45 protein-coding genes, 1 tRNA gene and 1 riboswitch (2 of these 47 only partly in view) are annotated in these 57671 nt (G+C 71.5%); of the genes, 30 read left to right on the top strand and 16 right to left on the bottom strand.

The features are described 5' to 3' along the window. The 4 genes in view from AC5YDA_RS11560 to cobM are tightly spaced (each overlapping or abutting the next) and all read left to right on the top strand, a layout consistent with a single transcriptional unit that may run on beyond the window. A protein-coding gene (locus AC5YDA_RS11560) for a ferredoxin-like domain-containing protein (RefSeq protein WP_496188470.1) crosses the window boundary here: on the top strand, positions 1-252 show its 3' portion. The gene continues 591 nt to the left of window position 1, outside the view; the window shows 252 of its 843 coding nt (coding positions 592-843); the start codon falls outside the window, past its left edge; its stop codon occupies positions 250-252. Continuing rightward, positions 252-917: a precorrin-8X methylmutase gene (locus tag AC5YDA_RS11555; protein WP_496188471.1), complete on the top strand. Its 666-nt coding sequence runs from the start codon at positions 252-254 to the stop codon at positions 915-917. The genes AC5YDA_RS11560 and AC5YDA_RS11555 overlap by 1 nt, the downstream gene beginning before the upstream one ends. After that, on the top strand, positions 914-2449 hold the full coding sequence (gene cobJ / locus AC5YDA_RS11550; protein WP_496188472.1) for a precorrin-3B C(17)-methyltransferase: 1536 nt from the start codon (positions 914-916) through the stop codon (positions 2447-2449). The genes AC5YDA_RS11555 and cobJ overlap by 4 nt, the downstream gene beginning before the upstream one ends. After that, a complete protein-coding gene (gene cobM / locus AC5YDA_RS11545; protein WP_496188473.1) occupies positions 2449-3207 on the top strand; it encodes a precorrin-4 C(11)-methyltransferase in 759 nt (252 codons plus the stop codon). Before cobJ ends, cobM begins: the two co-directional genes overlap by 1 nt. On the opposite strand, the gene cbiE is transcribed toward cobM, so the two are convergent. Beyond that, positions 3191-4417: a precorrin-6y C5,15-methyltransferase (decarboxylating) subunit CbiE gene (cbiE, locus tag AC5YDA_RS11540; RefSeq protein ID WP_496188474.1), complete on the bottom strand. Its 1227-nt coding sequence runs from the start codon at positions 4415-4417 to the stop codon at positions 3191-3193. The genes cobM and cbiE overlap by 17 nt on opposite strands. A 26-nt stretch (positions 4418-4443) precedes the next feature. Further along, positions 4444-4602, top strand: a riboswitch (cobalamin riboswitch). Between the two features lie 26 nt (positions 4603-4628). Here cbiE and AC5YDA_RS11535 point away from each other — a divergent pair. Both AC5YDA_RS11535 and cobO read left to right on the top strand, forming a co-directional pair. Next, a complete protein-coding gene (locus tag AC5YDA_RS11535) occupies positions 4629-6749 on the top strand; it encodes a VWA domain-containing protein (protein WP_496188475.1) in 2121 nt (706 codons plus the stop codon). Beyond that, complete coding sequence (gene cobO, locus AC5YDA_RS11530) at positions 6749-7363, top strand: cob(I)yrinic acid a,c-diamide adenosyltransferase (protein ID WP_496188476.1); 615 nt, start codon at positions 6749-6751, stop codon at positions 7361-7363. The genes AC5YDA_RS11535 and cobO overlap by 1 nt, the downstream gene beginning before the upstream one ends. A gap of 28 nt (positions 7364-7391) precedes the next feature. On the opposite strand, the gene AC5YDA_RS11525 is transcribed toward cobO, so the two are convergent. From AC5YDA_RS11525 to cobN, 3 genes are read right to left on the bottom strand one after another with little or no spacing between them, the layout of a single operon-like run. Next, positions 7392-8144: a cobalt-precorrin-6A reductase gene (locus AC5YDA_RS11525; RefSeq protein ID WP_496188477.1), complete on the bottom strand. Its 753-nt coding sequence runs from the start codon at positions 8142-8144 to the stop codon at positions 7392-7394. After that, on the bottom strand, positions 8144-8887 hold the full coding sequence (cobF, locus tag AC5YDA_RS11520; RefSeq protein ID WP_496188478.1) for a precorrin-6A synthase (deacetylating): 744 nt from the start codon (positions 8885-8887) through the stop codon (positions 8144-8146). Before cobF ends, AC5YDA_RS11525 begins: the two co-directional genes overlap by 1 nt. Beyond that, entirely contained in the window at positions 8884-12507 is a 3624-nt protein-coding gene (cobN, locus tag AC5YDA_RS11515; RefSeq protein WP_496188479.1) for a cobaltochelatase subunit CobN, read from the bottom strand. Before cobN ends, cobF begins: the two co-directional genes overlap by 4 nt. A gap of 189 nt (positions 12508-12696) precedes the next feature. On the opposite strand from cobN, the gene AC5YDA_RS11510 reads away from it, so the two are divergent. From AC5YDA_RS11510 to AC5YDA_RS11500, 3 genes are all read left to right on the top strand, one after another. Beyond that, positions 12697-13641 carry a zinc-binding dehydrogenase gene (locus AC5YDA_RS11510; RefSeq protein ID WP_496188480.1) on the top strand — a complete coding sequence of 315 codons (945 nt, stop codon included), beginning with the start codon at positions 12697-12699 and terminating at the stop codon, positions 13639-13641. A gap of 153 nt (positions 13642-13794) precedes the next feature. Then, complete coding sequence (locus AC5YDA_RS11505; RefSeq protein ID WP_496188481.1) at positions 13795-15237, top strand: alanine/glycine:cation symporter family protein; 1443 nt, start codon at positions 13795-13797, stop codon at positions 15235-15237. A 138-nt stretch (positions 15238-15375) separates the two neighbouring features. Next, entirely contained in the window at positions 15376-16452 is a 1077-nt protein-coding gene (locus AC5YDA_RS11500; RefSeq protein ID WP_496188482.1) for a 2,3-butanediol dehydrogenase, read from the top strand. A 17-nt stretch (positions 16453-16469) separates the two neighbouring features. On the opposite strand, the gene AC5YDA_RS11495 is transcribed toward AC5YDA_RS11500, so the two are convergent. The 4 genes from AC5YDA_RS11495 to AC5YDA_RS11480 are packed head-to-tail and all read right to left on the bottom strand — an operon-like array spanning position 16470 to position 21050. Next, positions 16470-17291, bottom strand: a complete 822-nt coding sequence (locus AC5YDA_RS11495; protein ID WP_496188483.1) for a hypothetical protein — start codon at positions 17289-17291, stop codon at positions 16470-16472. 38 nt (positions 17292-17329) lie between these two features. Next, on the bottom strand, positions 17330-18889 hold the full coding sequence (gene menD / locus AC5YDA_RS11490) for a 2-succinyl-5-enolpyruvyl-6-hydroxy-3-cyclohexene-1-carboxylic-acid synthase (protein WP_496188484.1): 1560 nt from the start codon (positions 18887-18889) through the stop codon (positions 17330-17332). Continuing rightward, positions 18886-19836: an o-succinylbenzoate synthase gene (locus AC5YDA_RS11485; RefSeq protein WP_496188485.1), complete on the bottom strand. Its 951-nt coding sequence runs from the start codon at positions 19834-19836 to the stop codon at positions 18886-18888. The genes menD and AC5YDA_RS11485 overlap by 4 nt, the downstream gene beginning before the upstream one ends. Further along, positions 19833-21050, bottom strand: a complete 1218-nt coding sequence (locus AC5YDA_RS11480) for an isochorismate synthase (RefSeq protein ID WP_496188486.1) — start codon at positions 21048-21050, stop codon at positions 19833-19835. Before AC5YDA_RS11480 ends, AC5YDA_RS11485 begins: the two co-directional genes overlap by 4 nt. Before the next feature lie 42 nt (positions 21051-21092). On the opposite strand from AC5YDA_RS11480, the gene AC5YDA_RS11475 reads away from it, so the two are divergent. Genes AC5YDA_RS11475 through AC5YDA_RS11465 form a run of 3 tightly spaced genes read left to right on the top strand, consistent with a single transcriptional unit; the run spans position 21093 to position 24524 of the window. Further along, positions 21093-22031: a 1,4-dihydroxy-2-naphthoyl-CoA synthase gene (locus AC5YDA_RS11475; protein WP_496188487.1), complete on the top strand. Its 939-nt coding sequence runs from the start codon at positions 21093-21095 to the stop codon at positions 22029-22031. Continuing rightward, a complete protein-coding gene (locus AC5YDA_RS11470) occupies positions 22031-23185 on the top strand; it encodes an AMP-binding protein (protein ID WP_496188488.1) in 1155 nt (384 codons plus the stop codon). Before AC5YDA_RS11475 ends, AC5YDA_RS11470 begins: the two co-directional genes overlap by 1 nt. After that, on the top strand, positions 23163-24524 hold the full coding sequence (locus AC5YDA_RS11465; protein WP_496188489.1) for an MFS transporter: 1362 nt from the start codon (positions 23163-23165) through the stop codon (positions 24522-24524). Before AC5YDA_RS11470 ends, AC5YDA_RS11465 begins: the two co-directional genes overlap by 23 nt. A gap of 2 nt (positions 24525-24526) precedes the next feature. On the opposite strand, the gene AC5YDA_RS11460 is transcribed toward AC5YDA_RS11465, so the two are convergent. Then, positions 24527-26710, bottom strand: a complete 2184-nt coding sequence (locus tag AC5YDA_RS11460; protein WP_496188509.1) for a heavy metal translocating P-type ATPase — start codon at positions 26708-26710, stop codon at positions 24527-24529. A 65-nt stretch (positions 26711-26775) separates the two neighbouring features. After that, the gene (locus AC5YDA_RS11455) at positions 26776-28776 is read right to left on the bottom strand and encodes a cytochrome c oxidase assembly protein (protein WP_496188490.1); all 2001 of its coding nucleotides are present in this window, start codon (positions 28774-28776) and stop codon (positions 26776-26778) included. Positions 28777-28967: 191 nt separating this feature from the next. Here AC5YDA_RS11455 and gnd point away from each other — a divergent pair, with 191 nt between their 5' ends. Further along, positions 28968-29906: a phosphogluconate dehydrogenase (NAD(+)-dependent, decarboxylating) gene (gene gnd / locus AC5YDA_RS11450; protein ID WP_496188491.1), complete on the top strand. Its 939-nt coding sequence runs from the start codon at positions 28968-28970 to the stop codon at positions 29904-29906. Here gnd and AC5YDA_RS11445 read toward each other — a convergent pair. Beyond that, on the bottom strand, positions 29891-30445 hold the full coding sequence (locus tag AC5YDA_RS11445; protein WP_496188492.1) for a DNA-3-methyladenine glycosylase I: 555 nt from the start codon (positions 30443-30445) through the stop codon (positions 29891-29893). The genes gnd and AC5YDA_RS11445 overlap by 16 nt on opposite strands. Positions 30446-30540: 95 nt before the next feature. Here AC5YDA_RS11445 and AC5YDA_RS11440 point away from each other — a divergent pair, with 95 nt between their 5' ends. Further along, a complete protein-coding gene (locus AC5YDA_RS11440; protein ID WP_496188493.1) occupies positions 30541-31113 on the top strand; it encodes a hypothetical protein in 573 nt (190 codons plus the stop codon). 138 nt (positions 31114-31251) lie between these two features. Here the strand turns inward: AC5YDA_RS11440 and AC5YDA_RS11435 are convergent, their stop codons facing one another. From AC5YDA_RS11435 to AC5YDA_RS11425, 3 genes are all read right to left on the bottom strand, one after another. Beyond that, positions 31252-32700, bottom strand: coding sequence for a uracil-xanthine permease family protein (locus AC5YDA_RS11435; protein ID WP_496188494.1), 1449 nt, complete (start codon positions 32698-32700; stop codon positions 31252-31254). A gap of 73 nt (positions 32701-32773) precedes the next feature. Beyond that, positions 32774-34372 carry an ABC transporter substrate-binding protein gene (locus tag AC5YDA_RS11430; RefSeq protein WP_496188495.1) on the bottom strand — a complete coding sequence of 533 codons (1599 nt, stop codon included), beginning with the start codon at positions 34370-34372 and terminating at the stop codon, positions 32774-32776. Positions 34373-34495: 123 nt separating this feature from the next. Next, positions 34496-36067, bottom strand: coding sequence for a dolichyl-phosphate-mannose--protein mannosyltransferase (locus AC5YDA_RS11425; protein WP_496188496.1), 1572 nt, complete (start codon positions 36065-36067; stop codon positions 34496-34498). A gap of 32 nt (positions 36068-36099) precedes the next feature. Here AC5YDA_RS11425 and rsmI point away from each other — a divergent pair, with 32 nt between their 5' ends. Genes rsmI through AC5YDA_RS11390 form a run of 7 tightly spaced genes read left to right on the top strand, consistent with a single transcriptional unit; the run spans position 36100 to position 43105 of the window. Then, positions 36100-36942 (top strand): 16S rRNA (cytidine(1402)-2'-O)-methyltransferase, encoded by an 843-nt coding sequence (rsmI, locus tag AC5YDA_RS11420; protein WP_496188497.1) that lies wholly within the window; start codon positions 36100-36102, stop codon positions 36940-36942. A 57-nt stretch (positions 36943-36999) separates the two neighbouring features. Further along, positions 37000-37842, top strand: coding sequence for a TatD family hydrolase (locus AC5YDA_RS11415; protein ID WP_496188498.1), 843 nt, complete (start codon positions 37000-37002; stop codon positions 37840-37842). After that, positions 37835-38689, top strand: a complete 855-nt coding sequence (gene rsmA, locus AC5YDA_RS11410; protein WP_496188499.1) for a 16S rRNA (adenine(1518)-N(6)/adenine(1519)-N(6))-dimethyltransferase RsmA — start codon at positions 37835-37837, stop codon at positions 38687-38689. The genes AC5YDA_RS11415 and rsmA overlap by 8 nt, the downstream gene beginning before the upstream one ends. Before the next feature lie 53 nt (positions 38690-38742). Beyond that, positions 38743-39675 (top strand): 4-(cytidine 5'-diphospho)-2-C-methyl-D-erythritol kinase, encoded by a 933-nt coding sequence (locus AC5YDA_RS11405; protein WP_496188500.1) that lies wholly within the window; start codon positions 38743-38745, stop codon positions 39673-39675. A 45-nt stretch (positions 39676-39720) separates the two neighbouring features. Further along, positions 39721-41343: a circularly permuted type 2 ATP-grasp protein gene (locus AC5YDA_RS11400; RefSeq protein WP_496188501.1), complete on the top strand. Its 1623-nt coding sequence runs from the start codon at positions 39721-39723 to the stop codon at positions 41341-41343. Continuing rightward, entirely contained in the window at positions 41337-42260 is a 924-nt protein-coding gene (locus AC5YDA_RS11395; RefSeq protein ID WP_496188502.1) for an alpha-E domain-containing protein, read from the top strand. The genes AC5YDA_RS11400 and AC5YDA_RS11395 overlap by 7 nt, the downstream gene beginning before the upstream one ends. After that, positions 42257-43105 (top strand): transglutaminase family protein, encoded by an 849-nt coding sequence (locus tag AC5YDA_RS11390; RefSeq protein WP_496188503.1) that lies wholly within the window; start codon positions 42257-42259, stop codon positions 43103-43105. The genes AC5YDA_RS11395 and AC5YDA_RS11390 overlap by 4 nt, the downstream gene beginning before the upstream one ends. Before the next feature lie 2 nt (positions 43106-43107). Here the strand turns inward: AC5YDA_RS11390 and AC5YDA_RS11385 are convergent, their stop codons facing one another. Further along, positions 43108-43722, bottom strand: a complete 615-nt coding sequence (locus AC5YDA_RS11385; RefSeq protein WP_496188510.1) for a TetR/AcrR family transcriptional regulator — start codon at positions 43720-43722, stop codon at positions 43108-43110. A gap of 198 nt (positions 43723-43920) precedes the next feature. On the opposite strand from AC5YDA_RS11385, the gene AC5YDA_RS11380 reads away from it, so the two are divergent. The 9 genes from AC5YDA_RS11380 (at position 43921) to carB (ending at position 55051) form a co-directional block, all read left to right on the top strand. Beyond that, positions 43921-44002: transfer RNA gene (locus AC5YDA_RS11380), tRNA-Gln, on the top strand. Positions 44003-44096: 94 nt separating this feature from the next. Beyond that, positions 44097-44714, top strand: coding sequence for an HAD-IIIA family hydrolase (locus AC5YDA_RS11375; protein ID WP_496188504.1), 618 nt, complete (start codon positions 44097-44099; stop codon positions 44712-44714). A gap of 75 nt (positions 44715-44789) precedes the next feature. After that, positions 44790-46253, top strand: coding sequence for a bifunctional UDP-N-acetylglucosamine diphosphorylase/glucosamine-1-phosphate N-acetyltransferase GlmU (glmU, locus tag AC5YDA_RS11370; RefSeq protein ID WP_496188505.1), 1464 nt, complete (start codon positions 44790-44792; stop codon positions 46251-46253). Further along, entirely contained in the window at positions 46250-47230 is a 981-nt protein-coding gene (locus tag AC5YDA_RS11365) for a ribose-phosphate diphosphokinase (protein WP_496188506.1), read from the top strand. The genes glmU and AC5YDA_RS11365 overlap by 4 nt, the downstream gene beginning before the upstream one ends. A gap of 129 nt (positions 47231-47359) precedes the next feature. Next, positions 47360-48517, top strand: a complete 1158-nt coding sequence (locus tag AC5YDA_RS11360) for an amidohydrolase (RefSeq protein WP_496188507.1) — start codon at positions 47360-47362, stop codon at positions 48515-48517. A 4-nt stretch (positions 48518-48521) separates the two neighbouring features. Next, positions 48522-50240, top strand: a complete 1719-nt coding sequence (locus tag AC5YDA_RS11355; RefSeq protein WP_496188508.1) for an MFS transporter — start codon at positions 48522-48524, stop codon at positions 50238-50240. A 201-nt stretch (positions 50241-50441) separates the two neighbouring features. Continuing rightward, entirely contained in the window at positions 50442-51068 is a 627-nt protein-coding gene (locus AC5YDA_RS11350) for a 50S ribosomal protein L25/general stress protein Ctc (protein ID WP_496188511.1), read from the top strand. 6 nt (positions 51069-51074) lie between these two features. Next, positions 51075-51674: an aminoacyl-tRNA hydrolase gene (gene pth / locus AC5YDA_RS11345; RefSeq protein WP_496188512.1), complete on the top strand. Its 600-nt coding sequence runs from the start codon at positions 51075-51077 to the stop codon at positions 51672-51674. A gap of 125 nt (positions 51675-51799) precedes the next feature. Beyond that, the gene (gene carB, locus AC5YDA_RS11340) at positions 51800-55051 is read left to right on the top strand and encodes a carbamoyl-phosphate synthase large subunit (protein ID WP_496188513.1); all 3252 of its coding nucleotides are present in this window, start codon (positions 51800-51802) and stop codon (positions 55049-55051) included. A 66-nt stretch (positions 55052-55117) separates the two neighbouring features. On the opposite strand, the gene purL is transcribed toward carB, so the two are convergent. After that, positions 55118-57671: the 3' portion of a phosphoribosylformylglycinamidine synthase gene (gene purL, locus AC5YDA_RS11335; protein ID WP_496188514.1), read on the bottom strand. Its footprint extends 1373 nt past the window's final position; 2554 of the gene's 3927 nt are visible here — the last part of the coding sequence; the start codon falls outside the window, past its right edge; its stop codon occupies positions 55118-55120.

Genomic DNA, 57671 nt, shown 5'->3' with positions numbered 1-57671 from the left:
GCCCGCGGCGCAGGGCCCGGGGCGGCCTGGCACGTGAGCGAGCTCGCCGGGCCGCTGACGGAGCTGCAGGACCCCGACCCGAGCCTGCCCGAGCCGGCGCCGGCGCTGGCGTTCGGCGACGTGCCGGGTGGCCGACACGTCCGGGTTCCGGAGTCCGGACTCGACGCAGACGCCGTGGCCGCGCTGACCGAACGTTCCGAATCCCTGATCGTCACGCCCTGGCGTGGCGTGCTCATCCCCGAGGAGCACTGATGACGACCCCGCGTCGACCGACACGCCGCTACGACTACATCGACTCCGGCCCCGCCATCTACGTGGACTCCTTCGCCGCGATCCGGGCCGAGGCGGACCTCAGTGGGGTGCCGGCGGATGCGGAGCGGATGGTCGTCCGCATGATCCACGGCAGCGGCCAGGTCGACCTCGTCGACGACCTGGTCGTGCATCCGCGTCTCGTCGCCGCCTCGCGTGGGGCCCTGGAGGCGGGTGCACCGATCCTGTGCGACGCCACCATGGTCGCGACCGGCGTCACCCGCAGCCGGTTGCCCCGCGACAACGAGGTGTTGTGCTTCTTGGGCGACGAGCGCGTCGCGGGGCTCGCGTCCGCGTGGGGGACCACGCGGACCGCTGCGGCCGTCTCGCTGTGGGAACCGCACCTCGAGGGTGCGATCGTCGCGATCGGCAACGCACCGACGGCGTTGTTCCACCTGCTGGAGATGATCCTGGACGGTGCTCCGCGGCCGGCTGCCGTCGTCGGCTGTCCGGTGGGCTTCGTCGGGGCGGCGGAGTCCAAGCAGGCACTGGTCGACTTCCACGCCACCCATGGCATCGACCTCCCGTACGTCACCGTCCGCGGACGGCGGGGCGGTTCGGCCATGACCTCGTCGGCTCTCAACGCACTGGCGCAGGAGGAGGAGTGAAGGGCCGGTTCACCATCGTCGGGGTCGGTCCGGGAGACCCCGGGTTGATCACCCTCAAGGCTGCCCAGCTGATCGCCGAGGCGACGGTGGTGGCCTACCACGCAGGCACGAAGACGGAATCCAACGCGCGCCGGACGGCGGCCACGCTGATTGCGCAGCACGCCGTCGAGGAGGAGCTGCGCTACCCCGTCACGACCGGGACGACCGACCACCCCGGCGGGTACGTCGGGGCGATGGCCGACTTCTACGAGTCGTGCGCCGAGCGCCTCACCGCCCACCTCGACGCCGGCAGGGACGTGGTCCTGCTCGCCGAGGGCGATCCGCTCCTCTACGGCTCCTCGATGTACCTCCACGACCGGTTCAAGGCATGCTACGAGACCTCCATCGTCCCGGGCGTTCCCGCCTTCGCGGCGGCGACCGCGGCGATCGCGAGGCCCCTGGCTCGCCAGAAGGACGTCCTCACCGTCCTGCCCGGGACTTTGCCGGAGGCCGAACTCGCGCGACGGCTGGGCGACACCGACGGCGCCATCATCATGAAGCTGGGCCGCACGTTCCCGGCCGTGCGGTCGGCCCTGGAGCAGGCAGGCCGCCTCGATGACGCCTGGTACGTCGAACGTGTCTCGCACGAGGGCGAGCGGTGGCTCCCGGCAGCCGAGGTCGACCCGGCGACCGTCCCGTACTTCTCGCTGATCGTCGTGCCGGGGGACACCGCCCACCGTGCTCCGCAGGCGCGGCTCCGTACCCGGCCCGGGGTTCCGGCCGCGCCGGAGACGGACACCGGGGGCGCTGCGGAGGTGTTCGTCGTCGGGCTCGGGCCCGGCCCGCAGGAATGGACCACCCCGGAGGTGTCACGGGTGTTGTCCCAGGTCGATCACGTCGTCGGCTACGCCCCCTACGTCGACCGCGTGCCGCAGCGGACCGGCCTCACCCGACATGCCTCCGGCAACACCGTCGAGGTGGAGCGTGCGCGCCACGCCCTCGACCTGGCCCGGGCGGGCGAGAAGGTGGCCGTGGTCTCCGGCGGGGACGCCGGCGTGTTCGGCATGGCCTCGGCCGTCTTCGAGGCAGCCGAGGACCCGACGTACGCCGGTGTCGTGATCCGCGTGCTCCCGGGGGTGAGCGCGGTCCAGGCGGTCGCAGCCAGGGCCGGTGCACCGATCGGAGCCGACTTCGCCGTGATGTCCCTGTCGGACCGGCTCAAGCCCTGGTCCGTCATCGAGCGGCGCCTGCGCTCGATCGCCGGGGCGGACCTGGTCCTCGCGATCTACAACCCGGCTTCTCGATCCCGCACCGAGCAGATCGTCAGGGCCCGCGAGGTGCTGCTCGACCACCGCAGCCCCGACACCGTCGTCATCGTCGGCCGGGACATCGGCCGCTCGGAGGAGTCGCTCACCGTCACCACCCTCGGTGAACTCGACCCGGGCACGATCGACATGAAGTGCCTGCTCATCATCGGTGCGGCGTCGACCCGCGTCGGCCCGGCCGGCGTGTGGACGCCGCGCTTCGTCGAGGAGCCAGAGGGGGAGGGCTGATGGTCGTCCACTTCGTCGGCGCGGGCCCGGGAGCGGCCGACCTCCTGACCGTGCGCGCGACCCGGCTGCTCGCCGCGGCCGAGGTCGTGCTCTATCCGGGCACCTACCTCGATCCCGAGGTCCTGGGCCACGTCAGCCCGTCCGCCGAGCTGGTCGACACCCAGGATCTCCACCTCGACGAGATCACCGACCGCCTCGTCGGCGCCCACCGCGCAGGCAAGGAGGTGGTCCGCCTCGCGTCCGGTGACCTGTCGATCTACTCCGCGCTCGCCGAGCAGACGCGACGACTGGACGCCGCGGGCGTGCCGTGGGACGTGACGCCCGGTGTTCCCGCCTACGCCGCCGCGGCAGCGCTGGTGGGCCGGGAGCTGACCGTCCCGCTGATCAGCCAGTCGGTCGTCCTGACCCGGACACAGGCACGCTCCACCGCGATGCCCGAGACGGAGTCCCTCGGCGCCTTCGCCCGCACGAGGTCGACGCTGGTCCTGCACCTCGCCATCCGGCGGACGCGGGAGTTGATGGAGGGACTGGAGGCCGATTACGGCGCCGACTGCCCGGTCGTGGTGGTCCATCGCGCGAGCCAGCCCGGCCAGCAGATCCTGCGTGGGACGGTGGGGACGATCGCGGACGCCGTCGAAGAGGCCGGCCTGAGGCAGGCCGCCGTCATCCTCGTCGGACGTGTGCTCGACCCGGTGGAGGGCTGCGAGTCCCACCTCTACGACGCGGCGCGCGACCGGCCGCTCAGGAGTCGCGGGTGAAGGCCCACTGAGTCACGGCCGGAGAGGGGGCCCACCCCGTGCCGCCGTCCCCCGGGGTCGCGACCTCGACGCTGATCCGCACCAGCTCGCCGCCGTGCCGCCCGTGGAGTCGCCGCAGGAGGGCAGCGGTCTCCGGGGTGGTGCCCTGCACGACGAGGCGACCCCCGCTCACCAGGGCGGCCAGACACCGCTCCACCACCGCGTCCGTGGCCGCGCCACCGTGGACGAAGACGGCGGAAGGCGCGGGCAGACCGTCCAGCGCGCCGGGTGCAACACCCCGCACGACACGCAGCGTCGGGACCCCGAGGGCGGCCGCGTTCCGCTGGAGGCCCTCGGCGCGCCGGGCGTCCGGCTCGACCGCGGTGGCCGAGCAGGTCGGATGGGCGCGCATCCACTCGATGCCGACCCAACCCGGGCCCGCCCCGACATCCCAGAGGTGCTCGCCGGGGACCGGGGCGAGCCGCGCGAGGGCTGACGCGCGCGCATCGCGCAGGCCCGGGCGTCCGCCCTGCTCGAAGCAGTGGTCGGGCAGTCCCGCCGTCCACGCCCCGCGCGGCGGGCCGGCCAGGGCGAGCCCGATCACGTTGAGACGGGGCGAGGCCGCCGACCAGGTGCTCGCCGTGCCGTCGATGCGGGAGAAGTCCGCGCTTCCCAGGTCGCCCAGGACGTGCATGGTGCTCGCCCCGTAGCCGACGCTGCGCAGGAGCTCCGCAACCTCCGCAGGTGTCCTCTCGTCCGCGGACAGGACCAGCACGCGCCGGCCCGGGGCCAGTTCCCGCAACACCAGCGAGGTGGCGCGACCGACGACGCTGACCACGGCATGGGACTCCGCCGGCCAACGCAGTTCGGCCCGGGCGAGCGCGACGGAGGAGAGCGCCGGAAGGACGCGGACGCGGTCGGCGCCGAGCAGGTCGACCAGCGTCGTCCCGACCCCCGAGACCAGCGGGTCGCCGGACGCGAGCAGCACGATCTCGCCCGCGCCGAGGCCGGCGAGGAACGTGACGAGCCGCTCACGCAGGGGTGAGGGCCACAGCTCACGTCGCTGGTGCGGGCGAGGGGGGACGAGGGCCAGGTGCCGGCGGCCGCCGACGAGGACGTCCGCGCCCAGGACCAGTTGTCGCTGGGCCTCGGGCAGGCCCGACCATCCGTCCGCAGTGAGACCGACGACCGTGACCGCCGGCAGGGGCTCAGGGGGAATGGGCGCGCACACGGAACCGCACGCTATCGTGGGCGGCGAGCACGAGGTGCCCCCGGGGTCCCGTCACCGCAACGGTGGCGTCGGCCGAGGGGGAGAATCTGGGAAGCCGGTGGGATTCCGGCACAGGCCCGCTGCGGTGAACCGTCCCCCACGAGGGGCCGGTGAGTCCGAAGACCGGCCTCGTGTCCGACACGATTCATGCCGACCCGAGCGGGAGCCTCAGATGCCGGTGCACTATCCCTTCTCAGCCGTGCTGGGGTGCGGTCCCGACGCGTTGGACGACATGGGGCTCGCCCTGGTCCTCACCGCCATCACGCCCGAGATCGGTGGTGTGCTCGTCCGCGGGGAGAAGGGCACCGCGAAGTCCACCACGGTCCGGGCGCTGGCGGCGATCCTCCCGCCGATCGAGGTGTACACCACGGACCGTTTCTCGATCGACCCGGCCGACCCGTCGGCGGCCTCGCCGGACGGCCCCTTCGGTGCCGACACCGCGACGCTCACCCGCCCCGTACGGCTCGTCGAGCTCCCCGTCGGCGCCACCGAGGACCGGGTCCTCGGCTCGCTCCACCTGGAACGCGCCCTCTCCCACGGCAAGGTCGAGTACGAACCCGGGCTGCTGGCCCGGGCGCACCGGGGCATCCTGTACGTCGACGAGGTCAACCTGCTGCACGACCACCTCGTCGACCTCCTGCTGGACGCGGCCGCGATGGGCCGCTCCACGGTCGAGCGGGACGGCGTCTCGGTCGAGCACGCGGCGCGCTTCGTCCTGATCGGCACGATGAACCCCGAGGAGGGGGAGCTGCGCCCCCAGTTGCTCGACAGGTTCGGGCTCACGGTGGAGGTCGCTGCGCCGCGCGAACCCTCCCTCCGCGCGACGGTCGTTCGTCGCCGCATGGCGTACGACGCGGATCCCGCAGGATTCGCCGCGGACTACGAGGAGGCCGACCGCGCCCTCACCGGGCGGATCGAGGCGGCACGCCGCCGCGCCGGCACGGTTCGGCTCGGCGAGGCCGCGTTGCTCAAGATCGCCGAGGTCTGCGCCGCGTTCGAGGTGGACGGGTTGCGTGCCGACATCGTGACCGCCCGGACCGCGGTCGCCCATGCGGCGTGGGAGGGACGCACCGAGGTCACCCGGGCGGACATCCGGCGCGCGGCGATCCTCGCGCTGCCCCACCGGGGGCGCCGCAAGCCCTTCGACGCGCCGGGTCTCGACGAGGACCTCCTCGACGAGGTCCTCGGCCAGGAGGATCCACCACCCGACCCACCCGAGGGGCCCGGCCCCGGTGAGCCACCGCCGCCTCCCCCCGGTACACGCGACGACGCGGACGACGCGGACGGCGCGGACGGCGCCGGCGCCGGCGCCGGCGCCGACGCGGGGGCGGGATCGCCCGACTCGCCGGCGTCCCAGCCCGAGCCCGAGCCCCAGCCCGAGCCCGAGCCCGAGCCCGCACCCGAGCCCGAGCCGGCGCCCACGGGCCAGTCAGGGCAGTCGTCCGGACGTGACAGGGCCGGCTCCCCGGTGGGAGCTGCGACGCCGTATCGGCCGCGGCTCCTCAGCGTCCGGGGCGTCGGTACCGGAACGCCGGGGCGGCGGAGCCGAGCGCTGGCGAGCAACGGCCGACGCATCGGGGCGGTTCCGGGGTCCTCCGGAACGCTCCACCTCGTCGAGACGCTGAAGGCAGCGGCCGGCAGGCAGCCCGCCCGGGGACGGGCGAGCGGTCGGGTCGACGTCCGCAGCGAGGACCTCCGTGTCGCCCTGCGGGAGGGACGGGAGGCCAACCTGGTGCTCTTCTGCGTGGACGCGTCCGGCTCCATGGCCGCCCAGAAGCGCATGACACAGGTGAAGACCGCGGTGCTCTCGCTCCTGCTCGACGCGTACCGGCGACGCGACAAGGTGGGACTGGTGACGTTCCGCCGGAGCGGCGCCGCGCTCGTCCTGCCCCCGACCCACAGTGTGGAGATCGCCGCGGCGCGTCTGGAGGAACTCCCCGCCGGCGGCCGGACGCCCCTGGCCGAAGGCCTGCTGGAGGCTGGACGTGTGCTCACCCGCGAACGCCTGCGCGACCCGCGGATGCGTCCCCTCCTCGTCGTGGTGACCGACGGACGCGCCACCGGCGGCGAGCACGCCGTCCCGCGGTCGCTGCGGGCGGCGGACCACGTGGCGGGTCTCGGCGTCACCACCGTCGTCGTCGACGGTGAGAGCGGCCCGCTGAGGCTCGGTCTGGCGGTTAGGCTCGCCGAGCACCTCCGGGGCGAGTACCTTCCGGTCACCGAGGTGAGCGCCGACACGCTCACCGACCGGGTGCGACACCATGTCCGACCTGCGACGAAGGGAGCGGCCTGATGCCCCAGGGACAACCCACGGCGGTACCCGACGACGGCCTCACGACCCGGCAGCGCCGCAACCGCCCGCTCCTGATGGTGCACACGGGCGACGGCAAGGGGAAATCCACGGCAGCGTTCGGCCTCGCGCTGCGCGGCTGGACCCAGGGCTGGAACATCGGGGTCTTCCAGTTCGTCAAGTCCGCCAAGTGGCGCATCGGTGAACAGACCGTGTTCGAACGGCTGGGCCGGCTGCACGACGAGACCGGTGAAGGGGGGCCGGTCGAGTGGCACAAGATGGGATCGGGCTGGTCCTGGACCCGCAGGCAGGGCGAGTCCACCGACCACGCGGCCGAGGCCGCGGAGGGCTGGCTGGAGATCAAGCGCCGGCTCGGCGAGGAGACCCACGACCTGCTGGTCCTCGACGAGTTCACCTACCCGATGAACTGGGGCTGGGTCGACGTGGCCGACGTGGTCGCCACCCTGAGGGACCGCCCCGGCTGCCAGCACGTGGTGATCACCGGTCGCAACGCCGACCCCCTGCTCATCGAGGCTGCTGACCTGGTCACGGAGATGACCAAACGGAAACACCCGATGGACGTCGGCCAGAAGGGCCAGAAGGGCATCGAGTGGTGACCCTGCCGCGGGTCGCCACGGTCTCCGGTCAGGTGATCCGTCGCCGCAGGTCCAGTTCCTGAAGCCAGGAGAGGGCCTCCTCGACGGTGCCGACCGTGGGGACACCCAGGGGGCCGGCGGGGCGGCGCACGACGATGACCGCGACGCCCAGGACTGCGGCTGCCCGCATCTTGGGCCAGTTGAAGGTGCCGCCGGAGTCCTTGGTGATCAGGACGTCCGTGCCGTGCCGCCGCATGAGAGCCAGTTCACCGTCGAGGGTGTAGGGCCCCCGCGTGGTGAGCAACTCCCACACCGCGGGCAGCGCCACGTCGGGCGCGTCGACCACGCGCGCCAGAACCGGGAGGTGGGAGAGGCCGGGCACGAACCGGGGAAGCGCCTGGCGTCCGACCGTGACGAAGGGACGCCCACCGAGTTCCACGGCCCGTCCGGCCGCATCCTCAGGGGTGTCAACCCGGTGCCAGGCCGGGTCGGGCGTCCAGCCGGGGCGTTCCAGCAGCAGCAGGGGTACCCCTTCCGCGGCGCACGCCGCGACCGCATTGGCCGTCATGCCCGCGGCGAAGGGGTGGGTCGCGTCCACGACGGCGTCGTACCGGGCGAGCTCAGCACGGAGCCCCTCGACCCCACCGAACCCGCCGACCCGGACCCGGCCGGCGGGCAGCCGGGGTTGGGTGACCCGCCCCGCGAGTGAGCTGGTGACGTCGAAGCCGTGAGCGACGAGCTGCGCGGCCAGGACACGTGCCTCGCTGGTGCCGCCGAGCAGGAGCACCCTCATGGCGGCCATCAGGGAGCCCTCAGCAGGTAGACGTCCATCACCCATCCGGCCGCGTCCCTGGCCCGCTCTCGTGCCTGCACGAGCGAATCGGCGACCTCGGAGACCCGACCCGCCACCAGCTCCTCCGACGGGGTGCCGAGGTTCGCTCCCCACCAGATCCACCAGTCGTCGAGCCCCTCCAGGGACAGGGTGCCGGTGAGCATGACACAGAGGTTGTCCTGGCCCGCCGCGACGTCGGCGCGCAGCCGCCGGCCGGTGGTGATGTGGACCGGCCGCCCCACCGGGTGCAGCACGATGCGGTGGCGTGCGGCCAGCAGCTGGGGGGCGCTGATGCCGGGCAGCACCTCGTAGGTGAGGGGGAGTCGCTCGGCGAGGGACCCGACGATCCGGATGGTCGAGTCGTAGAGCGACGGATCGCCCCACACCAGGAAGGCGGCGGTGCCGCCGCGCTCACGGAGCACCTGTTCGTAGGCGCCCACCCGCGCCTCGTGCCACGCGTGCACGGCCCGGCCGTACCCGTCCTGCTCCCGGGTGGTCACCGCGTCGCGGTCCCGGACGGGGTCGGGCACGACGACGAGGTCGACCCCGTACGCCTCGGCGATGGCCCGGCGGGCGGCGAGCAGCCCGTCATCGCTGGACTTCTCGGCCGCGATCACGTAGTCGCACGAGCGCAGCGCGTCCGCGACCTCGGGGGTGACGTGCTGGGGGCCCATGCCGATACCGAGGATCCACACCTTCGTCCGTGTCCTCATGCCCCGACCCCGTCCTCGAGGTCGCCCTCGATCTCCAGGTACACCTGCTGCATCGCTGCCATTGTCTCGGTGTCCGGCTCTGCCCACAGGCCACGGTCGGCGGCCTCGTGGAGCCGCTCGACGATGCCGCGCAACGCCCACGGGTTCGAGGTGCGCAGGAACTCCTGCGTGGTGCTGTCGAGGACGTACTCCTGGGCGAGCGCCTCGTACATCCAGTCGTGCACGACCCCGGCGGTGGCGTCGAAGCCGAAGAGGTAGTCGACCGTTGCGGCCAGCTCGAAGGCGCCCTTGTACCCGTGCCGCCGCATGGCCGCGATCCAGCGGGGGTTCACCACGCGCGCCCGGAAGACCCGGGCGGTCTCCTCCGCCAGGCTTCGCGTACGGATCACGTCCGGGGCCGTCGAGTCGCCGACGTACGCACGGGGATCGGCCCCGGTGAGGGCACGGACGGTGGCCACCATGCCGCCGTGGTACTGGAAGTAGTCGTCCGAGTCGGCGATGTCGTGCTCTGCCGCGTCGACGTTCTTGGCCGCGACCTTGATCCGCCGGTAGTTGGCACGCATGTCGTCGGCGGCCGGGGCGCCGTCGAGGTCGCGGCCGTACGCGAAGCCGCCCCAGGCGGTGTACACGTCGGCGAGGTCGCGGTCGTCGTGCCACGATCCCGCGTCGATCACCTGCAGGATCCCGGCGCCGTACGAGCCCGGCTGGGAGCCGAAGATCCGCGTCGTCGCACGCCGGGCGTCCCCGTGCTCGGCGAGGTCGGCCAGGTAGTGGGCCCGGACGTAGTTCAGGTCCGCGGGCTCGTCGAGCTCGGCGACGATCCTGACCGCGTCATCGAGGAGGGCGACGACGTGCGGGAAGGCATCCCGGAAGAACCCCGAGATCCGCACCGTCACGTCCACGCGCGGGCGGGCCAACTCCTCCAGGGGGACCACGGCCAGGCTGCAGACACGTCGCGAGGCCTCGTCCCACTCGGGGCGCACACCGAGGAGGGCGAGGACCTCGGCGATGTCGTCACCGGAGGTGCGCATGGCGCTGGTCCCCCAGACCGAGAGCCCGACCGATGTCGGGTAGGTGCCGGTCTCGTCGAGGTAGCGGGCCACCAGGGACTCGGCCAGCGCCTGACCGGTCTGCCACGCCAGGCGCGACGGCACCGCCCGCGGGTCGACCGTGTAGAAGTTGCGTCCCGTCGGCAGCACGTTCACGAGGCCGCGGAGGGGGGAGCCCGAAGGACCGGCGGGGACGAACCCGCCGGCGAGCGCGTGGAGCACGGCGTCGAGCTCGTCGGTGGTCCTCCGGAGCCGGGGGACCACCTGTTCGGCCGCGAACGTGAGCGTCCGCCGGACCTCCGGGTCGTCGGTCAGGCCGGAGATGGCCGAGGCGCTCCAGTCGGCCTCCTCCATCTGCTCCACGAGGGCGCGCGCACGGGATTCGATCGCGTCGACCGCCTTCAGGTCGGCGTCCTCCCCGAGGCCGAGCGCCGCCCGGAGACCGGGTACGGCGTTGCCGACGCCTCCCCACACCTGTGAGGCCCGCAGGATCGACAACACCAGGTTGACCCGCGCCTCGGCGGTCGGCTCCAGGCCGAGGACGTGCAGCCCGTCGCGGATCTGGGCGTCCTTGATCTCGCACAACCAGCCGTCGACGTGGAGCAGGAAGTCGTCGAACTCGGCGTCGTCGGGCTGTTCCTCCAGTCCCAGATCCCGGTGCATCTCGGCCGAGCGCATGAGCTGCCAGATCTCCCCCCGGATCGCCGGGAGCTTGGCCGGGTCCATCGAGGCGATGTTGGCGTGCTCGTCGAGCAACTGCTCCAGGCGGGACAGGTCGCCGTAGGTCTCCGCGCGCGCCATGGGGGGCACGAGGTGGTCGACGATGGTGGCGTGCGCCCGGCGCTTCGCCTGGGCGCCCTCGCCGGGGTCGTTCACCAGGAAGGGATAGATCAGCGGCAGGCTGCCGATCGCCGCATCCGGGCCGCACGAGGCCGAGAGGGCGGCGTTCTTCCCCGGCAGCCATTCCAGGGAGCCGTGCTTGCCGAGGTGGATGACGGCGTCCGCCCGGAACCCGTGCTCGATCCACCGGTAGGCGCCGAGGTAGTGGTGGCTCGGGGGGAGCGCGGGATCGTGGTAGATGGCCACTGGGTTCTCGCCGAAGCCCCGTGGCGGCTGGATCAGCAGGGCGATCTTGCCCGCCTGCAGGGTCGCCAGCACCAACTCGCCCGCGTCGTTGACGAACAGGCTGCCCGGCGACTCACCCCAGCACTCGACGGTCGCCCGGCGCAGGTCCTCGGGAAGGTCCGCGAACCACCGGTCGTAGTCCTCCTTCCCGATCCGCACGTGGGCTTCGGTGAGTTGGGCGGAGGTGAGCCAGTCCTCGTCCTGACCGCCCGCGGCGATGAGCGCACGGATGAGCCCGTCCCCGGCCTGCGTGTCGTCGTCCCCGTCGAGGAACTCCGTGACCGGGCCCGTGCCGCCGAGGTCGTAGCCCTCCTCGCGAAGCCGCCTCAGCAGGCGGATCGCCGAGGCCGGAGTGTCCAGGCCGACGGCGTTGCCGATGCGGGCGTGCTTGGTCGGGTAGGCCGAGAGGACCAGGGCGATCCTCTTCTCACCGTTCGGCGTCCTGCGCAGGCGGGCGTGGTTGACGGCGATGCGGGCCACGCGGCCGGCCCGTTCGGGGTCGGCGACGTAGCGGGGCAGGCCCTGCTCGTCGATCTCCTTGAACGAGAAGGGCACCGTGATGATGCGTCCGTCGAACTCGGGGATCGCGATCTGGTTCGCGGAGTCGAGGGGGGTCACGCCGTTGTCGGACGCCTCCCACTCGGCTCGGCTCGTGGTCAGGCACAACCCCTGCAGGATGGGGATGTCGAGGGCCGCCATCTGCTCCACGTCCCAGGATTCGTCGTCACCCCCGGCGCTTGCGCTGGCGGGCACGGAGCCGCCGGCCGCGAGGACCGTGACGATGAGGGCGTCGAGAGAGGCGAACGCCTCGTACAGGTCCTTCGGCGCGGAGCGCAGGGAACCGGCGAACATCGGCACGGCGACGGCGTCTCCGGTCGCGTCGATCGCGTCGGCCAGCGCATGCACGAACGCGGTGTTCCCGCTGGCCTGGTGGGCCCGGTAGAACAGGACGCCCACGCGCGGCAGTGACGTCCCGGCGGGGGGCCGCCGGTCGAGGTACCCCCACGCAGGGATTTCGGCGGGGGGTTCGAACCCCTCGCCGGTGAGGAGCACGGTGTCGGAGAGAAAGGCGTGGAGCTGGGCGAGGTTGGCGGGTCCGCCCTCGGCGAGGTACCGGTGCGCCTCCGCCGCCACGCCCTTCGGAACCGTGGAGAGCTCCATCAGCTCGGCACTGGGTTGCTGTTCCCCGCCGAGGACCACCAGGGGGGTGCCGCCATCACGTACTGATGCCACCCCGGGCCACAGGTCCTGGGGTGACCCGAGGAACCGCACCACGACGAGGTCCGCGCCCTCGACGACCTCCGCGCCCTCGACGACCTCCGCGAGGTCGGCGTCCGTGGCGCGGCCGGGGTTCGCCCAGACGAACGCCGCACCGCTCGCGCGGGCGGACAACAGGTCGGTGTCGGACGTGGACAGCAGCGCGATGCGCGCGGGCCTCTTCCTCATGGGATGTTTCCTCCTGCGTGGTCTTCCGACCCGGCGGTCGGATCACCCGGTTGTCACACCCGCGGGTGGGGGTGAGCGTGGATGGTCTTGGGACGGTGGTGGCGCGTGCTGCCCTGTCGATTCTGCTGAGGAGCAGGCGCTCGGGGAGCATACTCGGGAGGAGTAACGCACTCGGTCAAAGGAGACCTCATGAAAGCCTGGCACTTCACCGGCACCCATCAGCCGTTCCAGCGCGTGGACATCCCCAACCCCGTCGCGGCCCCCGGACGGGTCGTCATCGACATCAAGGCGGCGGGCCTCTGCCACAGCGACGTCGGCATCCTCGAGGATCCCAAGTGGCTGGGGACCATGAAGGAGTTGCCGGTCGTTCCCGGTCACGAGGGCGCGGGCGTCATCGCGGCCGTCGGCGAGGGCGTCACGGACTGGAAGGTCGGCGACCGGGTGTGCGTGTGGCCCATGATCGACCTCAACGGCTACCTGATCGACGGGGCGTGGGCGGAGCAGTCCACCGCCTCCCCGGACGCCCTCCTCCGCATCCCCGACGGCGTGTCCTTCGCCCAGGCCGCGGCGGCCACCGACGCGGGCATGACCTCGGTCGGGGCCGTCATGGGAACCGGCGAGGTCAGGGCGGGCATGAAGGTGGGCGTCATCGGCTTCGGCGGCCTGGGCCAGATCGGCGCCCGCGTCGCGCACCTCAACGGTGCCGAGGTGTACGTCGCCGAGGTCAACGAGTCGGTCTGGGAGCGCGCCCGGGAGGCCGGGGCGGTCAAGGTGGCGAAGTCGATCAGGGAGTTCAAGGACGACCAGCTCGACGTCATCGTGGACTACGCGGGCTTCGGGACCACGACCGCCGACGCGATCGAGACCGTCAGGTTCGGCGGCCGGGTCGTGCAGGTGGGCATGGGCAAGCTCGAGGCGACGATCAACACCTACGCGCTCATCCTCGGCAAGGTGCAGCTGTTCGGCTCGATGGGCGGCGAGAAGTCGCACATCGAGGAGACGCTGCGGTGGATGGCCGACGGGGAACTCGCCCCGGTCATCACCGAGATCGACTTCGAGGACATCCCCGACGGCATCGATCGCCTCACCCAGGGCACGGCCGTCGGCCGTCTCGTCGCCAAGGTCGCCGACTGACCCCGGGGGTGCACCGGAATTCCCCGGCCGGTGCACCCAGGCCGTCGGGAGGGGGCAGAGAACTCCGCTGTGGTGCTGGCGCGCGGGCCCGGTCACCCCGTAGCGTAGGGCCGCCCCTGTCAGGGGAGCTCCTCCCGGAAAGGCAGTACGCCCATGGCCGACACCATCGTCACGTGGCTCAACGACACGCTCACGTGGGTCCTCATCGTCTTCCTGCTGTCGGCGGGCCTCTTCTTCACGATCGTGACCAGAGGCGTCCAGTTCCGGCTCTTCGGCACCATGTGGAAGACGATCTTCGGTTCCCGGGGCAATGCGGGACAAGGCGTTTCCAGTTTCCAGGCCTTCGCGATCTCGCTCGCCTCCCGGGTGGGCACCGGCAACATCGTGGGCGTCGCCATCGCGCTGACGCTCGGGGGGCCCGGCGCGATCTTCTGGATGTGGGTGATGGCGCTGCTCGGCATGGCGACCGCCTTCGTCGAGGCGACGCTGGCCCAGATGTACAAGGTCCGGCACGGCGAGGACCACACGTTCCGCGGCGGTCCCGCGTACTACATCGAGCGCGGCCTCGGGCTGCGCTGGGTCGGCATCGTCTTCGCCGTCTCACTCGTCTTCACCTTCGGCTTCGCCTTCAACATGGTGCAGGCCAACACGATCTCCGGCGTGTTCAACGGCACCTGGGGCATCCCGCCGCTGTGGACCGCCATCCTCCTGGCGATCCTGACGGCCGCGATCGTCTTCGGCGGGATCAAGTCCGTGGCCCGCGTGACGGAGTTCCTCGCCCCCCTCATGGCCCTCGTGTACGTCGCCCTGGCGATCATCGTGCTCGGGATGCGGATCGGTGAGGTCCCGGGCGCCATCGGCCAGATCTTCGCCGGCGCGTTCGGGCTCGACCAGGCGCTGGCCGGCACCGCCGGCGGCATCATCGCCGCCATGCTCAACGGCGTGAAGCGCGGCATGTTCTCCAACGAGGCTGGCATGGGCTCGGCCCCGAACGCGGCGGCGACCGCGAATGCGAGCCACCCCGCCCAGCAGGGCCTCATCCAGTCCGCCGGCGTCTTCGTCGACACGCTCGTGGTCTGCACCGCGACCGCCGTCATGATCCTGCTGTCGAACCCCGCGGTGTACACCCCCGGCGTCACCCAGCGCGACGTGGCCGCGACCCTCACCCAGAACGCACTCGCCGACACGCTGGGCGCCTGGGTCATGCCGGTCATGGCGTTCCTGATCTTCGTCTTCGCGTACAGCTCGGTGCTCGGGAACTACGCCTACGCCGAGGTGAACCAGGACTTCATCGGTGGCGGCCACGTGGGCAACCTCGCGGTGCGCGCGCTCGCGGTGCTCGCGACCTTCTGGGGCGCCATCCAGGAGCTGGCGTTCGTGTGGTCACTCGCCGATGTCGCCATGTCGGTGATGGCGGTCATCAACATCACTGCCCTGTTCTTCCTGGGCAAGCGGGCCTACCTCGCGCTGCAGGATTTCGAACGCCAGAAGGGGGTTCCGCCCATGGAGCGGGTCTTCGTCGCCGAGCCGGGCAGCCGGCTCGACCGGGAGATCCCCGGCGACATGTGGACCTTCGAGGTGGGCGACCGGAGCTGAACCCCTCGCCCGGGCGGTGCCGGGGTTATCGTGGGTGGGTCATCTCCGCGGTCCGGTACGGGTCTGGAGTTCCGTCTGCGACACGCGCCGACAGCGCGACCGGGCGACGGTGCCCGGTCCGGACAGAAGGGGCACACGATGAGGGCAGCGCGATTCCACGCGAGGGGCGACATCCGGATCGATGACATCCCGGAGCCGGAGGTGAAGCCGGACGAGGTGGGCATCGACGTGGCCTGGTGCGGCATCTGTGGGTCCGACCTCCACGAATTCCTGGAAGGTCCCCTCTTCATCCCGGCACCGGGTCATCCGCACCCGATCAGCGGTGAGACGGCCCCGGTGACGCTGGGGCATGAGTTCTCGGGTGTCGTCTATGCCGTGGGCGAGGCGGTGGACGACCTTGCTGTCGGCCAGCACGTGGTCGTGGAGCCCTACATCCTCCACGACGATGTGGACACGGGGCCCGACAGCCGCAACTACCACCTCTCGCCCGACCTCGGGTTCATCGGGCTGTCCGGCAGGGGCGGTGGTCTGGCGGAGAAGGTGTCGGTGAAGCGGCGCTGGGTCCACCCCATCAGTGACGACGTGCCCCTGGACGAGGCCGCGCTCCTCGAGCCGCTCTCGGTGGCCTACCACGCGGTGGACCGATCGGGCGCCAAGGAGGGTGACTTCGTGTTGGTGGGCGGGGCCGGCCCGATCGGGCTCCTCGTCGCCGCGGTGCTCAAGAGCCGGGGTGCCACCGTGGCGGTCACCGAGTTGAGCAGCCTGCGACGCCAGCGTGCCCTCGACTCGGGATTCGCCGACCACGCCTTCGACCCGCGTGAGGTGGACGTCGTCGCCGCCGTCCGGGAACTCACGGGGGGAGCGGGTGCCCACGTGGCCGTCGAGGCGACCAGTGCGCAGCCCGTGCTGGACACGTTGCTCGAGGCGTTGCGTCCCCAGGGCGTGCTCCAGGTGGTGGCGATCTGGAGCCATGAGGCGTCACTCGACCTGTTCCAGGTGGTGATGAAGGAGATCGACGTGCGCGGCACGATCGCCTACGTCAACACGCACCCCCACACCATCGCCCTGGTCGAGTCGGGTGAACTCGACCTCAAGCAGTTCATCACCGGACGCATCGGGCTCGACGACCTGATCTCCAAGGGCTTCGACACGCTGATCAACCACAACGAGACCGCGGTGAAGATCCTCGTGTCGCCGTCGGGGAAGGGACTCTGACACCTCGCGAGCCGAGGTCACGCCGAGCAGGAATCCATGCCCTTGGTCAGGCGCTGGAACACACCGAACAGGGCGACGGCGAGGGCGGCGGCGACCATGGTGGTGCCCTGCGGCGTCCCGATGACCAGCGCGCCCGCGAGCAGGACGGCGCCGGCGGTGACCACGCCACAGGGGCCGCAGCCCAGGTCGGGCCGCCATCCGCGCTCGGGGACGTAGGTCGCGATGATGACGGCCAGCAGGAACGACACTGCGGCGACGAGGAGGAGCCGGCCGGCCGGGGCGCCCTGGATCCCGCCCGTGAGGGCGAACACCCCGAACAGGATCGGGGCCACCACCGTCAGGGCGGTCCTGCGCCGGGGTGGGGCGAACGCATCCCTGACCAGGTCCCAGGGGTTGCTGGAGCGCGTGGCGGGCGGGACCAGCGCCTCGCGCAGGGCGGGCGCCTCACGGATCACGAGCGCCTCGGGCGACGAGAACGCGGCGACCCGGGGCGGAGCCAGGGCCTCCTCCAGCGCATCCACCCCGCCCTGGAGGTACGCGCGCCAGTCCGGGGCGTCGGGTGCCACGCCCGCGAGGCGGCGGGCCCACGTCTGCCTGGTGGTCTCCACGGACGCCCGGGCGTCCGGCTGGCCCACCGGCCCGGCCGCCGCGCGGCGGGCCTCGGCCAGCGCGACGGCCGCGCCCTCGTGGTACTTGGCCGCGGGCTGCGGTGAACCCGAGCGCGACATCGCGCACAGGGACGCCTGTCCGGACACCTGGGTGAGCCGGGCGAGGGCCGCCTGCTCGCTCGCGCCGAGGCGCGCCACGAGCGCAGCGGAGGACGGGTGGGTCTCGGTCACGCGGTCAGCATACCCCCGGGGGTATGATCGGCCCAACCTCAACCGCGTCCGACCGGCGGCAGCGGAACGAGGATCAGGCTGGCGCCCCGGACAGGCTCGGCCAGGGCCTGGGGCAGGTCGTCGATCGCGACCTCCTGCGCCCGGACGCCCAGGGCCCGAGCGGCGGCCACGGCGTCCACGTGCTGCGGGGTGGCGAAGAAGCGGTTGAACGTCGCGTCCACCGCTCCCGCGTGCTCGAGCGTGGCGAAGATCCCACCCCCATGGTCGTCGAGGACGATCACCTGGAGATCCTGTTCCGCTTCGAGGTCCCCCTGCGCGAGGCCGCCCAGGTCGTGCACGAACGACAGGTCTCCGAGGACCACCCGGACCGGTTCGCCCAGCCCCGCGGCGAGGCCACGTGCGGTCGAGATGAGGCCGTCGATCCCGGCCAGGCCGCGGTTGGCGAACACGGACGCCGCCCGCTCGGCTCCCGGCGCCACGGCGTCGAAGGCCCGGATCGTGTTGGAGGAGCCGAGCAACAGCGCGGTGTCGGTCGCCCACAGCGCGAGCGCGGCACGCTGGATCGGCGTGGCCGCCTTGTCGACGGCGGCGTCGGCGTCCCGCCACCTCCGCAGCCACGCGAGGTCGGACGCCGCGGGCTCGGGCGCCTCGATGGCCCCCACCACGGCCGACGCGGCCCCGGTGACGTCGGTCCACCGTGCGGTGGGGCTGACGACGACGACCTCGGCGTCCCGGTTCGACAGCAGCCGGGAGATGGGCCGGCTCAGCGTCGGGTGGCCGAACACGACCACCCGCTCGACCTCCGCGGCCAGACCGGCCGCGATCAGGGCGAGGTAGTGGACGATGGCGTCGCCCGAGCGTGCGCCGGAGGAGGGTTCGGCCAGCAGCGGCCACCCGGCGGCGTGCGCCAGCGCTGCGGCGTCCGGCCCCGCGCCGTCGCCGGCCACGGCGAGCGTGCGCCGTCCGGCCGGCAGCGGTGTCGCGACGGGATCGAGCGCGGGCTGCACACGGACCGGTTCGGGCGGGACGCCGAGCTCCCACCGGGAGCCCGGGACGAGCGGCTCGGCGAACGACACGTTCAGGTGCGCCGGCCCCGGATCCCGGGTGAGCGTGCCGAGCGCGGCCGCGATCAGGCGCGTGACGTGGCCGCGGACCGCTGCCGGGTTCGCCCGGGCCGGCAGCTCGGCGACGGCGCGTGGGGCGTCGGCGAAGATCCCGGTCTGGATCGTGGTCTGGTTGGCGCCCGTCCGGTGCCACTCGTGCGGGCGGTCGGTGCTGACGACGAGCAGCGGGACCCCCGCGTGAGAGGCCTCCAGCACGGCCGGGTGCAGGTTGGCCACGGCGGTGCCGGACGTGGTGACGAGGGCGACCGCGCGCGGCTCGCCCCGGTGGAGGGCCGCCCTGGCGAGCCCGAGGGCGAAGTACCCCGCGGTCCGCTCGTCGACGCGCACGTGGGCGCGCAGCCAGCCGGCGGCCTCGGCGTCCGCCACGGCGTAGGCCATCGGTGCCGAGCGTGATCCGGGGGCCAGCACCACATCGCGCACGCCCGCCGCGACGAGTTGGGTGACGATCTCGCGGGCCATCTGGGTCGAGGTCATGCGAGCACCTCCTGCAGGTCGATCCCGGCGAGACGGGCCACGCGGTCGAGGCGCTCGCGCCAGGCGCGGTCCACCTCGGGGGCGGCCGGGCGCACGGCGTCCGGGGTGGGGCGGCGGACGGGGAGCGCGCCGCCGTCGGGGAGGAGGGGGCTGGTCGTGACGTCCGAGCGGAACATCGCGACGGTGGCCAGGCCCGCGGCGTTGGTGCGGGGCAGTGCGGCGGCCAGGGCGACACCGGCGGCGATGCCGACCGACGACTCCAGCGCGGACGACACGGTGACGGGCAGCCCCAGCTCCTCGGCCAGGGCCAGGCACGCGCGGACACCACCCAAGGGCTGCACCTTCACCACGATCACATCGGCGGCCCCGGCCCGGACGACGGCGTACGGGTCCGACGCCCGGCGGATCGACTCGTCCGCCGCGATGGGCACGGAAACGGAGCGGCGGACGCGCGCGAGGTCCTCGACGGAGGCGACGGGCTGCTCGGCGTACTCGAGGCCACCCGCGGCCCGGTCGAGGCGGGGCAGTGCGGCGACGGCGTCGGCCAGCGACCAGGCGGCGTTGGCGTCCACCCGGACGTGCCCGCCCGGACCCAGCGCGTCCCGGACCGCGGCGACGCGGTCGAGGTCGTCGGCCAGCGACTGCCCGGCCTGGGCCACCTTCACCTTGACCGTCGTGCAGCCGGAGGCGCGGACGATCTCGGCGGCCCGCTCGGCTCCCACGGCGGGGACGGTGGCGTTCACGGGGACGGTGTCGCGCACGGCGTCCGGGAAGGGGAGCGTGGCCGCCTCGACCGCCGCGCGCAGCCACGGGACGCAGGTGGCGTCGTCGTAGTCCCAGAACGGGGAGAACTCGCCCCACCCGGCCGGGCCGCGCACCAGGACCCCGTCGCGCTCGGTGAGGTTGCGGAACCGGTCCCGCAGCGGCGTGGCCCAGGTGAGGATCACGGACGGTCCACCGGGGAGAGGGCCTCGTACATCGGCAGGAACTTTCGGGCCGTCTCGGCGAGCTCGTCGCTGGGGACCGACCCGGCCACGATGCCCCCGCCGGCGAACAGGCGGATGCCGGTGCCGTCGTCGGTGACCTGACCGCACCGCAGGGCGATGACGAACTCGCCGTCACCCGCGGCGTCCACCCAGCCCACGGGCCCGGCGTAGCGACCGCGGTCGAAGCCCTCGAGCTCGGCGATCACCCGGAACGCCACGTCCGTCGGTGTCCCGCACACCGCGGCGCTCGGGTGGACGATGCCGGCCAGCGCGAGGCTCGAGTGGTGCTCGCGCAGCGTGCCACTGATGTCGGTGGCCAGGTGCATGATGCGGCTCAGCCGCTTGACCTCGGGGTCGCGCGTGGCGACGTCGGCCACGGTGACCAACCGGTCCGCCACCGAACGTGCGGCGTAGGCGTGCTCGGCGAAGTCCTTGGCGGACGCCTTCAGGCGCGTCGCGGTGATGTCGTCGAGGCCGACGTCGCCGGTCACCGGTGCCGAGCCGGCGAGCACCTGGGAGCGAACCCGGTCACCCCGGGTCGCGATCAGCATCTCGGGGGAGGCGCCGACCAACCCGTCGACGTGGAACGTCCAGCTGGAGGTGTTGGCCTCCTGCAGGCGGGCGAGCAGGGCGGAGATGTCGAGGGGGTCCGGTGAGCTGGCGAACAGGTCGCGGGCCACGACGACCTTCTCGACCTCGCCGTCGGTGATCCGGTTGACGGCGGCCTGGACGGCCTGCCGGTAGCGCTGGCGGGTGAGGGTGCCGGGCAGCAGCTCCAACTCCTCGAACTCCCGCGGTTCGGTCGGACGGGGGAGCACGGCCCGGGTGGGGACACCGTTGGGCGTGACGGTGAGGACGCCACCGCTCCAGCGCCCGAGCAGGGCCGGGACGATCAGGACCGACTCGGCCGAGGAGTCGTCGGCGAACGAGCACGTCGCGAAGGCGACGGGGTTGGCTCCCGGCTCGAGGGTGGCCGCCCAGCGATTGAAGGCCTCGTCCAGGCTCCCGAAACGGTCCATCCCGCGGGCGGTGGCGCGGAACGACTCCCCCCAGCCGAGCATGGCCGTCAGGTCCGCGCCGGAGCCGGTCGCCCAGACCAGCGGGAGCCCGCGGCGCAGGGATGTCGCGAACGGCTCCTCGAGGGCGAAGGCGGCGTTCTGCTCGGGCGTCGTCACGGTGGTCAACCTTACCTTTCGCCGTCGGTAGGCTGGGCCACCATGGGCAACCCGTTCGATCCGACCCGCTGGCGCGCCGTCGAAGGCTTCGACCTGACCGACATCACCTACCACCGGGGGATCACCCCCGAAGGGGCGGACCTCCCGGTCGTCCGCATCGCCTTCGACCGGCCCGAGGTGCGCAACGCGTTCCGGCCCCACACGGTCGACGAGTTGTACCGGGCCCTCGACCACGCGCGGATGACCTCGGACGTGGGCACGGTGATCCTCACCGGCAACGGGCCCTCGCCCAAGGACGGCGGCTGGGCGTTCTGCTCCGGCGGCGACCAGCGCATCCGGGGCAGGGACGGCTACCGCTACGAGGTGGACGGCGCCGACGACGAGGCGGCCCCCGCCCAGCGGCGTGAGCAGATCGACCCGGCGCGGGCCGGGCGCCTGCACATCCTCGAGGTGCAGCGACTGATCCGGACGATGCCGAAGGTGGTCATCGCCGTGGTCTCGGGCTGGGCGGCCGGCGGCGGACACTCGTTGAACGTCGTCTGCGACCTCTCCATCGCCTCCCGGCAGGAGGCCCGCTTCATGCAGACGGACGCCAACGTCGGCTCCTTCGACGCCGGCTACGGCTCGGCCCTCCTGGCCCGGCAGGCCGGCGACAAGCGGGCCCGCGAGATCTTCTTCCTGGCCCGCGAGTACTCCGCCGAGGACGCCGAGCGCTGGGGCGTCGTCAACGAGGTCGCCGATCACGACCGGATCGAGGACCTCGCCCTGGAGTACGCCCGCATCATCGCGACCAAGTCGCCGCAGGCGATCCGGATGCTCAAGTTCGCCTTCAACCTCGCCGACGACGGGCTGGCCGGCCAGCAGGTGTTCGCCGGTGAGGCGACGCGTCTCGCCTACATGACGCAGGAGGCCCAGGAAGGGCGCGATGCGTTCGTCGAACGCAGGGACCCTGACTGGACGGGCTACCCGTACTACTTCTGATGCGTCCCCTCATCTGGGGCGGAGGGGGCACCTCCGCCGCTGCGGTCGACTCGCTGTACGACCTGCTCCGTGCGGAACCCCCATCGGAACCGGTCATCGTGATGGCCGGTTCCAAGGAGGCGTTCGCGAGCGTCGTGGAGCGCATCGCCCAGCCCCTCGACGGGGTCGACGTGGTGATCCGGACGTCGGGGTCGACCGATGGGCGAGGTCGCCTCGTGGGCCTGTCCCGGCGGGCGCTCGAGGCCTCCGCCCGCGCCACCCACGACCGTCTCGCCGGCCCGGGACAGTGGCTGACCTCGCTCCCGGTGGACGCGGTGGCGGGCTTCCAGGTGATCAACCGCAGTGCGCTGGCCGGGCACCGTCCGGTCGTCTACGCGCCGCGCCGCGGCTTCGACCCGCTCCTCTTCGAGGAGGCGCTCTCCCGCTTGGTGCCGGGGGTCCCGCACTACTTGTCCCTCGTGCCGACCCAGCTCCACGGCATCGTCGGGACGGCTCCGCAGTTGCTCGGCGGTTTCGAGGCGATCCTCGTGGGTGGGGCGGCCCTCGCGCCGGACCTCGCCGCCCGAGCAGCGGATGCCGGCGCCAGGATCGTCCGGACCTACGGGTCGACCGAGACCAGCGGTGGCTGCGTGTACGACGGCGTCCCGCTGGACGGAGTGGCCGTCCGCGTCGTGGACGGACGGATCCAGCTCGGCGGCGCCACCCTGCTCACGCGCTACCTGGACACGGCCGACCAGCCCTTCTCCGACGACCGGTGGTTCGTCACCAACGACCTGGGCAGCATGGACGACGGTCGCCTCAGCGTCCTGGGCCGGGCCGACGACGTGGTCATCTCCGGGGGCGTGAACGTCCACCCCGCGCGCGTCGAGGCGGCGCTGGCCCCGCTGGGCGGGCAGTGGGTGGTCGTGGGCGTCCCGGACTCCCACTGGGGCCAGCGCGTCGTGGCCGTCACCACCGCAGACCCCACCCCGAGCGCGGACGCCGTGGCCGCCGCCACCGCGCACCTGGCACCCGCCGAGCGGCCCAAGGACGTGCTCGGCCTTGCCACTCTCCCCTTGCGCCCCACGGGAAAGGTGGATCGCCGTGCGGTCGCCGAGTACGCTGCACAGAGTTTCAGGAGGGACATCGCGCATGACGAAGGCCGCCCAACGTGAGGCACAGCGTGCCCGGACGAGGCGCCGCTCCCTGTTCGCCGGCACGGTCGGAAACCTCGTGGAGTGGTTCGACTGGGCGGTCTACGGATTCTTCGTGCCGGTCTTCGCGGCCTCGTTCTTCCCCCTGGGGGACCATCTCGCGCAGATCCTCGCCGGCTTCACGATCTTCGCGGTGGGCTTCTTCTTCCGGCCCCTCGGTGGCGCGATCCTCGGATCCTACGCGGACCGCCACGGCCGTCGTGCCGGACTGACGTTGGCGATCCTGCTCATGGCGGGGGGCAGCCTGCTGATCGCGTTGCTCCCCACCTACGGGCAGGTGGGCGTCCTCGCCCCGGTGCTGCTGACCGTGGGGCGCTGCATCCAGGGCTTCTCGGCCGGCGGTGAGTTCGGGACCTCCTCCGTCTTCCTCGTCGAGAACGCACCCCCCGGACGCCGGGCCTGGGCCGGGTCCTGGCAGCAGGTCTCGGTGGGGATGGGCACGCTCCTGGCGTCCATCCTCGCGGCCGTGATGTTCGCCACGCTCTCCGACGCGGCCCTGGCCGACTGGGGTTGGCGGGTCGCCTTCGGCATCGGTGGGGTGCTCGGCCTCCTGGGGCTGTGGCTGCGCAGGGTGGTGCCGGACACGGAGGCGTTCACCCGGGTCAAGGAGAACGGCCGCGTGATGAGTCGTCCTCTCACGAGCGTGCTGCGTGACCACCCCCGGGCCGCGCTGCGCGTCATCGGCCTGGTGGCGGCCGGCACCGCGCTGGTCCAGTTCTGGTTCATCTCCCTGCCCTCGGTGCTCCACCTGCACACCGGCGTCGAACTCCGCGAGGCGCAGCTGGCGGCGATGCTGGGCCTGGCGCTGTTCACGATCCTGCAGCCGGTGTCGGGGTACCTGTCCGACCGATTCGGACGCCGCCCGATGCTGCTGTTCTTCGCCGTCGGTTCGGCCGTCACCTTCATCCCGCTGCTGAACACGGTGGGGCAGACGATGTCCAGCGTGCTCGTCGCCGTCTCGGTGAGCGCGGTGCTCTTGGCGGCCTACGCCGGGTCGCTCGCCGCGGTGATGGCCGAGCAGTTCCCGCCCGAGGTGCGCGCGGCCGGCATCTCCCTGCCCTATGGCATCGCGGTCGCCCTGTTCGGCGGCCTCGCGCCCGTTCTGGCCACCGCGATGGTGGCCAACGACTCCTTCTGGGTGTTCCAGGTCACGATGGTGCTGCTCTGCATCGGTTCCGGTGTCGTCTACTGGGTGATGCCGGAGACGAAGACCGATCCCCGCGTGCGCGCCGCCACCTCCACTCCCGGTGCCGGCTCGCCGTCCGAGACGGGTGTCGTCGCCGGCGCGTACGACTTCTGACCTCAGCGGCCCGGGGTGAACCTCCGCAGGCGCGTGGAGTTCGACACCACGAACACCGAGGACAGGGACATCGCGAACCCGGCGATGAGCGGGTTCAGCAGCCCGAGCGCGGCCAGCGGGATGGCGGCGATGTTGTAACCGAACGCCCACACGAGGTTGCCCTTGATCGTGCGCAACGTGCGCCGGGCCAGGGCGATGGCGTCCGGGATGACGTTGAGGTCACGCCGGACCAGGATGATGTCGGCCGACTTCATCGCGACGTCGGTCCCCGACATCACGGCCAGGCCCAGGTTGGCGGACGCCAGCGCCGCGGCGTCGTTGATGCCGTCGCCCACCATGGCGACCCGACGGCCCTCGTTCTGGAGGCGCTCGATCACGGCTGACTTGTCGATCGGGAGGACCTCGGCGATGACCTCGTCGACACCGACGATCCCCCCGATGGCCTCGCCGGCCGCCCGGCGGTCACCGGTCAGCAGGACCGTCCGCAGGCCCATCTCCTTGAGGCGGGCGACCGCGGCGGCGGCCGAGTCCTTGATCGTGTCGGCCACCTCGATGATGCCGACGAGCTCGTCGCCGACGCCCACCAGCACGGCGGTGCGTCCCGCTCCGGCGGACGCCTCGAGCGCGGCCTCGGCCGCCCCATCCACGGCGATCCCGCGCTGGCGGAACAACCCCGGGTTGCCCACCACGACCGTCCGGCCGTCGACCTCGCCGGTCGCACCCAGGCCGGGCAGCGCGATCATCCCGGTCGCCCGGGGCACCCCCACGCCCGCATCCGCGGCCCGCCGGACGACGGCGCGCGCGATCGGGTGCTCGGAGTGGTGCTCGACGGCGGCGGCGAGGGCCAGCACGGCGTCCGGGTCGCCCCCCTCGTGGGAGCGCACCGACTCCACGCGCATCTCGCCCGTGGTCAGGGTGCCCGTCTTGTCGAGCACGACGGTGTCGATGACGCCGGAGGCCTCGAGGGCGTCCGGGCCCTTGATCAGGATGCCCAGCTGTCCGCCGCGCCCGACGCCCACCATGAGCGCGGTCGGCGTGGCCAGCCCCAACGCGCACGGGCAGGCGATGATCAGCACGGACAGGGCCGCTGAGAACGCCGCGCGCACCCCACCGCCGGCCAGCAGCCAGGCAGCGAGCGTGACCAGCGCGATGACGAGCACCACGGGGACGAACCACCCGACCACCTTGTCGACCATCGTCTGGACGGCCGCCTTGCGGGCCTGCGCCTGCTCGGCGGTCGCGGCCATCTGGGCCAGCTGGGTGTGGGCGCCGACGCGCTCGGCCCGCACGATGAGAGCACCGGTGGTGTTGATCGTGCCGCCCAGGACCGCGTCCCCCTCGGTGACCTCGCGGGGCACCGGCTCACCCGTCATCATCGACGTGTCGATGGCGGAGGAACCCATGACGACGGTGCCGTCGGTCGCGATGCGTTCGCCGGGGCGGACGCCGAAGCGGTCGCCCACCCGCAGCTCGCCGATCGGGATGACCGACTCCACGCCGTCACGGATGACCCGCACCGAGGTGGGTGCCAACCGTCCGAGCGCCGACAACACCGAGCGTGCCGACTTCTTGGAGCGCGCCTCCATGTAGCGGCCGCCCAGCAGGAAGGTCGTCACGGCGGCGGCGACCTCGAGGTAGAGCGAGTCGGCGCCGGCCGGCGCGATGCCGTAGCCGAGCCAGTAGCCGGTGGTGTCCTCGGTGCCGAGGATGGTCGAGACCAGTGACCACGTGAACGCGGCGAGGATGCCCAGCGACACCAGCGTGTCCATGGACGTCGACCCGTGCCGCAGGTTGCGCCACGCCGCCTTGTGGAACGGCCAGGCGCTCCAGAAGATGACCGGCAGCGAGGCGACGAGCAGGATCCACTGCCAGCCGGGGAACCGCATCTGCGGTGCCAGCGCCAGCACGATCGCGACGTCGCCCAGCGGGACGGTGAGCAGGGCAGCCACGATGAGGCGGTTGCGGAGCATCTTCACGCGGTCGGCGTAGCCCTGCCCCTCCTCACCCTCCACGACGGGGGAGGCGCCGTAGCCGGCGGCCTCGACCACGCCCACGGCGTCCGGCGCCTTCTCCGGTGGCAGGCCGAGGATGACCGCGCGCTCGGTGGCGTAGTTCACCGTCGCCCGGACGCCGGGCATCTTGTTGAGCTTCTTCTCGATGCGGTTCGCGCAGGCGGCGCACGTCATGCCCGAGACGTCGAGCTCGACGCGTTGGTCCAGCCCGCTGGTGAGGGGGGCCTCCGGGGTCGCGGTCACGACTCCAGCCGCCTCAACTGGGCCTCGCGGGCCATCTGCTCGTCACGCCTGGCCAGCTCGGCCAGCATGTCGTTGTAGGCGTCGAAGGAGTCGTCGGTGCCGGCGTCCGCGGCCTCGTCGATGGTGCTGGCCTCGCGGCTGTCGGAGCGGAACCACTGCCACGCGAGCGCGGCGATGACCACGAACAGGGGGACCTCCCCGAGGAACCAGGACGCCTGTCCGGCGATGTTCTGGTCGGCCAACAGGGCGGCGTGGTCGGGCAGCCAGGGGACCTGGATCGTCTCGTAGAACGCGGCGCCGAGGAGGGTCTGGGACGAGAGGATGCCCACCGCGAACACCGCGTGGAACGGCATGATCGAGATGACCAGGGCGAGCTTGAGCAGGTGCGGCAGCTGCTTGCTGGTGCGGTCGGAGCCGATGATCATCGTGAAGAAGAAGTAGCCGGTCATCATGAACACCAGCAGCATCAACTGGTGGGCCCAGTGGTACTTCATCAGCCAGGCGAAGGCGGGCGTGTAGTACACCGCGAAGAGGCTGCCCACGTAGGCCACCCAGGCGACGGGTGGGCTCGTGAGGAACTGCCACAGGCGGTGCGACTCCAGGGAGTCCAGGGCCGAGCCGAGCGAGACGTGCGTCTCCGAAGGGGTCGACGCCGCCCGGACCAGAGCCAGGGGAGCGCCGAGCACGCCCAGCACCGGGACCAGCATGTTCACGGTCATGTGCACGACCATGTGCCAGCTGTACTGGACCGTCGAGTACTCCCACATCCCGGTGACGGCCAGGAACAGGGTGAGCAACCAGGCGGCCGCCCACGCCACGGTGCGGCCGATCGGCCAGCGCTCGCCCCGCTGGCGCGCGCGCAGGACGCCGAGCGCATAGGAGCCCAGGGCGAACGTCGCGATGCCGATCCACAGCAGGTTCGGCCGCCCCGGGCTGACGAGCAACGAGATCGTGGGGGCCACGGTCACCTCGTAGCCCAGGTAGTTGACCATGATGGACTGCGGCTCGAGGAACCGGGGCGTGGGGACGTGGTTCTCCGCGGTCACGGCGGTCACGTACGCGACGGCCAGGATGACGTCGCGCCCGAGGCTGCCCGCCGTCCGGCCGCCGACGAACTGCCGGACGGCCCAGCTGAGCGCGAAGAGACCCAGGACCACGAGGATCACGATCGTCCACAGGCCGTACGGGGTGGTGGTGGCCGGCAGGCCCGCGAGCTGTTGCCAGGCGATGACGCCGTGGCCCGCCGTGGTGACGAGCAGCAGGGGTGGCACGAGCCGCTGGTAGCGCATGACGGACGCCGGCGTCCCACCGAGCCAGGCACCCACGGCCGCGGTCAGGAGCGGAACCACCGTGAAGACCACGGCCACCGCGGCGTCCGTCGCCCAGTCGTGGTCGAGACCCACGGTGACGTTGCCGGTCACCGTCACGAACGCCAGCGCGACCGTACCGGCCACCAGTCCCAGCAGGCTGCTCGCCCAGTGCCGGCTCCCGTAGGACGCGACCACGATGGCGGCGGCCACGATCGCGGACGCGAGCCACGCCAGGCCCGAGGGGGAGGCCCACACGAACGTCCACCACGCCTCGGGACGCAGCGTCACCCCGATGGGGACGCCGTTCACGTAGGCCGGGTTGGCGAACGTGTTCAGCAGCGACGCGGCGAACCAGACCTGGCCGAGGCGGCCGGCCCACGGCAGCAGGCGGCGGCCGCCCTCGGTGAGGGTGTGGTCGGGATTGCGCGGCGCGAAGCCGACGATGGCGGTGAGGGCACCCAGGGTGCCGAAGGCTGCCAGCCGTGCCGTCAGGTCGCCGAGCAGGGAGATCAGGCCGGTCACGTCGTCGGCCTGGATGCGCGCCGGGAGCGGCGGACGCGTCGCCAGGTCGAGACCCACCAACCACGCCGCCACATAGGCGGCCACGGCGGCCCCCGCCAGGGACAACAGGACCGCGGTGCTGCGTCGGCTCGGAACGGTGGACGGCGTCCTCGGCGTGCTGTTCACGAACTACCTCAAGAGATCGGGGGGAACCGACACAGGGGCATCGGCTTCGGCGGTGAGTCTAGTCCGCGGGACCGGGGGGCGCCTTGACGGGCCCAGCCACTCGACCCCATCCGTGGTACTGCGGCTGACGCCCGACTAGGCTCACCGTGAGTCTGGGCGACCACGCGAGACAAGCGACGAAGGGGAGCATCATGCAGCTGGGACTGATCGGACTGGGCAAGATGGGCGGCAACATGCGCGAGCGGCTCCGCCGCGCCGGCCACACCGTCATCGGGTTCGACACGAACCCCGACATCTCGGACGCGAAGGACCAGGCCGACCTCGTCGCCCAACTCACGGACTCTCCCCGCGTCGTCTGGGTGATGGTGCCGGCGGGCAAGGTCACCGACGCCGTCATCGGTGAACTCGCGGGCCGCCTGTCCGAGGGCGACATCATCATCGATGGTGGCAACAGCAAGTGGACCGCCGACCAGCGCCACGCCGACGAACTGGCCGCCAAGGGCATCCGCTTCATCGACTGCGGCACCTCCGGCGGTGTGTGGGGGCTCGAGAACGGGTATGCGCTCATGGTCGGTGGCGCGGCTGACGCCGTCGCCGTGGCCCAGCCCATCTTCGATGCGCTCAAGCCCGAGGGCGACTCCGGCTTCGTGCACGCCGGCGAGGTCGGCGCCGGCCACTTCGCCAAGATGGTGCACAACGGCATCGAGTACGGCCTCATGCAGGCGTACGCCGAGGGCTGGGAACTGCTGGAGCGGGCGGACATCGTCACGGACGTGCCCGCCGTGTTCGAGTCGTGGCGCGTGGGCACCGTCATCCGTTCCTGGCTGCTCGACCTGATGGTGCGCGCCATGGACGAGGACCCGCACCTCGACAGGATCGAGGGCTACGCCGCCGACTCCGGGGAGGGGCGCTGGACCGTGAACGCGGCCGTCGACCTCGGTGTCCCGGTGCCGACGATCTCCGCAGCCCTGTTCGCCCGCTTCGTCAGCCAACAGGAGGACAGCCCGACCATGAAGATGATCGCGGCCATGCGCAACCAGTTCGGCGGGCACGCGGTGCGCTCCGAGGGCGCGGACGGCGTGCCGCCGGCCCCGTCGAAGGGATCGACCCCCGGTCAGGCCCACGCCTGAGCGCCGGCCCGGCCCACCGGGGCCTCCCGCCCGCGGTGTTCCAGGATCCCGATCGCCTGCATCAGGGCGAACATCGTGACGGGACCGACGAACACGAAGCCGTGCTTCTTGAGGGCCTTCGACAGCGCGACGGACTCCGGCGACTGGGTGGCGTCCGCCCCCAGCGTCGGGTCGGCCGGGCGGAACGACCAGACCAGCCCCGCCAGGTCGAGTCCGGCGTCCGTCATCGCCGCGGTGGCGCGTGCGTTGGTGATCGCCGCCTCGATCTTGCGGCGGTTGCGGACGATGCCCGCGTCGGCGAGCAGTCGCTCGACGTCGGCCTCGGTGTAGCGGGCCACCGCCTCGGGGTCGAAGTCGTGGAACGCAGACCGGAAGGCGGGCCGCTTGCGCAACACCACCGCCCACGAGAGCCCTGACTGGAACCCCTCCAGCACGATGCGCTCGTAGACACCCGGTGTGTCCCGCACGGGCAGGCCCCACTCGTGGTCGTAGTAGTCGCGCATCAGGTCGCTGGCCTCGGCCCAGGCTGGTCTGTCCATGCCCAGACAATAGGCAGCCCCTGTCCCCGGCACGGGGGCGGGTGAAAACCTGCGGGGAGCACCCACCGGTGGGATCATGTCAACAGGAGGACGCCATGAAAGCCGTCTCGCTCTTGCAGGTCATCTATTCGTTCTTCCTGGGGCTGGTCGTCGTCGGACTGGTGGCCATCGGCATCAACACGTTCCACCCCCAGCCCCAGTGGCCGGACTACGGCTACGACAAGTACCAAGGGACACCCACCCCGGAGCAGATCGCGGACCAGGAAGCCGCCATGCAGGCCGTGCGCTCCGCCCAGGAGACGTGGTCGCTCACCACGAGCATCATCCTGCTGGTCTGCGCGACGCTGATCCTCGCGGTGTCGCTGTGGCGCCCGGCCCGCATGGCCGTGATCTCCAACGGACTGCTGCTGGGCGGCATCTTCACGATGATCTACGCGGTGGGGCAGTCCATGTCGGCCGCGCAGGGGCAGTTGGCCCGCTTCTTCGTCGCGTTGGCCGCGCTCCTGGTGACCGTCGGCATCGGGTACCTGACGTTCATCCGCCGTACCCCCGCCGTCGAGTCGCTGGGCGTTCGCGGGGCCGACGTGGGCGACACCGGTCCGCTCGGCGAGCGTGTCTCGGCCATCGAACGCAGGCTGGACGCGCTGGGCAGGGCACTGAACGACTGAGGTGGGGTCACCCTCCGCTCCCACGGGCTCGCCCCACCGGCGCCCTTCAGGCCCTCGGCACGGTGCTGTGCGCCGTCCTCGCGGTGACCCTGCCGTGGCAGTCCGTGGCCGTGGGCGCGGTGGTGCTGCTCGTGGGGCTCAGCGGTCGCCGGTTGATCCTGCGTCGTCGTCCCGGTAGGCGCCCGGACGGTCGATGATCAGGACCGCACCGTCGGCGTCCGCGCGCATCTCGGCGGGGGCCAGCCAGCGGGCGAGGTGGTGGACGAGCACGGTCACCAGCGTGCCGAAGGCGATGCCGCCCAGGATGAAGCTGTCGCTGAACTGCAGGGTGACGTCGCCGACGCCGATGATGATGCCCGCCGAGACCGGGACGAGGTTGAGCGGGTTGCCGAAGTCGACCCGGTTCTCCTTCCAGATCTTGGCGCCGAGCAGGCCGATCATGCCGTACAGCACCACCGTGATCCCGCCCAGGACGCCGCCCGGCGTCGCCGAGATGACGGCACCGAACTTCGGGGAGAAGCCGAACAGGATCGCCACCATGGCGGCGACCACGTAGGCGGCGGTGGAGTAGACGCGGGTGGCCGCCATGACGCCGATGTTCTCGGCGTACGTGGTGGTCGGGCCGGCGCCGCCGGCGGTGGCGATCATCGAGGCCAGGCCGTCCGCCCCGATGGCCTTGCCCATCTCGCCGTCCAGGTCCGCGCCGGTCATCTCGGCGACGGCCTTGACGTGGCCGGTGTTCTCGGCGATCAGGGCGATCACCACGGGCAGCGCGATGAGCGCGAACGCGACGTTGAACGAGGGGAGGTGGAAGCCCACCACGTTGTTCGCGCCGTGCAGCGTCCAGGCGCCCAGGTCAGTCACCGGGGGCAGGCCGAACCACGGCGCCGAGGCGACGCCGGACCAGTCGACGCGGAGGTGCGTGGTCGCCTCACCGGCGGCGGGGGAGAACGACGTGATGGGACCGGTGGCGAGGTCGAGCACCCACGACAGCACGTACCCGAAGATCAACGACAGGAAGATGGCGATGCGGCTCAGGAACCCGCGCACGCCCACCGACAGCACCACGACCACCAGCATGGTGATGAGTGCGACCCACTGGTCCTGCGGCCAGTAGGTCTTGGCGACCACCGGGGCCAGGTTGAAACCGATCAGCATGACCACCGCACCGGTGACGACCGGCGGCAGCGCCTTGTGGATCACGCCCGATCCGGCGAAGTGGATGATCACGCCGGCGATGAGCAGGGCCACGCCAACCCAGAACATCGCGCCCGACACGTGGCTGGGGTTGCCGCCGGCGGCATAGATCGCCGTCGCCACGCCCACGAAGGATGCCGATGAGCCGAGGTAGGAGGGCACCCGGCCCTTCACCACGGCCAGGAAGATGAGGGTCGCGACGCCGGACATCATCACCGCGAGCTGGGGGTTGAGGCCCATCAGGAGCGGGAAGACGAACGTCGCGCCGAACATCGCGACCACGTGCTGGGCGCCCAGACCAACGGTCTTGCCCCAGCTGAGCCGCTCATCGGGGGCGACGACCGCCCCGGGCTTCAGGGTTCCGTCACCGTGCAGCTTCCAAAGGGCCATGCCGCCACCTCACCTCAGGGCCCGGAACCGTCCGGGCAAACGGCTGCACTGTACTCCCCGAGCGTCCCGCGCGTCAGGACGTCCAGCCAACGTCCTCCCACTCCACGGTGGCGAAGGCGTGTGCTCCGAAGTTGGCCAGTCCGGTGCGGACGGCGACGAACTCGGGCTCCTGGTAGAGCGGGATCGAGACGACGTCCTGCCACAGGAGACGGGCCAGTTGGCTGGCCTGGTCGGCGCGACGGATGGGGTCGACCTCGGTGCCCACCTCCTGCATGAGTTCGGACGCCCCGGGCGTCGCCGCGGCTCCCTCGGGCAGTCGGGCGAGCGGGAACGCGCTCACCCGCACCGACACGGGGGTGAGATCGGCGTCCTTGATGGCGTTGCGAAGGGTGATGCCCACGGCGTCCAACTGGCCGGCGAGGTCGCGGGCCTCGCCCGGGGACCGCGCGTCGCCGGGGCTCACGAGGAAGGACACGACCAGCGGCAGGCCGTCCTTCATGCGCTGGCCGCCCTCGAGGACCCAGCCCGCCTCGTCCAGCAGGGTGCCGGCCCGGACAGGGTCGTGGGTGAGGCCGGTGGCGCGACCCTGGTCGGCGTAACCGGGCTGGGTCGGCAGCAGCAGGGGGTTGGACCACGTGCGCGGGGGCTCGGCCCCCACGGGCACCTCGGCGCGGCCCACCTCGGTCCGGTCGAGGGCGAGGAGGAGGGCCCGGCGGACGCGCGCGTCGTCGAGCGCGCCCGACCGGGAGACCAGCAGACTGCGCCCGGACGTGCCGGGGGCGGAGCGGATGGCCGTGTCCGCGGCGACACGCGATTGCGCGAGGCGGTCGCTGGAGGCGCCGGTCTCCCACACGTCCAACTCGTTGTGCTGGAACGCCGCGGCGAGTGCCTCCCCGGGGACGGTCCGGAACATGATCCTCTCGAGCTTCGGAGGATCGCCCCACCACAGCGGGTTCCGTTCGAGCGTGACGAGCCCCTGCACCCGGTCCACGTGGGTGACCATGAACGGGCTCGCGTGGCGGGCGTCCACGTAGCTGCTCCAGGAGAACGCGGGCGCGCCGGTGAGGTCGGCGGCCCGCTGGGGGCCGGCGACGAGCGGCTGGATCCAGTCCGGGTCCACGTGCTCGAAGGTCAGCAGGACGGTGGTGGGCGTCTCACCTTGGCGGACCTCGGCGACCCGGTCCCACCCGCCGGTGGCGTCCGGGGGGATCCCGTCCACCTGACCGGAGGCGGCCCGCCACGTCGCGATCCAGTCGTCCGCGGTGATGGGAGTGGCGTCGCCCCACACGGCCCGCTCGTTGAGGATCAGGGTCACGAGGGTGTGATCGGTGTGCGAGGCGTGGACGTCCGAGATGAAGTCGGGGTTCGGGGTCGGCCGGCCCGCGGCGTCCAGGGTGAAGTGCGCGGGCGTCAGCGGGGCCAGGACGCGCTGGGTGTCGGCATCGGCGTCCGGGTGGCGGGGGTTCCACTGGGTGGGGAGGTGGCTGATGGGGAACCGCAACAACCCACCCTCACGCACCCGGTCGCGGGGCAGCGGGTTGATGTCACGCTCCGCGTCCGCCCCCACGGGTGGGGAGGTGGTCACCTCGGGAATCGTCTGGGCCGTACAGGCCACCAGGAGCATGGCCGCGAGGGCGCCGAGGATCGCGCGGGGACGCGGCGGCGTGCTCACGGGTGGGTCCTCCTGGGGGCCTGCGGCGGGTGACAATGCGTTTCACCCTAGTTGCGGCGCAACTCCGCGAGTCCCTTGTTGCGGTCACGATTCGGACACCGGAGGTCACGATTCGGACAAGGGCTACACCCAGGAACGCAACCACATGCGTGCCCACCACTGGTCGTGGGGGATCACCTCGGCGGTGAGGACCGGGTACAGGAGGGCGAAGTTCGCGGCCACCGCTCCGACCGCGAGGCCGGCGACGATGGCACCGATCCGACGGCCCGGCGCACGGGCCGGACCGAGCGCCAGCCCCAGCGCCATGGCCAGCGCGATCGTCGAGAAGGGGATGATCGTGATCGCGTAGAAGAAGAAGACGGGACGGTCCGCGGACGCGAACCAGGGCAGATAGGTGGCGGCCGTCCCCAGCACCGGGACCGCGAAGCGCCAGTCGCGCCCGCCCAGCCACCAGATCAGCGCGACCGCCAGGGCGGCGGCGGCCATCCACCACAGGAGGGGGGTGCCCATGCCGGTGATGACGGCCACGCACTTCTCGGTGCCCGGCGGACAGCCCTGCGTACCGGCGGCGATGTCGTTCTCGGCGTGGAAGCTCGTCGGTCGCAGCATGAGCAGCCAGCCCGCCGGGTGTGCGTCGTAGGCGTGCTCCTGGCCCCGGATGTAGGCGCCGGTGTGGAACTCGAGGATCTCCCGGTGGTAGTTCAGCAGCGACGCGAATCCCTCGCCGAACGCCGACACCCACGGGTGGCCGGGGTTCTTGCTGCCCCAGTCGCGCCCCCACGCCCCCGAGCTGTTCAGCCACCCGGCCCAGGAGGCCACGTAGACGACGAACGCGGTGACGACGATGGACACGAACGCGAGCACACCCTCGCGCAACACCGCCGTCCAGGACCGGAACCCGGCACCGGCCAGGCGCCGCGCGCCCACGTCCCACAGCACCGTGAGGATGCCGAACACGGCGATCACGTAGACCGAGTTCCACTTGACGCCCGTGGCCAGGCCCAGCAGGACGCCGGCCGTCCAGCGCCAGGGGCGCCACCACAGGAGTGGACCGAAGGAGCCGCCCAGGGTCGTCAGCCCACGGGCCGCCATGGCATCGGCGAGGCGATGGCGGTGGTCGTCGCGGTCCGCGACGATCGCGGCGACGCCGGCGACGATGAAGGTGGCCTGGAAGATGTCCAACAGGGCGATCCGGCTCATCGTGAAGGCGAGGCCGTCGAGGGTCAGCATGAGGCCGGCCATCGCACCGATGAGCAGCGACCGCGAGAGGCGCCGCGCCAGCCGGATCGTGGCGACCACGAGCAGTGACCCGAACACCACTGCCATGATCCGCCAGCCGAAGGTGTTGAGGCCGAACATGGCCTCGCCGAGCGCGATCAGCCACTTGCCGACTGGCGGATGGGCGATGAACGAGCCGGCGGGGCCCAACGAGGATGCGTCGCCGAGCAGGACCTGCGGATTGGAGGTGTCGGCGGCGGCCCAGGTCCCCTCGTAGCCCAGCGTGAGCAGGGACCAGGCGTCCTTGGCGTAGTAGGTCTCGTCGAACACGACCGCGTTCGGACGCGCCACGCCGATGACCCGGATCGCGAAGGCCAGCAGGCCGATCCCGAGCGTCACCGCCCAGCCGAGCCACTCGTTCCCCCGGACGCCGTCGCGCAGACGGTCGATGGTGGTGGGGGCGGCCGACGTCGTCACCCGGCCATGCTAGCCACGTCATACTGGGAGGCATGACCGACGGTGTGCTCGTCCTTGCCGCCACGCCCATCGGGGACGTGGCGGACGCCAGTCCCGCCATGATCGGCGCATTGGTGGGGGCGGACGTGATCGCCGCCGAGGACACCCGGCGCCTGCGCGACCTGCTCCGCCGGATGGGGGTGGAGACGACGGCTCGCGTCGTGTCCTATTTCGACGGCAACGAGGCGTCCCGCGTCGGCGTGCTGATGGACGCCCTGCGCGCGGGCGAGCGTGTGGTCGTGGCCACGGACGCCGGGATGCCCGCGGTCTCCGACCCCGGCTTCCGGATCGTCCAGGCGGCCATCGAGGCGGGCATCCGGGTGACCGCGGTCCCGGGCCCCTCGGCCGTGCTGACCGCGCTGGCGATCTCCGGCCTGCCCACCGACCGCTTCTGTTTCGAGGGATTCGTCTCCCGCAAGGCGGGTGAACGCCGCCGCGCGCTGGGGGCGCTCGCGCGCGAGGAGCGCACGATGGTGTTCTTCGAGGCCCCCCACCGCCTGGCCGACTTCCTCGCCGACGCACGGGACGCCCTGGGTGCCGACCGTCCCGCCGCCGTGTGCCGCGAGCTGACCAAGACGTATGAGGAGGTCATCCGCGGCGGGCTGGGAGAGTTGGCCGCGTGGGCCGCCGGCGAGGTCCGGGGTGAGATCACGGTGGTCGTCGCGGGAGCGACGGGGCCGGCGGTCACCGTCGAGGACGCCGTCGCCGAGGTCTTGGCCCGCGTCGGGGCCGGCGAGCGTTTGAAGCCCGCCGTCGCCGACGTGGCCGCGGCGTCCGGGGTGGGCAAGAACGAGCTCTACGAGGCGGCGCTGGCCGCCCGGCGTGGGACAGCGTGAACTTGTGACCCGACTGCGGGTGACAAGTTCACGCTGTCTGCGTGGGAGGATGGCGCGGTGACCGCTGAACTGCCGCAGGCACCCGAACCACTGGCCGTTCCGACGACGGACGCCCACACGCACCTGGGCACCACCGCGCACAAGACCGGCCTGTCGGCGGCCGACGCGATCGGGCGAGCGGCCGCGGTCGGGGTGCACCGGCTGGTCGACGTGGGCTACGACCTGCCCAGCTCGCAGGCGGCGATCGCGGTGGCCGAGGAGTTCGAGGCCGTCGTCGCAACGGTCGCGATCCATCCGCACGACGTCGCCGAACTCGGTGACGGCCTCGATGAGGCGCTGCGCGGCATCGAGGCGCTGCTGGGCACCTCCGACCGGATCCGCGGCGTGGGGGAGACCGGCCTGGACCACTACTGGGTCAAGGACGAGTCAGCACGGGCTCGCCAGCGCGAGGCGTTCGCGGCGCACATCGGGTGGGCGAAAGCGCACCACCTGGCGTTGGTCATCCACGACCGGGACGCCCACTCCGACATCGTCGACGTGCTCGACGCCGAGGGTTGGCCCGCGCGCGTCCAGATGCACTGCTTCTCCGGAGACGCCGCATTCGCCCGCCGCTGCCTGGACCGCGGGGCCCACCTCTCCTTCCCCGGAACGGTGACCTTCAAGGCCAACGACGACCTTCGCGAGGCCGCCCGCGTGACCCCGCTGGACCGCCTCCTCGTGGAGACGGACGCCCCGTACCTCACCCCGGTGCCGGTGCGTGGGCGGCCGAACGCCAGCTACCTGCTGCCGCACACGGTGCGCTTCCTGGCCGAGCTGCGCGGGGAGGACGTCGACACCCTCTGCAGCGCGTTGGACGCCAACGCCACGGCCCTGTTCGGCGACTGGGGCGACCATGGCTGACAGCCTCCTGGACCCTCGGACGATCCGTGAGCTCGCCGCCGAGCTGGACCTGCGTCCCACCAAGCAGCGCGGCCAGAACTTCGTGCACGACGCCAACACGGTACGCCGCATCGTGGCGGCGTCGGGGATCACGAGCGACGACGTGGTGCTCGAGATCGGCCCGGGCCTGGGGTCGCTGACGCTGGGCCTGCTCGAGGTGGCCCGGCACGTCCACGTCATCGAGATCGAGCAGTCGCTGGCGCGCCGCCTGCCGCGGACGGTCGCCGAGCGGCTGCCCGGCGCGTCGGACAAGCTCCATGTGATCGAGTCGGACGCCCTCGATGTGACCGAACTGCCGGACCCGCAGCCCACCGCCGTGGTGGCGAACCTGCCCTACAACGTGAGCGTGCCGGTACTGCTGCACGTGCTGGCGCTGTGGCCCTCGATCGAGCGCGGCCTGGTGATGGTGCAGCTCGAGGTGGCTGACAGGCTCGTCGCCCCGCCCGGTTCGAAGGTGTACGGCGTGCCGAGCGCGAAGCTGGCCTGGTACGCCGAGGCGTCCCGGGTCGGGACCGTGCCGCCCAAGGTCTTCTGGCCGGTCCCGAACGTGGATTCGGGGCTCGTCCGGCTGACCCGCCGCGAGCCGCCGGCCACGACGGCGAGCCGCACGGACGTGTTCCGCGTCGTCGACGCAGCCTTCGGGCAGCGCCGCAAGATGCTGCGCGGTGCCCTGTCCGGGCTGTTCGGCAGCGGCGCGGACGCCGTCGCCGCTCTCGAGGCGGCCGGGGTGGATCCCCAGGCCCGCGGCGAGGTCCTCGGGATCGCGGACTTCGCCAGGGTTGCGGAGCGCCTGCCCGAACGTGCCTGACGTCTTGGCGTCCGACCTTCCCCACCACTCGTGCGGCTGGTAGACAGGAGGCCATGAGTGTCAGCGAGACCATCAGCCACCACGTGAAGGTCCGCGCCCCGGGCAAGGTGAACCTCGCCCTGCGGGTGGGCGGCCTCCGCGAGGACGGCTACCACGCGCTGGCCACCGTCTTCCAGGCGCTGTCGCTGTTCGACGACCTCGCCGCCCGCGCCGCCGCCCCCGGCTCGTACGGCATCGCCATCGCGGGCGACCAGGCCCACCTCGTGCCCGCCGACGACACCAACCTGGCGGTGAGGGCGGCGCGGTTGCTGGCCGCCCGCCACGGCGGGGAGGACCGCTACGGCGTCGACCTGTCGATCCGCAAGACGATCCCGGTCACCGGCGGCATGGCCGGTGGATCCGCGAACGCCGCCGCCGCGCTGGTGGCCTGTGCGGTGTTGTGGGGCATCGACATCAACCCGGACGAGCTGCGCGAACTGGGAGCCGAGCTCGGCGCGGACGTCCCCTTCTGCCTCTTGGGCTCCACCGCCCTGGGCCGCGGCCGCGGCGACGACCTCGTGCCGGTGTTGAGCCGCGGCGGCTATCACTGGGTGCTCGCGCTGCCGGACGTCGAGTTGTCGACGCCGGCCGTCTTCCGCCGCTTCGACGAACTGAACCCGGACGCCGATCCCACGCCCCCGCCCGTGCCGTCCGAGCTGCTCGAGGGCCTCGCCAGCGGGGACGTCCGCCGCGTGGCCGCCCACCTCGTCAACGACCTCGAGCCCGCCGCGATCTCGCTGCGTCCGCACCTGGCCGAGCTGTTGGACGCCGGGCGCTCGGCCGGAGCTCTGGCCGGGATCGTGTCCGGATCGGGGCCCACCTGCGCCTTCCTGGCGGCGAACGAGGACGCGGCCGTCAGCCTCTCCAACGACCTCAGCTCGCTCGGCCTGTGCCGTTCGGTGCGGAGAGCATCCGGTCCGGTTCCGGGGGCGCGCCAGCTCGCCTGATGGGGTTGGTCACGCACGGGCGGGCGAGGTTCTAAGCTGCGCCCCATGGCGCTCTTCGACTCCTATCCGCAGGGCCGCGCGTGGGACGAGATGATCGACCGCGCCGGCGGGCCCCGCGCCCCGTACGAGGTCATGCACGACACCCTCAGCCGCCTCGGGCCCACCGAACTCGCCGAACGTGCCGACCAGCTCGCTCGCAGCTATGTCGACCAGGGAGTCACCTTCGACTACGCCGGTGAGGAGCGGGCCTTTCCGCTGGATCTGGTGCCCCGGATCATCCCCGTCGAGGAATGGGACGTCATCGAACGCGGCGTCCAGCAGCGCGTGAAGGCGTTGGAGGCCTTCCTCGACGACGTGTACGCCCACGAGGGCCAGCTGCCGCGGGTGGTCGACGACGGGGTCCTGCCCCGCGAGCTCATCGTCAGCTCCAAGCACTTCCACCGGGCGGTGGCCGGGCTGCGGCCGCACAACGGCGTCCGGGTGCACGTGTCGGGCATCGACCTGATCCGCGACGAGGAGGGCACCTTCCGCGTGCTCGAGGACAACGTGCGCGTCCCGTCCGGGGTCTCGTACGTCATCTCGAACAGGCGGGCGCTCACCAACACGTTCCCCGAGGCGTTCCAGGCGCTGCGCATCCGCCAGGTGCACGACTACCCACGGCACCTCCTGCGCGCGCTCCGGGCGGCGGCCCCGGACGGCAACCCGAACCCGACCGTCGTCGTCCTCACGCCCGGTGTGTACAACTCGGCCTACTTCGAGCACTCGCTGCTGGCCCGCATGATGGGCGTGGAGCTCGTCGAGGGGCGCGACCTCATCTGCACCGGTGGCAACATCCGCATGCGCACGACCCGTGGCGACCAGCAGGTGGACGTCATCTACCGGCGCGTGGACGACGACTTCCTGGACCCGGTGCACTTCCGCCCCGACTCGATGCTCGGCGTCCCGGGCCTGATCAATGCCGTGCGGGCCGGACGCGTGACGGTCGCGAACGCGGTCGGCAACGGCGTGGCGGACGACAAGCTCATCTACTCCTACGTGCCGGACTTCATCCGCTACTACCTGGACGAGGATCCGATCATCCCCAACGTCGACACCCACCGCTGCGTCGAGCCGGACGCCCTGCGCCATGTCCTGGCCAACATCGACCAGATGGTCGTCAAGCCGGTGGACGGCTCGGGGGGCAAGGGCCTGGTGATCGGCCCCGAGGCGGACGGCCGGACGCTGGACGCCCTGCGCGCCCGGCTCCAGGAGGACCCGCGCGGCTGGATCGCGCAGCCGGTCGTCCAGCTGTCGACGGTGCCGACGCTGATCGACGGGGAGTTCAAGCCCCGCCACGTCGACCTGCGCCCGTTCGCGGTCAACGACGGCGAGACGGTGACCGTCCTGCCCGGTGGCCTGACGCGCGTGGCGCTCCCCGAGGGGGAACTGGTCGTGAACAGCTCCCAGGGTGGCGGTTCCAAGGACACATGGGTGCTGGCCCGCCCCGAACGCGTCGAGCCGGTGGAGGGCATGGACGAGGGCGGCCTGGAGACCACCGAGATCGTCGTCATGACCGCTCCGGACCAGTTCACGGAGGAGGCCGTCCGCTCGGTGAAGGAGCAGGAGAAGCAGCAACAGCAGGCCGCCGCGGTGGTCGGGCCCCGCCGGACGGGAGGATCGCCGTGTTGAGCCGCATCGCGGAGTCGCTGTTCTGGATCGGCCGCTACGTCGAGCGTGTCGACGGGACGGCCCGCCTCGTCGACGTCGTTCGCCTGGCGATGCTCGAGGGCGGGTTCGGCCCCAACGACGAGTCGGCCAACATGGTCCTGAACGTCGTCATGGGCGGCCACCCGAACAAGATGGTCACCTACACGGACCTGCGCGACCGCCTCGTCTTCGACGCCGGCAACGCCAGCTCCGTCACGGGCTCCTTCAACGCCGCCCGGGACAACGCCCGCCGTGCACGCGAGACGCTGTCGACCGACCTGTGGGAGGCCATCAACACCGCCTGGCTGCGGTGGGGGCGCCTCGGCCCCCCGGACGGCACGGCGCGCCACCTCGCGTGGGCACGGGAGCGATCGATCCTGATCAGCGGCATCGCCGACTCGACGATGAACCACGACGAGGCCTGGGACTTCCTCGTGCTGGGCCGCTACCTCGAGCGGGCCGACATGACGGCGCGGATCATCACCACCGGGACGCTGCCGATCGGGGGCCTGTCGTGGCAGGCCGTCCTGAGCTCCTGCGGCGGCAACCAGGCGTTCATGCGCAGCAACCAGGGGTTGTTCAACGACCGCAACGTGGCGACGTTCCTCGTGCTCAACCGCGAGTTCCCGCGTTCGGTGCTGTTCGCCCTCGCCGAGGCGGAGACGGCGCTCGCGCGCCTCGACCCCCAGAAGACCCCCATCGGCTTCACCGGTGAGGGCCAACGCCTGCTCGGCCGCATCCGCACGTCGCTGGAGTACCGCCAGCCGGCGAACATCATCGGCGACCTGCCGCACCAGATGCTGCGCGTGCAGCAGATGGTCACGGCGGTGTCGGACGCCGTCGGTGCCCGCTACTTCCCGGGCGGGCCGGAGCAGTCCTGGACGGAGGAACTCAGGTGAGCCCGCAGCGCTACCGCGTCAGCCACACCAGCACGTACGCCTACACCGGCCCCATCAGCGCCTCCCACAACGAGGTGCGGATGACCCCGCTCACCGAGGAGGGGCAGGCCACGCTGGAGTCCCGGCTGAGGATCCGTCCCCTCACGTGGTCGAACTCGTACCGCGACTACTTCGGCACGCAGGTGACCGCGTTGGAGACCTCCGGCTTCCACGAGTCGCTGGAGTTGGAGGCCATCTCCACCGTCGAGCGCTACCCCGTGGAACAGGAACTCCGGCCGGCGACCTGGGAGGCCCTGCGCGACCGGCTCTGCCGCGACCGGTGCTTCGAGTACCTGGCCGAGCGTCGACACACCGAGCTTCCCGAGGACGTGCTGGCCTCCTTCGCCGCGGCAGCGGACGGACTGGACCCCGAGGCGTCCGTCGAGGCGGTGGTGGCGGCGGTGCGCGGCCACCTGGCCTACCAGGCCGGCGTGACGGTGGCGACGACGGTCGCGGCCGAGGCGTGGGCCGAGGGCAAGGGCGTGTGCCAGGACTTCGTCCACGCCACGTTGGGCGGCCTGAGGCACTTGGGGATCCCGGCCCGCTATGTGTCGGGCTACCTCATGCCGGATCCCGACGCCCCGCTCGGCCAGCCGGTCACGTCGGAGTCGCACGCGTGGGTGGAATGGTTCGACGGGGAGTCCTGGCGGGCGGTGGACCCGACCAACGACCTCACCGTGTCGCTGGGGCACATCGCCGTCGCCCGGGGACGTGACTACGAGGACGTCGCACCCTTCAAGGGCGTCTACCTGGGTGACCAGGAGGCGGACCTGACCGTGGCGGTCACGATCACGCGGCTGAGCTGACGTCAGTCGGACTCGACCCGGAGATCCGGACGCGGGTGCAGCCGCTGCATGCCATGCCAGGCCAGGTTCACCAGGTGGGCGGCGACCTCCGGCTTGGTGAGCGTGGTGTCCTCGCGGGATTCCACCCACCACTGGCCCGACAGTGCGACCAGGCCGACGAGCATCTGGGAGTACAGGGGGGCGGTGCCCGGGTCGAAGCCGCGGCGCTGGAACTGGGCCGCGAGCAGGCCCTCGACCCGGCTGGCGATGGACGACAGGATCGTCTGGAAGTTCCCGCCCCGGGAGTACGGGGAGCTGTCGCGGCTGATGATGCGGAACCCGTCCGGCTCCTCCTCGATGTAGTCGAGCAGGGCGAGTGTGCCGAGCTCGATCAGGGAGCGCGGGTCGGTGTGCGGACGGCTGATCGCGGCGTAGATCGAGTCGTGCAGGCGCCGGACCTCCCGGTCGACGACCACGTCGTAGAGGCCCTCCTTGCCGCCGAAGTGCTCGTACACCACGGGCTTGCTGACCTCGGCGTGCGCGGCGATCTCCTCGACGCTGGTGCCGTCGAGTCCCTTCTCGGCGAACAGCCCGCGCGCCACCTCGATGAGTTGCTCCCGCCGCTCCGCGCGCGTCATCCTCACGCGCCCACGTCGGGCACGCGCGGCGGTGGGATTGCTCGACGTCACCGGCCCAGTCTGGCCTGCCGAGGCAAAACCCGCCAATGGGCGCCCCCGGTTCGGCCGACAGCGCGCCGCTGCGAGCCGAAGGCCTGCGTTGTGCGTTCGAATCCCGCTGTGGCCTAGACTCGTCTGTCAGGGCGCCGCGGCGTCCGAACCCCGGTTGGTCTTTCGGCAGGGCCCGCCTGACTTTGAATCAGGATCAGCGAAGTAGGTTCGACTCCTACCCGGGGTGCCAACGTTCGTGCGGCCGTGCTGGGATTCCCCGGTCGCCTGCGATGGTCGAAGCGGGTGCCACGGCGCAGAGGGCGAGCTGCCGGTAGGTTCGCACCATGACCGCAGCAGCACGCCGGGGGAATGCCGTCCGCCCCGACTTCGTCATCGATGCCGTCGCGCACCTGAGCGCCGCCGACCTCCGCAGCCTCGCCCCTGGCGTCGCCGCGCTGTGCTTCGACATCGACGGGACCGTCACCGACTACCACGCCCCGACCGTCCCCAGCGATGCGACCGAGCACCTCCGTGGCCTGGCCGACGCCGGGTACCAGACCTTCGTCGTGAGCAACTGCTACGGCGAGCGCGCCCGCGAGGTGCATCGCCTGTTCGAACCTCACGTCACGGCGGTCTTCACCCCCGAGGACTGCGTCGACCCGGCCGACCCGAGGCCCAACCCCCGCAAGCACGGCAAGCCGGCGCCGGACATGATCCTCGCTGCGATCCGACACGCGCGGCTCGCCCCGCACGAGGTCCTGATGGTCGGTGACCAGATGTTCAAGGACGTCCTGGCGGCCCGTCGCGCCGGCGCGCGGGCCCTGCTCGTCCCTCGGCTGGGGGCCAGCGACCACGCCGGCGTCCGGTACCTGCAGCGCCCGATCGAGCGGGTGCTCCGTCCGCTCCTGGGCCTGCCCGGCCCTGGGGACGCCTGGCCCCGAGCGCTCACGGCCGTCCTCTGACAGGGGGCCCTCTGCTCCTGCCACCTCGCTAGGATGACCACGTCGCAGCAAGCCCCCGACCTTCAGGAGAGCCGAATGAGCGAGCAGGCGCAGGTACGCGGAGTGGCGGGGGTGGTCGTCCTGGCCGCAGGCGCCGGGACCCGCATGAAGTCGCGAACCTCCAAGCTGCTCCACCAGGTGGCCGGCCGCTCCATGCTGAGCCACGCCATCAGCGCCGCGGACGCCCTCACCCCCGAGAACCTCGTCGTGGTCGTCGGCCACGAGCGCGAGCAGGTCGAGGCGCACCTCACCGAGATCGCCCCCCACGTGGTCACGGCGGTCCAGGAGGAGCAGAACGGCACCGGGGACGCCGTGCGTTGCGGCCTCGCCCCGCTCCGCGACGTCCAGGGGGAAGTGGTCGTCACCTACGGCGACGTCCCGCTGCTGACCGGCGAGACCCTGATCGACCTCGTCGCCGCGCACCGCGCCCACGGGGACGCCGTGACCCTGCTCACCGCCCGACTCGACGATCCCCATGGCTACGGCCGCATCGTCCGGGACACCGACGGCGACCAGGTCGCCGCGATCGTGGAGCAGAAGGACACCACCCCCGAGCAGGCCACGATCTGCGAGATCAACGCCGGCATCTACGTCTTCGAGGCGGACGTGCTGCGGGAGGGCCTGGAGTCGCTCACGACCGACAACGCGCAGGGCGAACTCTACCTGACCGACGTGGTGAAGTTCGCCCGCGGCAAGGGCCTGTCCGTCCACTCGCTGGTCCTGGAGGACCGCTGGCAGACCGAGGGCGTGAACGATCGCGTCCAGCTGGCCGCCCTGAACAAGGAGTTCAACCGGCGCCTCATCGAGAAGGCGCAGCGCGCCGGCGTCACGATCGTCGACCCGGACACGACCTGGCTCCACGACACGGTCGACCTCGCCCCCGACGTGACCATCCTCCCCGGCACCAGCCTCGAGGGGGCGACGTCGGTGGCCACCGGCGCCACGATCGGCCCGGACACCACGCTCGTCGACGTCGAGGTGGGGGAGAACGCCACGGTCGTCCGCACCCACGCCAGCCTCGCCGTCATCGGGGCGGGTGCCTCGGTCGGGCCCTTCGCCTACCTCCGCCCCGGCACCGAACTCGGTGCCGGCGGCAAGATCGGGACGTTCGTGGAGACGAAGAACTCCAAGATCGGCCCGGGAGCCAAGGTGCCGCACCTGAGCTACGCCGGCGATGCCGACATCGCCGAGGGCGCCAACATCGGTGCGGGCACGATCTTCGCCAACTACGACGGGGTCAACAAGAGCAGGACCGTCATCGGCCGTTACAGTTTCGTCGGTTCCAACACCGTCCTGATCGCCCCCGTGACGGTCGGTGACGGTGCCTACGTCGCGGCCGGGTCGGCGCTCACGGACGAGGTCGGGCCCGGAGAGTTGGCCATTGCCCGGGGCAAGCAGCGTAATATTCCCGGCTGGGTGGAAAGTCGCCGCGCGGGTACCAAGACGCACCGAGCCGCAAGGGAAGCGAGCGACACAATGGAAGGAACCTCCGAGCAGTGACGGGGATCAAGCGCCAGTCCGAGAAGCACCTCATCGTCGCCTCCGGGCGCGCCTACCCGGAGCTGGCCGAAGAGGTGGCCGCGCTCATCGGGGTCGACCTCGTCCCGACCCGCGCCCTGACCTATGCCAACTCCGAGATCTACGTCCGCTTCGAGGAGTCGGTCCGCGGATGCGACGCCTTCGTGCTCCAGTCGCACTGCGCTCCGGTCAACGAGTGGCTCATGGAGCAGCTGATCATGGTGGACGCCCTCAAGCGTGCCTCCGCCAAGCGCATCACGGTCGTCTCGCCGTTCTACCCCTACGGCCGCCAGGACAAGAAGCACGCCGGCCGTGAGCCGATCTCCGCCCGTCTCGTCGCCGACCTCTACAAGACGGCCGGCGCCGACAGGCTGATGTCGATCGACCTGCACGCCTCCCAGATCCAGGGATTCTTCGACGGCCCCGTCGACCACCTCATCGGGTTGCCGGTCCTCGTGGACTACATCATCCAGAACTACCCCCTCGACAACCTCACGGTCGTCTCCCCGGACGCCGGCCGGGTCCGGCTGGCCGACGCCTACACCGACAAGCTCGGCGCCCCGCTGGCGATCATCCACAAGCGGCGCGACCCGAACAAGGCCAACGAGGTCGCCGTCGGCGAGGTCGTCGGCGACGTCAAGGGCCGCGTGTGCCTGCTGGTCGACGACATGATCGACACCGCGGGCACCATCTGTGCCGCCGCCCAGACGCTCAAGGACCACGGCGCCGCTCAGGTCATCGCCGCGGCGACCCATCCGATCCTGTCGGGTCCGGCGGCCGAACGCCTCAACGCGTCGGCCTTCGAGGAGATCATCGTCACCAACACGTTGCCGATCAGGGACGAGATCAACATCCCGAAACTGACCGTCCTGTCGATCGCGCCGCTGATCGCCGAGGCGATCCGGCAGATCTTCGAGGACGGCTCCGTCACGAGCCTGTTCGACGGCGCGCACCTGTAGGGCCGAAGCTCCCGCCACGAATTCGCGGCTTTCCGTGCGGTGGCCCCGGAAGATTCCTAACATCGAATCGTCCCGGGAAGGGGAGACACCATGAGTCCGACACGTCGTGTCCTGCAGGGAATACCGGCCATGACTCCTTGGCAGGAGGAGTTGTACGTCCACCTCCACAAGAATCCCGAGTTGTCATTCCAGGAGGCCGCAACGGCCCAGGAAATCACGCGACGGCTCGAGTCGTACGGCTACGCGACGCAGCAGATCGGTGGCGGCGTCGTGGGGGTCCTCGAGAACGGTGCGGGACCCACCGTCCTGTTCCGGGCCGACATGGATGCGCTGCCGGTCGAGGAGGCCACCGGGCTCGCGTACTCCTCCGAGGTGCCCGGCGTGATGCACGCCTGCGGCCACGACCTCCACATCGTCGCCGGCCTGGGTGCCGCGTCCCTGCTCGCCGACAACAAGGACGCCTGGAGCGGGACCTACATCGCCCTGTTCCAGCCCGCCGAGGAGACGGGCGCGGGTGCGACCTCGATGGTCGACGACGGCCTGGCCGACAAGATCCCGAGGCCGGACGTGGCACTGGGCCAGCACGTGCTCACCAAGCCGGCCGCCGGAAAGGTGGGTGTGACGGACGGCCCGATGCTGTCCGCCGCCGCCAACATCAGGATCAAGGTCCACGGCAGGGGCTCGCACGGGTCGATGCCGCACCTGGGCGTCGACCCGGTCGTCCTGTGCTCATCGATCGTGATGCGCCTGCAGGGGATCGTCTCCCGCGAGGTCTCCCCGTTCGACTTCGCCGTCTGCACGATCGGCAGTGTCCAGGTGGGCACGAAGGCCAACATCATCCCGGCCGAGGGCACCCTGCTGCTCAACCTGCGCGCGTACGACGAGGCGGTCCTGCAGCAGATGATCGACGCGATCAAGCGCATCGTGGACGCCGAGTGCGCCGCGTCCAACGCGCCGAAGCCGGCCGAGATCGAGCAGTTCGAGTCCTATCCGCTGACCGACAACGACCCCGCGGTCGCCGCCAGGATCAAGGACGCCCTGGTGGAGGCCCTCGGCGCCGACCGTGTCGAGAAGCTGGACCCGATCACGGCGTCCGAGGACTTCAGCAACATCCCGCGTGCCTTCGGCATCCCGTACTGCTACTGGGGATTCGGTGGTTTCACGCCCGACCAGCAGGTGTTCCCCAACCACAACCCGGCCTTCGGGCCCGCCCTGCAGCCCACCCTGACGACCGGCACCGAAGCGGCCGTCGCGGGCGTCCTCGCCTACCTCGGAAAGGAAGAGTGACATCATGACCACTGCTGCACCTGTCGCGGAGAAGCAGGGCTACCAGGGCACGGAAAAGCTGCTGTGGGGCATCGTCCTCGGCGTCGTCACCTTCTGGCTGTTCGCCGGCACCGCCGGCACCGTCGCGCCCGCGATCCTGCGCGACATCAACGCGGGGGGCATGGAGTACGTCGACGCAGCGTCCATGAACCTGGCCGTCTCGATCACCGCACTCTTCTCCGGCCTGTTCATCGTCCTGATGGGCGGCATGGCCGACAAGGTCGGCCGCGTCAAGATCGCCCTCATCGGTCTGGTCATGGGCATCGTCGGCTCGCTCCTCCTGGTCTTCGCCGCCGGCCCGCTCGCCCTCCCGCTGCTCATCACGGGACGCGCGGTCCAGGGCTTCTCAGCGGCCTGCATCATGCCGTCGACGATGGCCTTGGTGAAGACGTACTGGGACGGCGCCGGTCGCCAGCGCGCCGTCTCGATGTGGTCGATCGGTTCGTGGGGCGGCTCCGGCCTCGCCGCGCTCTTCGGCGGCGCCGTCGTCAACTACGTCGGGTGGCGCGGCATCTTCATCGTGTCGATCGTGATCTCCGCGATCTCGTTCTTCATGATCCTCGGCACCCCCGAGAGCAAGGTCCAGCAGAAGTCCAAGAAGGCGTTCGACATCGTCGGCCTCGTGCTGTTCATCGTCGGCACGCTGGGCCTCATGATCGTGCTCCTGTTCGGCTCCAAGCTCGGATGGGGCAGCGCGATCGTGCTGATCCTGGCTGTCGTCGCCGCCGTGGCCTGGGTGTTCTTCGTGATCTGGGAGCGGAAGCAGGCGAGCCCGTTCATCGACTTCAACCTGTTCAAGAACACCACGTTCACCGGTGCCACGATCTCGAACTTCCTGCTCAACGGCACCATCGGCCTGCTCATCGTGTCACAGCAGCTCATCCAACTGGCTGGATGCCGGGTGCCGCGTGACGCGGCGGGCATGTGCCCCCAGGGCGGCGCGTACAGCGCCTTGGACGCCGGCCTCTTGACGCTGGGTTACGGCATCTTCATCATCGCCTTCATCCGGGTCGGAGAGAAGCTGCTGCAGCGCTTCGGGCCCCGCAAGCCGATGATCTGGGGCGCGATCATCGTGATCGTCGCCTGCTTGCTGTTGATGATGACCCACCTGCTCATCGGACAGTACGTGGTCCTCGCGATCATCGCCTACTCGCTGTTCGGCCTCGGCCTCGCCTTCTACGCGACGCCCTCGACGGACGCCGCGCTGAGCAACCTGCCGGCCGACCAGGCCGGCGCGGGCGCGGGCATCTACAAGATGGCCTCCTCGCTGGGTGGCGCGATCGGCGCCGCCGTCTCGCTCGCCGTCTTCACCGGCATGGCGGGCGCGGGTGGCCAGTTCCTGGGCAATGTCGTCACGATGGAGGGCGCCCAGACCAACACCGGCCTGCGTGCCGCCGGCATGATCGCCATCGGCGTGAACCTGCTCTTCTGCGTCCTGGCCATCCTGTCGATCACGATGACCGTGCCGAAGGGCGGTGGCAGGCGTGACCTGGGCAAGTCGGCTCCGTCCCCGACGCCGCAGCCCCAGCTTGCGCCCGACGAGGCCCGCCAGGCAATCATCGCCCGCCTGTCCACCCTCTCGCTCGCCGAGCTCGAGCGGCTGGAGAAGCAGATCCTGGTCGGCGAACTGGCCGAGCTGGAGCCCGGCGTGCTCAGGCAGTTGATCGCGGAACGACGCGGCTGACACCCTCCCTGTCGCCACTACCGGGTCGGCGTCCCGGGCCCCAGGCCCGGGACGCCGGCCCGGTCCGCGTTTGGGCCGCGCCCGCGGCGTCCGCTAGCATGGAGCGGTTGCTTGGCGAGGGGACCCGAGGTCCCGTGATCGACATGGCGCTCCCTTGCCCAGGCCCACGCGTCCTTCGAAGCAAGGTTGAGGAGAACCACCATGTCGAACAGCATCAAGCTCGCCGCCGACTCGCGTACCGAGTTCGGCAAGGGCGCCGCGCGCCGCCTGCGCCGTGAGCACAAGGTGCCCGCGGTCATCTACGGCCACGGCGCCGAGCCCGTCCACATCGCGCTGCCGGGCCACGAGACCCTGCTCGCGCTGCGCACCGCCAACGCACTGCTGGCGATCTCGATCGACGGCGGCAAGGAGCAGCTGGCGCTGCCCAAGCAGGTCCAGCGCGACCCGATCAAGGGCTTCCTCGAGCACGTCGACCTGCTCATCGTGAAGCGCGGCGAGAAGGTCGTCGTCGAGGTTCCGCTCGTCGTCGTGGGCGAGGTCGAGGAGGGCATCCTCAACATGGACCTCCAGACCATCGCCCTGCAGGCCGAGGCCACCCACATCCCGGCGCACGTCGAGATCGACGTCACCAGCTTCGGCATCGGCCACCAGCTCGCCGCCGCCGACCTGACCCTGCCCGAGGGCTCGACCATCGCCGGTGACCCGGAGGAGCTCGTCCTCACGGTCGCCGCCCCGATGTCCGAGGAGGCCCTCGAGGCCTCGCTCGAGTCGCCGGAGGGTGCGGGGGCCGCAGCCCCGGCCGAGGCCGCCGAGGCCGACGCGGAGTAATCCACCTTGGCTGCATGGCTCGTGGTCGGGCTCGGGAATCCGGGCCCGACCTACGCGTCCACCCGGCACAACGTCGGCTTCATGGTCGTCGACGAACTGGCCGCACGTGCGCGCGCTTCCTGGTCGGCCCCGCGCGGCATGCGCGGGGACGTCGCCGAGGCGCGCCTCACCGCGTCCGGCATGGGGGGTGTCGGGGTGGACGCCACGCGTGTCGTCCTGCTGAAGCCGCGGACCTTCATGAATGAGTCGGGCGCGTCGGTGGCCAAGGTCGCCGCGTTCCACAAGATCACTCCCAACCACGTGGTGGCCATCCACGACGAACTCGACCTCGAGTTCGGCCAGCTGCGCCTGAAGTCGGGCGGCGGGGACAACGGGCACAACGGCCTGCGCTCCATGCGGGCGCACCTGGGCACCGGCGACTTCCTGCGGGTCCGCTACGGCATCGGGCGGCCGCCCGGCCGGCAGGACCCGGCCGCGTACGTCCTGGCGCCCCTCCCGGCCAGCCTCCGCGAGGAGTACGCCGTCGAGACCTCCCGCGTCGCCGACGCGGTCGAGTCGCTCATCAACGAGGGCCTCGCGGCCACCCAGAACCGCTTCAATTCGTAGGGCTCGGGGCCGGCGCAGTCCGTGTCCGCCCACTCCCGCGCAGCCGCCGGACGGACGGGTGCCGCGCGCGGAGCGAAGACGGGTTAGGGTGGTCGACGCCCTACCTGCAGCACGGAGGAATACGCATGCCCAAGCGCGAAGACATCAACAAGGTCCTCATCATTGGGTCAGGGCCCATCGTGATCGGGCAGGCCTGTGAGTTCGACTACTCGGGCACCCAGGCCTGCAAGGCCCTGCGCGGGCTCGGCTACGAGGTGGCCCTCGTCAACTCCAACCCGGCGACGATCATGACCGACCCCGTCATGGCGGACGAGACCTACATCGAGCCGCTCAATGTGCCGACGCTCGAGCAGGTCATCAAGGCCTCCAGGCCAGACGCCCTGCTGCCCAACCTCGGCGGTCAGACCGGCCTCAACCTGTCGACCGCGCTCGACAGGGCGGGCATCCTCGAGGCGAACGGCGTGCGGATGATCGGCATCACCCACGACGTCATCGAGCGTGGCGAGGACCGCGAGACGTTCAAGCGCACCATGGCCGAGATCGGCGTCGACATGCCGCGCTCCAAGACGGTGGAGAGCATCGAGGGCGCCCTCGCCTTCGCCCACGAGATCGGCTACCCGATCGTGGTCCGCCCCGCCTACACGATGGGCGGCACCGGCGGCGGCTTCGTGCACTCCGATGAGGAGATGCAGACCATCGCGTTCCGTGGCCTCCAGGCCTCGCCGATCAACCAGATCCTCGTCGAGGAGTCGATCCTCGGCTGGGAGGAGCTGGAGGTCGAGGTCATCCGCGATGCGAAGAACCAGATGATCAGCGTCTGCTTCATCGAGAACGTGGACGCCGTGGGCGTCCACACCGGCGACTCCTACTGCAACGCGCCCATGGTGACCATCAGCCCCGAACTGCAGAAGCGTTGCGAGGAGACCGCCCACCGGATCGTCTCCGAGATCGGCGTCATCGGCGGCACCAACGTGCAGCTCGCCCACAACCCGGAGACCGGACGCCTCGTCGTCATCGAGATCAACCCGCGCACGTCGCGGTCCTCGGCGCTGGCGTCCAAGGCGACCGGCCTGCCGATCGCCATGGTGTCGACGCTGCTGGCCGCCGGGCTGACGCTCGACGAGATCCCCTACTGGCGCGACGGCACCCTCGACCGGTACACCCCCGACGGCGACTACGTCGTGGCCAAGTTCGCGCGCTGGGCGTTCGAGAAGTTCCCGGGCGCCGTCGACAGGCTCGGGACCCAGATGCGCGCGGTCGGCGAGGTCATGAGCATCGGCAAGGACTACAAGGAAGCGTTCGGCAAGGCCATCCGCGGCCTCGAGAACGGACGCCTCGGCCTCGGCAACGCGTCCGACTTCCGCACCCTCGGCCTGGACGAACTGCTCGCCCGCCTGGAGGAGCCCAGCTCGGATCGCCAGTACCTCATGTACGAGGCCCTGCGGGCCGGCGCGACCAGCCACCAGCTGGCGGAGCTCACCCACATCAAGGCCTGGTTCGTCGAGCAGATGGCCGAGATGCTGGCCGTCGAGACCGAGGTCGAGGAGTACGCCGGACGCCTCGCCGATCTCCCCACCGACCTGCTGCGCCGCGCCAAGGAGGTGGGTCACGGCGACGCGTACCTCGCCCGCATCATCGGGGTGCCGGAGACCGAGCTCCGTGAACGCCGCATCGCCGAGGGCATCGTCCACCGCTACGAGGCCGTCCCGGTCTCCGGCGTCGAGGGGGCCGAGTACTACTTCTCCACCTACGCCCCGGAGCGCCCGAACCCGCTGCCCGACCCCGAGCCCGTCTCCGACAAGCGCAAGGTGATGGTGCTGGGCGGTGGCCCCAACCGCATCGGCCAGGGCATCGAGTTCGACTACTGCTGCGTCCACGCCGCCTACACGCTGCGCGACGCCGGCTTCGAGACGATCATGGTCAACTGCAACCCCGAGACCGTGTCCACCGACTACGACACCTCCGACAAGCTCTACTTCGAGCCGCTCACCGTCGAGGACGTGCTGGCCATCGTCGAGCGCGAGAAGCCCGAGGGCGTCGTCTGCCAGTTCGGTGGCCAGACCCCGCTGAACATCGCCCGTGCGCTGCAGGAGGCCGGCGTGCCGATCATCGGCACCAGCCCCGACACGATCGACCTCGCCGAGGACCGCGACCAGTTCCGCGCCATCATGGACCGGCTCGGGATCCCGATGCCGGCGGCGGGGATGGCCGTCACCACCGACGAGGCCGTGGCCGTGGCGTCCGGGATCGGGTATCCGGTCATCGTGCGCCCCAGCTACGTGCTGGGCGGGCGCGGTATGGAGATCATCCACGACGCCGAGAACCTGCGCCGCTACATGGACGCCGCCGAGGGGGTCACCCCGGACCGTCCGATCCTGATCGACCGGTTCCTCGAGAACGCCCTGGAGTGCGAGGCGGACGCCGTGTGTGACGGCACCGACGCGTTCGTGCCCGCGGTGATGGAACACATCGAGTACGCGGGCATCCACTCGGGTGACTCGGCGTGCATGGTGCCGTCGGTGACGATCCCGGACGACCAGCTCGCCATCATCGAGGACTACACCCGGCGCATCGCGATCGAGCTGGGCGTGGTGGGCCTGATGAACATCCAGTACGCGATCCTCGACGGGGTCGTCTACGTGCTCGAGGCCAATCCGCGCGCGTCCCGCACCGTGCCGCTGGTGTCGAAGGTCTGCGACGTCAACATGGCCTCGCTGGCGACGCGCCTCATGCTGGGTGAGTCGCTGGCCTCGCTGAACCTCCAGAAGCGGCACGTCCCGTTCTTCGGGGCGAAGGAGTCCGTGTTCCCGTTCAACATGTTCCCCGAGGTCGACCCGCTGCTCGGCCCCGAGATGCGCTCGACCGGTGAGGTGCTGGGTCTGGCGTCCAACCCCGGGCTGGCGTTCTTCAAGAGCCAGGAGGCGACGCAGACCGTGCTGCCGGTCGAGGGCACGGTGCTGGTGACGATCGCCGAGCGTGACCGCATCGACACGGGCGAGGGCAGCCCGGGACACAACCTCCTCGTCGCGGCCCGCACCTTCGTCGACAACGGCTTCACGCTCCTGGGCTCCGCGGGCACCGTGGCCTTCCTGGGTTCGCACGGGATCGGGGCCGCTGTCGTCAACAAGCTGCACGAGGGGTCGCCCAACATGGCCGACCTGATCCGCGAGGGACAGGTGCAGCTGGTCATCAACACCCCGGCCGGGCGGGCGTCGGAGTACGACGACTCCTACATCCGCAAGGCCGCGATCCGGGCCCGGGTCCCCTACATCACGACGACCTCCGAGGCGTATGCCGCGGCCATCGGCATCGCCGCCCACAAGCGGGGCACCGAGGGCGTGAAGTCGCTGCAGGAGTGGCACGCCTCGATCGGCTGATCCGGCGCGGCCACGGCTCCGCCTCAGGAGGTCGGGCGGCGGGCTGGACGAACCCGCTCGGGTGGATCAGCCCACGTGCGCTCGCGCGTTGCGGAACATCCGCAGCCACGGGCTCGCCTCGTCGGCCGGGCCGCTCGTCCAGCTCATCTGGATGTTGCGCAGCACCCGCTCCGGGTGGGGCATCATCGCGGTGAACCGACCGTCCGGCGTGGTCACCGCGGTGAGGCCATCGGCGGAGCCGTTGGGGTTGGCCGGGTACGCCTCGGTGGGGTTGCCGTGGTTGTCGACGAACCGCAGCGTCCGCTGGACGGCTCCCTGGTCGCCGCGCGTGGAGAAGTCCGCGCGTCCCTCGCCGTGGGACACCGCGATCGGGATCCGCGACCCCGCCATGCCGGCGGTGAAGATCGAGGGGGAGTCCAGCACCTCGACCAGCGACAGGCGCGCCTCGAACTGCTCGGAGGTGTTGCGCCGGAACAGCGGCCAGGCCTCCGCGCCGGGAATCAGGTCCGCGAGCGCGCCGAACATCTGGCAGCCGTTGCAGATGCCCAGCCCGAAGGTGTCGGGACGGGCGAAGAACGAGCCGAACGCCTCGGTCAGGGCCGCGTTGTGCAGGATCGACCGGGCCCAGCCCTCGCCGGCACCCAGGGTGTCGCCGTAGGAGAAGCCGCCGACCGCGACGAGTCCGGCCGCGTCGGCCAGGTCGAAGCGACCGTTCTGCAGGTCGGTCATGTGGACGTCGACGGCCTCGAAGCCCGCCTTGTGGAAGGCGTAGGCCGTCTCGACGTGGCTGTTCACGCCCTGCTCGCGCAGGATCGCGACCGTGGGTCGCGCCCCCTTCACGATGAACGGGGCGGCGACGTCCTCACGGACGTCGAAGGTCGTCTCCACGTGCAGACCCGGGTCCTCGTCGGACGCGAAGGCGGCGTGCTCGGCGTCCGCGCACTCCGGGTTGTCGCGCAGGGCGGCGATGCGCCAGGACACCTCGTCCCACGCCCGGCCGAGCTCACGCAGCGCCTCGTCCAGCACCGGACGCCCGCCCACCGACACCGCCACGCGGCGCTCGGCGCGCGTCGAGCCGATCACGCTGGTGAGGTCGCTCAGGCCGTGCCCGGCCAGCACCTCCCGCGCCTGCGTGACGGATTCCGCGGGCACGGCCAGCACCGCGCCGAGCTCCTCGGTGAAGAGGGCGGCAACGGACGGGACGTCGAGGCTGAGGCCGACGGCGCCCGCCAGCCCCATCTCCACGGCGGCGGCCCACAGGCCACCGTCGGAGCGGTCGTGGTAGGCGGCGACGAGGCCGCCGGACCGCAGCTCGTTCACGGCGTCCACGAGCGCGATGAGGCGCTGCGGCTCGTCGAGGTCCGGCACCGCGTCGCCGAACTCGTCGTTCACCTGGGCGAACATCGAACCGCCGAGGCGGTTGGCGCCGGCGCCCAGGTCGACCAGCAGGAGCGCCTGGTCGGCGCCCGCCTGCGGGGTGAGGGTGCCCCGGACGTCCGCCAGGGAGGCGAACGCCGACACCACCAGCGACACCGGGGACGTGACCTGCTTGCTCTCGCCCTCGGCGTCCCACCGGGTGCGCATGGACAGCGAGTCCTTGCCCACCGGGATGCTGATCCCCAGCGCGGGGCACAGCTCCATCGCGACGGCGCGCACCGTGTCGTAGAGGGCGGCGTCCTCGCCCGGCTCGCCGCAGGCGGCCATCCAGTTGGCCGACAGCTTCACGCGGGGCAGGGTGATCGGCGCGGCCAGGAGGTTGGTGATCGCCTCGCCGACGGCCATCCGGCCCGACGCGGGGGCATCCACCGACGCCAGCGGCATGCGCTCGCCCGAACTCATCGCCTGGCCGGAGAAGCCGACCTGGTCGGTCAGCGTGACGGCGACGTCGGCGACGGGGACCTGCCAGGGGCCGACCATCTGGTCGCGGTGGCTGAGGCCGCCGACGGTCCGGTCGCCGATCGTGACCAGGAACCGCTTGGACGCGACGCTCGGGTGGCGCAGCACCGCGTAGGCGGCCGTGCGCAGCGCGTCCGCGTCGTCGAACCGCGCCAGGTCCAGGGCGGGGGCGGACCAGGTGAGGCGGGACACGTCGCGCGTCATCCTCGGCGGCTTGCCCAGCAGTGTGAACAGGGGCATGTCGACGGCCGGGTCCTCGCCGGGGCCGGCCTCGATCCCGTCCTCGGCCAGGACGAGCTGCCCGTCGTCGAAGGCCCGCCCGACCACGGCGAACGGCGCGCGCTCGCGGGCACAGATGGCGCTGAAGCGTTCGAGCGACTCCGGGGCGATGGCCAGGACGTAGCGCTCCTGGCTCTCGTTCGACCACATCTCCTTCGGTGCCAGGCCCGACTCCTCCAAGGGCACGGCGTCCAGGTCGAAGCGGGCGCCCATGCCGGCGTCGTTCACCAGTTCGGGGAACGCGTTCGACAAGCCACCCGCACCCACGTCGTGGATCGCGAGGATCGGATTGTCGGCCCCCAGGGCGGCGCAGGCCGTGATGACCTCCTGTGCGCGGCGCTCCATCTCGGGGTTGCCGCGCTGGACCGAGTCGAAGTCGAGCTCGGCGGCGTTCGTGCCCGCCGCCATCGAGGACGCCGCGCCTCCGCCCATCCCGATCCGCATG

The organism is Propioniciclava sp. LT294 (assembly GCF_059516005.1).
Note: the sequence above shows the minus strand (reverse complement) of the source record. Positions and strands in the feature narration are given on the sequence as shown.

Coding starts and splice junctions, on each gene's coding strand:
- AC5YDA_RS11535 (WP_496188475.1), top strand. CDS start 4,629: ATGCCGGTGCACTATCCCTTCTCAGCCGTGCTGGGGTGCGGTCCCGAC.
- menD (WP_496188484.1), bottom strand. CDS start 18,889: ATGACCTCGACCCAGATGGCCCGCGAGATCGTCACCCAACTCGTCGCG.
- AC5YDA_RS11400 (WP_496188501.1), top strand. CDS start 39,721: ATGGCGCTCTTCGACTCCTATCCGCAGGGCCGCGCGTGGGACGAGATG.
- cobF (WP_496188478.1), bottom strand. CDS start 8,887: ATGAGGACACGGACGAAGGTGTGGATCCTCGGTATCGGCATGGGCCCC.
- AC5YDA_RS11555 (WP_496188471.1), top strand. CDS start 252: ATGACGACCCCGCGTCGACCGACACGCCGCTACGACTACATCGACTCC.
- AC5YDA_RS11375 (WP_496188504.1), top strand. CDS start 44,097: ATGACCGCAGCAGCACGCCGGGGGAATGCCGTCCGCCCCGACTTCGTC.
- cobN (WP_496188479.1), bottom strand. CDS start 12,507: ATGAGGAAGAGGCCCGCGCGCATCGCGCTGCTGTCCACGTCCGACACC.
- glmU (WP_496188505.1), top strand. CDS start 44,790: ATGAGCGAGCAGGCGCAGGTACGCGGAGTGGCGGGGGTGGTCGTCCTG.
- AC5YDA_RS11475 (WP_496188487.1), top strand. CDS start 21,093: ATGGGCAACCCGTTCGATCCGACCCGCTGGCGCGCCGTCGAAGGCTTC.
- AC5YDA_RS11470 (WP_496188488.1), top strand. CDS start 22,031: ATGCGTCCCCTCATCTGGGGCGGAGGGGGCACCTCCGCCGCTGCGGTC.
- AC5YDA_RS11525 (WP_496188477.1), bottom strand. CDS start 8,144: ATGGCCGCCATGAGGGTGCTCCTGCTCGGCGGCACCAGCGAGGCACGT.
- AC5YDA_RS11465 (WP_496188489.1), top strand. CDS start 23,163: ATGACGAAGGCCGCCCAACGTGAGGCACAGCGTGCCCGGACGAGGCGC.
- AC5YDA_RS11445 (WP_496188492.1), bottom strand. CDS start 30,445: ATGGACAGACCAGCCTGGGCCGAGGCCAGCGACCTGATGCGCGACTAC.
- rsmA (WP_496188499.1), top strand. CDS start 37,835: ATGGCTGACAGCCTCCTGGACCCTCGGACGATCCGTGAGCTCGCCGCC.
- AC5YDA_RS11385 (WP_496188510.1), bottom strand. CDS start 43,722: ATGACGCGCGCGGAGCGGCGGGAGCAACTCATCGAGGTGGCGCGCGGG.
- cobO (WP_496188476.1), top strand. CDS start 6,749: ATGCCCCAGGGACAACCCACGGCGGTACCCGACGACGGCCTCACGACC.
- gnd (WP_496188491.1), top strand. CDS start 28,968: ATGCAGCTGGGACTGATCGGACTGGGCAAGATGGGCGGCAACATGCGC.
- AC5YDA_RS11350 (WP_496188511.1), top strand. CDS start 50,442: ATGTCGAACAGCATCAAGCTCGCCGCCGACTCGCGTACCGAGTTCGGC.
- AC5YDA_RS11460 (WP_496188509.1), bottom strand. CDS start 26,710: ATGACGTGCGCCGCCTGCGCGAACCGCATCGAGAAGAAGCTCAACAAG.
- rsmI (WP_496188497.1), top strand. CDS start 36,100: ATGACCGACGGTGTGCTCGTCCTTGCCGCCACGCCCATCGGGGACGTG.
- carB (WP_496188513.1), top strand. CDS start 51,800: ATGCCCAAGCGCGAAGACATCAACAAGGTCCTCATCATTGGGTCAGGG.
- AC5YDA_RS11435 (WP_496188494.1), bottom strand. CDS start 32,700: ATGGCCCTTTGGAAGCTGCACGGTGACGGAACCCTGAAGCCCGGGGCG.
- AC5YDA_RS11505 (WP_496188481.1), top strand. CDS start 13,795: ATGGCCGACACCATCGTCACGTGGCTCAACGACACGCTCACGTGGGTC.
- AC5YDA_RS11510 (WP_496188480.1), top strand. CDS start 12,697: ATGAAAGCCTGGCACTTCACCGGCACCCATCAGCCGTTCCAGCGCGTG.
- AC5YDA_RS11405 (WP_496188500.1), top strand. CDS start 38,743: ATGAGTGTCAGCGAGACCATCAGCCACCACGTGAAGGTCCGCGCCCCG.
- AC5YDA_RS11440 (WP_496188493.1), top strand. CDS start 30,541: ATGAAAGCCGTCTCGCTCTTGCAGGTCATCTATTCGTTCTTCCTGGGG.
- AC5YDA_RS11360 (WP_496188507.1), top strand. CDS start 47,360: ATGACTCCTTGGCAGGAGGAGTTGTACGTCCACCTCCACAAGAATCCC.
- AC5YDA_RS11500 (WP_496188482.1), top strand. CDS start 15,376: ATGAGGGCAGCGCGATTCCACGCGAGGGGCGACATCCGGATCGATGAC.
- cobM (WP_496188473.1), top strand. CDS start 2,449: ATGGTCGTCCACTTCGTCGGCGCGGGCCCGGGAGCGGCCGACCTCCTG.
- AC5YDA_RS11355 (WP_496188508.1), top strand. CDS start 48,522: ATGACCACTGCTGCACCTGTCGCGGAGAAGCAGGGCTACCAGGGCACG.